This is a genomic window from Flavobacterium algicola, from assembly GCF_022399565.1.
Classification (GTDB): Bacteria; Bacteroidota; Bacteroidia; order Flavobacteriales; family Flavobacteriaceae; genus Flavobacterium; species Flavobacterium algicola.
Genome location: NZ_JAJTUT010000001.1, coordinates 519045 through 576715, shown reverse-complemented (window position 1 = coordinate 576715; position 57671 = coordinate 519045). Strand labels below are relative to the sequence as shown.

At 34.4% G+C, this 57671-nt stretch carries 47 protein-coding genes, 2 tRNA genes, 1 pseudogene and 1 riboswitch (2 of these 51 cut by a window edge); of the genes and pseudogenes, 22 read left to right on the top strand and 28 right to left on the bottom strand.

Features of this window, described 5'->3' with window-relative positions; all coding sequences use genetic code 11:
• The 13 genes from LXH21_RS02530 to LXH21_RS02470 all read right to left on the bottom strand — a co-directional run.
• Positions 1-505: the 5' portion of a hypothetical protein gene (locus LXH21_RS02530; protein WP_239862480.1), read on the bottom strand. It extends 1850 nt beyond the left edge of the window; only the first 505 of its 2355 coding nucleotides appear in the window; it begins with the start codon at positions 503-505; its stop codon lies beyond the left edge, outside the window.
• Between the two features lie 264 nt (positions 506-769).
• Entirely contained in the window at positions 770-2398 is a 1629-nt protein-coding gene (groL, locus tag LXH21_RS02525) for a chaperonin GroEL (RefSeq protein WP_239862478.1), read from the bottom strand.
• Between the two features lie 135 nt (positions 2399-2533).
• Positions 2534-2809: a co-chaperone GroES gene (locus LXH21_RS02520; RefSeq protein ID WP_239862475.1), complete on the bottom strand. Its 276-nt coding sequence runs from the start codon at positions 2807-2809 to the stop codon at positions 2534-2536.
• Between the two features lie 150 nt (positions 2810-2959).
• Entirely contained in the window at positions 2960-3280 is a 321-nt protein-coding gene (gene secG / locus LXH21_RS02515) for a preprotein translocase subunit SecG (RefSeq protein ID WP_239862473.1), read from the bottom strand.
• 7 nt (positions 3281-3287) lie between these two features.
• Complete coding sequence (locus tag LXH21_RS02510) at positions 3288-4127, bottom strand: hypothetical protein (protein WP_239862471.1); 840 nt, start codon at positions 4125-4127, stop codon at positions 3288-3290.
• Between the two features lie 37 nt (positions 4128-4164).
• The gene (locus tag LXH21_RS02505) at positions 4165-4668 is read right to left on the bottom strand and encodes an LptE family protein (RefSeq protein ID WP_239862469.1); all 504 of its coding nucleotides are present in this window, start codon (positions 4666-4668) and stop codon (positions 4165-4167) included.
• Between the two features lie 167 nt (positions 4669-4835).
• Positions 4836-6092, bottom strand: coding sequence for a sigma-54 interaction domain-containing protein (locus tag LXH21_RS02500; protein ID WP_239862467.1), 1257 nt, complete (start codon positions 6090-6092; stop codon positions 4836-4838).
• A 51-nt stretch (positions 6093-6143) separates the two neighbouring features.
• On the bottom strand, positions 6144-6284 hold the full coding sequence (locus LXH21_RS02495; RefSeq protein ID WP_239862466.1) for a hypothetical protein: 141 nt from the start codon (positions 6282-6284) through the stop codon (positions 6144-6146).
• Positions 6285-6389: 105 nt separating this feature from the next.
• A complete protein-coding gene (gene miaB, locus LXH21_RS02490) occupies positions 6390-7835 on the bottom strand; it encodes a tRNA (N6-isopentenyl adenosine(37)-C2)-methylthiotransferase MiaB (protein ID WP_239862464.1) in 1446 nt (481 codons plus the stop codon).
• Between the two features lie 213 nt (positions 7836-8048).
• Positions 8049-8840 (bottom strand): hypothetical protein, encoded by a 792-nt coding sequence (locus tag LXH21_RS02485; protein WP_239862463.1) that lies wholly within the window; start codon positions 8838-8840, stop codon positions 8049-8051.
• A gap of 25 nt (positions 8841-8865) precedes the next feature.
• Positions 8866-9594 carry an MIP/aquaporin family protein gene (locus LXH21_RS02480; protein ID WP_239862462.1) on the bottom strand — a complete coding sequence of 243 codons (729 nt, stop codon included), beginning with the start codon at positions 9592-9594 and terminating at the stop codon, positions 8866-8868.
• A 27-nt stretch (positions 9595-9621) separates the two neighbouring features.
• Positions 9622-11118 carry a glycerol kinase GlpK gene (glpK, locus tag LXH21_RS02475; RefSeq protein ID WP_239862460.1) on the bottom strand — a complete coding sequence of 499 codons (1497 nt, stop codon included), beginning with the start codon at positions 11116-11118 and terminating at the stop codon, positions 9622-9624.
• A 27-nt stretch (positions 11119-11145) separates the two neighbouring features.
• Positions 11146-12729, bottom strand: coding sequence for a glycerol-3-phosphate dehydrogenase/oxidase (locus tag LXH21_RS02470; protein ID WP_239862458.1), 1584 nt, complete (start codon positions 12727-12729; stop codon positions 11146-11148).
• A gap of 134 nt (positions 12730-12863) precedes the next feature.
• Here LXH21_RS02470 and LXH21_RS02465 point away from each other — a divergent pair, with 134 nt between their 5' ends.
• The 8 genes from LXH21_RS02465 (at position 12864) to LXH21_RS02430 (ending at position 23381) form a co-directional block, all read left to right on the top strand.
• The gene (locus LXH21_RS02465; protein WP_239862456.1) at positions 12864-13640 is read left to right on the top strand and encodes a DeoR/GlpR family DNA-binding transcription regulator; all 777 of its coding nucleotides are present in this window, start codon (positions 12864-12866) and stop codon (positions 13638-13640) included.
• A gap of 159 nt (positions 13641-13799) precedes the next feature.
• Positions 13800-16331 carry a type I DNA topoisomerase gene (gene topA / locus LXH21_RS02460; protein WP_239862454.1) on the top strand — a complete coding sequence of 844 codons (2532 nt, stop codon included), beginning with the start codon at positions 13800-13802 and terminating at the stop codon, positions 16329-16331.
• 2 nt (positions 16332-16333) lie between these two features.
• Positions 16334-17485 (top strand): formimidoylglutamase, encoded by a 1152-nt coding sequence (locus LXH21_RS02455; RefSeq protein ID WP_239862452.1) that lies wholly within the window; start codon positions 16334-16336, stop codon positions 17483-17485.
• Positions 17486-17616: 131 nt separating this feature from the next.
• A complete protein-coding gene (gene porK, locus LXH21_RS02450) occupies positions 17617-19023 on the top strand; it encodes a T9SS ring complex lipoprotein PorK/GldK (RefSeq protein WP_239862450.1) in 1407 nt (468 codons plus the stop codon).
• Between the two features lie 42 nt (positions 19024-19065).
• Entirely contained in the window at positions 19066-19719 is a 654-nt protein-coding gene (gene porL / locus LXH21_RS02445) for a type IX secretion system motor protein PorL/GldL (RefSeq protein ID WP_239862448.1), read from the top strand.
• A gap of 48 nt (positions 19720-19767) precedes the next feature.
• Positions 19768-21309, top strand: coding sequence for a type IX secretion system motor protein PorM/GldM (gene porM / locus LXH21_RS02440; RefSeq protein ID WP_239862446.1), 1542 nt, complete (start codon positions 19768-19770; stop codon positions 21307-21309).
• Between the two features lie 46 nt (positions 21310-21355).
• On the top strand, positions 21356-22249 hold the full coding sequence (porN, locus tag LXH21_RS02435; RefSeq protein ID WP_239862444.1) for a type IX secretion system ring subunit PorN/GldN: 894 nt from the start codon (positions 21356-21358) through the stop codon (positions 22247-22249).
• Between the two features lie 76 nt (positions 22250-22325).
• Positions 22326-23381: an NAD(P)/FAD-dependent oxidoreductase gene (locus LXH21_RS02430; RefSeq protein ID WP_239862442.1), complete on the top strand. Its 1056-nt coding sequence runs from the start codon at positions 22326-22328 to the stop codon at positions 23379-23381.
• Here the strand turns inward: LXH21_RS02430 and LXH21_RS02425 are convergent.
• Entirely contained in the window at positions 23374-23796 is a 423-nt protein-coding gene (locus LXH21_RS02425) for a DUF983 domain-containing protein (protein ID WP_239862440.1), read from the bottom strand. The genes LXH21_RS02430 and LXH21_RS02425 overlap by 8 nt on opposite strands.
• 64 nt (positions 23797-23860) lie before the next feature.
• On the opposite strand from LXH21_RS02425, the gene LXH21_RS02420 reads away from it, so the two are divergent.
• Entirely contained in the window at positions 23861-25768 is a 1908-nt protein-coding gene (locus LXH21_RS02420; RefSeq protein ID WP_239862438.1) for an ABC-F family ATP-binding cassette domain-containing protein, read from the top strand.
• A gap of 160 nt (positions 25769-25928) precedes the next feature.
• Here LXH21_RS02420 and LXH21_RS02415 read toward each other — a convergent pair whose 3' ends face one another.
• On the bottom strand, positions 25929-26894 hold the full coding sequence (locus LXH21_RS02415) for an App1 family protein (protein WP_239862436.1): 966 nt from the start codon (positions 26892-26894) through the stop codon (positions 25929-25931).
• 64 nt (positions 26895-26958) lie between these two features.
• Here LXH21_RS02415 and LXH21_RS02410 point away from each other — a divergent pair, with 64 nt between their 5' ends.
• Complete coding sequence (locus LXH21_RS02410) at positions 26959-27852, top strand: diacylglycerol/lipid kinase family protein (RefSeq protein WP_239862434.1); 894 nt, start codon at positions 26959-26961, stop codon at positions 27850-27852.
• Here the strand turns inward: LXH21_RS02410 and LXH21_RS02405 are convergent.
• Complete coding sequence (locus LXH21_RS02405) at positions 27836-28993, bottom strand: peptidogalycan biosysnthesis protein (RefSeq protein WP_239862432.1); 1158 nt, start codon at positions 28991-28993, stop codon at positions 27836-27838. The two genes, LXH21_RS02410 and LXH21_RS02405, sit on opposite strands and share 17 nt — an antisense overlap.
• A gap of 104 nt (positions 28994-29097) precedes the next feature.
• Here LXH21_RS02405 and LXH21_RS02400 point away from each other — a divergent pair, with 104 nt between their 5' ends.
• Positions 29098-29373: a 4a-hydroxytetrahydrobiopterin dehydratase gene (locus tag LXH21_RS02400; RefSeq protein ID WP_239862430.1), complete on the top strand. Its 276-nt coding sequence runs from the start codon at positions 29098-29100 to the stop codon at positions 29371-29373.
• 200 nt (positions 29374-29573) lie between these two features.
• Positions 29574-30428 (top strand): leucine-rich repeat domain-containing protein, encoded by an 855-nt coding sequence (locus tag LXH21_RS02395; protein ID WP_239862428.1) that lies wholly within the window; start codon positions 29574-29576, stop codon positions 30426-30428.
• A 96-nt stretch (positions 30429-30524) separates the two neighbouring features.
• Here LXH21_RS02395 and LXH21_RS02390 read toward each other — a convergent pair whose 3' ends face one another.
• From LXH21_RS02390 to LXH21_RS02380, 3 genes are all read right to left on the bottom strand, one after another.
• The gene (locus tag LXH21_RS02390; RefSeq protein ID WP_239862426.1) at positions 30525-31163 is read right to left on the bottom strand and encodes an SDR family oxidoreductase; all 639 of its coding nucleotides are present in this window, start codon (positions 31161-31163) and stop codon (positions 30525-30527) included.
• Between the two features lie 207 nt (positions 31164-31370).
• Positions 31371-32753, bottom strand: a complete 1383-nt coding sequence (locus LXH21_RS02385) for an NAD-dependent succinate-semialdehyde dehydrogenase (protein WP_239862425.1) — start codon at positions 32751-32753, stop codon at positions 31371-31373.
• A gap of 243 nt (positions 32754-32996) precedes the next feature.
• Positions 32997-35249: an FUSC family protein gene (locus tag LXH21_RS02380; RefSeq protein ID WP_239862422.1), complete on the bottom strand. Its 2253-nt coding sequence runs from the start codon at positions 35247-35249 to the stop codon at positions 32997-32999.
• A 316-nt stretch (positions 35250-35565) separates the two neighbouring features.
• Between LXH21_RS02380 and LXH21_RS02375 the strand changes: the two genes are divergently transcribed.
• From LXH21_RS02375 to LXH21_RS02360, 4 genes are all read left to right on the top strand, one after another.
• Complete coding sequence (locus LXH21_RS02375) at positions 35566-37089, top strand: DEAD/DEAH box helicase (protein WP_239862421.1); 1524 nt, start codon at positions 35566-35568, stop codon at positions 37087-37089.
• Between the two features lie 140 nt (positions 37090-37229).
• Positions 37230-37892, top strand: a complete 663-nt coding sequence (gntA, locus tag LXH21_RS02370; RefSeq protein ID WP_239862419.1) for a guanitoxin biosynthesis heme-dependent pre-guanitoxin N-hydroxylase GntA — start codon at positions 37230-37232, stop codon at positions 37890-37892.
• A 20-nt stretch (positions 37893-37912) separates the two neighbouring features.
• Complete coding sequence (locus LXH21_RS02365; protein WP_239862417.1) at positions 37913-38518, top strand: DUF1989 domain-containing protein; 606 nt, start codon at positions 37913-37915, stop codon at positions 38516-38518.
• A 24-nt stretch (positions 38519-38542) separates the two neighbouring features.
• Positions 38543-39532 (top strand): aldo/keto reductase, encoded by a 990-nt coding sequence (locus LXH21_RS02360; RefSeq protein ID WP_239862415.1) that lies wholly within the window; start codon positions 38543-38545, stop codon positions 39530-39532.
• 193 nt (positions 39533-39725) lie between these two features.
• Here the strand turns inward: LXH21_RS02360 and LXH21_RS02355 are convergent, their stop codons facing one another.
• The 3 genes from LXH21_RS02355 to LXH21_RS02345 form a co-directional block, all read right to left on the bottom strand.
• On the bottom strand, positions 39726-40439 hold the full coding sequence (locus LXH21_RS02355; protein ID WP_239862413.1) for a pseudouridine synthase: 714 nt from the start codon (positions 40437-40439) through the stop codon (positions 39726-39728).
• A 112-nt stretch (positions 40440-40551) separates the two neighbouring features.
• Positions 40552-40624, bottom strand: a tRNA-Met gene (locus tag LXH21_RS02350).
• Positions 40625-40658: 34 nt separating this feature from the next.
• A tRNA-Met gene (locus LXH21_RS02345) sits at positions 40659-40731 on the bottom strand.
• Between the two features lie 251 nt (positions 40732-40982).
• Here LXH21_RS02345 and era point away from each other — a divergent pair.
• Entirely contained in the window at positions 40983-41864 is an 882-nt protein-coding gene (era, locus tag LXH21_RS02340; protein ID WP_239862411.1) for a GTPase Era, read from the top strand.
• A gap of 197 nt (positions 41865-42061) precedes the next feature.
• Here era and LXH21_RS02335 read toward each other — a convergent pair whose 3' ends face one another.
• Positions 42062-42559, bottom strand: coding sequence for a hypothetical protein (locus tag LXH21_RS02335; RefSeq protein ID WP_239862408.1), 498 nt, complete (start codon positions 42557-42559; stop codon positions 42062-42064).
• Between the two features lie 104 nt (positions 42560-42663).
• Between LXH21_RS02335 and der the strand changes: the two genes are divergently transcribed.
• Positions 42664-43971 (top strand): ribosome biogenesis GTPase Der, encoded by a 1308-nt coding sequence (gene der / locus LXH21_RS02330; protein WP_239862407.1) that lies wholly within the window; start codon positions 42664-42666, stop codon positions 43969-43971.
• A 127-nt stretch (positions 43972-44098) separates the two neighbouring features.
• Positions 44099-46870 (top strand): outer membrane beta-barrel protein, encoded by a 2772-nt coding sequence (locus LXH21_RS02325; protein ID WP_239862405.1) that lies wholly within the window; start codon positions 44099-44101, stop codon positions 46868-46870.
• Between the two features lie 121 nt (positions 46871-46991).
• On the opposite strand, the gene LXH21_RS02320 is transcribed toward LXH21_RS02325, so the two are convergent.
• Both LXH21_RS02320 and LXH21_RS02315 read right to left on the bottom strand, forming a co-directional pair.
• The gene (locus LXH21_RS02320; protein WP_239862403.1) at positions 46992-49535 is read right to left on the bottom strand and encodes a TonB-dependent receptor; all 2544 of its coding nucleotides are present in this window, start codon (positions 49533-49535) and stop codon (positions 46992-46994) included.
• 236 nt (positions 49536-49771) lie between these two features.
• Positions 49772-50185 carry an RrF2 family transcriptional regulator gene (locus LXH21_RS02315; protein ID WP_239862400.1) on the bottom strand — a complete coding sequence of 138 codons (414 nt, stop codon included), beginning with the start codon at positions 50183-50185 and terminating at the stop codon, positions 49772-49774.
• Between the two features lie 295 nt (positions 50186-50480).
• Positions 50481-50711: riboswitch (cobalamin riboswitch) on the top strand.
• 105 nt (positions 50712-50816) lie between these two features.
• Here LXH21_RS02315 and LXH21_RS02310 point away from each other — a divergent pair.
• The 3 genes from LXH21_RS02310 to LXH21_RS02300 are packed head-to-tail and all read left to right on the top strand — an operon-like array spanning position 50817 to position 55186.
• Complete coding sequence (locus LXH21_RS02310; RefSeq protein ID WP_239862399.1) at positions 50817-52871, top strand: TonB-dependent receptor plug domain-containing protein; 2055 nt, start codon at positions 50817-50819, stop codon at positions 52869-52871.
• Positions 52872-52902: 31 nt separating this feature from the next.
• On the top strand, positions 52903-54048 hold the full coding sequence (locus LXH21_RS02305) for a YncE family protein (protein WP_239862398.1): 1146 nt from the start codon (positions 52903-52905) through the stop codon (positions 54046-54048).
• Positions 54049-54076: 28 nt separating this feature from the next.
• A complete protein-coding gene (locus LXH21_RS02300; RefSeq protein ID WP_239862396.1) occupies positions 54077-55186 on the top strand; it encodes a PKD-like domain-containing protein in 1110 nt (369 codons plus the stop codon).
• An 81-nt stretch (positions 55187-55267) separates the two neighbouring features.
• Here the strand turns inward: LXH21_RS02300 and LXH21_RS02295 are convergent, their stop codons facing one another.
• From LXH21_RS02295 to LXH21_RS02285, 3 genes and pseudogenes are all read right to left on the bottom strand, one after another.
• Positions 55268-56263 (bottom strand): hypothetical protein, encoded by a 996-nt coding sequence (locus LXH21_RS02295; protein ID WP_239862394.1) that lies wholly within the window; start codon positions 56261-56263, stop codon positions 55268-55270.
• Positions 56264-56451: 188 nt separating this feature from the next.
• A complete protein-coding gene (locus tag LXH21_RS02290; RefSeq protein WP_239862392.1) occupies positions 56452-57303 on the bottom strand; it encodes a TPM domain-containing protein in 852 nt (283 codons plus the stop codon).
• Positions 57303-57671, bottom strand: a pseudogene (locus LXH21_RS02285) (TPM domain-containing protein); it runs 73 nt beyond the window's last position. The gene LXH21_RS02290 and the pseudogene LXH21_RS02285 overlap by 1 nt, the downstream one beginning before the upstream one ends.

Genomic DNA, 57671 nt, shown 5'->3' with positions numbered 1-57671 from the left:
CAGCTTCTGGATATATAGTGACTTTAGCAGTTTTAAAATCGGGCTCATTGCTTTTTAAATAAAAAGGTTCCGTTTTGCTGATTATTTCGATTTCTTGCGTGAATGAGTCATCTTCTTTAAAATTGTTCATCCAATTGGTATAAAAATGAAAATGATAACGTCCTGGCTTGAAAGTATCGTTTAGCAAAAATCCTCCAGTAAAAGTTCCGTTCTTGGTATATAAGAGCTGTTTTTGAACAATTTGCTCTTGGTTATCATAAATGACTAGTTGAACGTTGGTAGTGTAGGGATGAGGTTTGCTATAATTTTTGCTGTAAACATATCCTTTGAATCCAATGAATTCATTGGCAACATAGGTGTCTTTGCTAAATTGGACATGAATATTCTCTCTATCGTACTGAAAATAATTTTCAATTGAACTTTTTATTTTTTCTTGATTAATATTGGTTTGCGCAAATGAGGCGACAAAAAATAAAAAGCTGATGGTGGTTAGTTTTATTCTCATTTAAGAAAATGGATTAATTGGTTAGGGTAAAGACAGTTTGTTGGTATAGTAAATTTAAGTACTAATTAGATTACTCTTAATAAATTATAGCTCAATAATTATAAATTAATCGCTATTGTTTGTTTTAAGATAAATTGTGTTAATACAAATTCTGTTTAACATGCTAAGTTAGATGCTACTTTGGGTAAATAGTTTAATGGGGGGACAAAAAAAATCCGTTCATATTAATGAACGGATTTTTAGATATTTTATGTATTCTAAGAATTACATCATTCCCGGCATACCTCCACCATGAGAGTGACCTGCTGGACCTTCTTCTTTGATATCGATTAATGCACATTCAGTCGTTAAGATCATTCCAGAAACCGAAGCAGCATTTTCTAATGCTACACGAGTAACTTTCTTAGGATCAATAATTCCTGCAGCAAGCATGTCTACATATTCGTTAGTTTTTGCATTGTATCCGTAGTCTCCAGAACCTTCACCAACTTTTGCAACTACTACAGATCCTTCTAAGCCTGCGTTTTCAACGATGGTACGTAAAGGAGCTTCTATAGCACGAGCAATGATTTGAATTCCTGTAGCTTCATCAGCATTTTCAGCAGTTACATCTTTTAAGGCATTTTTAGCTCTCAATAATGCAACACCTCCACCAGCAACAATACCTTCTTCTACAGCAGCGCGAGTTGCATGTAAAGCATCATCCACACGGTCTTTTTTTTCTTTCATCTCTACTTCAGAAGCAGCACCTACATAAAGAACTGCAACACCACCAGCTAATTTAGCCAAACGTTCTTGCAATTTTTCTTTGTCATAGTCAGAAGTAGAAGCTTCCATTTGACCTTTAATTTGGTTAACACGATTTTTAATCATATCTGCTTCACCAGCACCACTTACAATAGTAGTGTTGTCTTTGTCAATGGTAACTTTAGCACAAGTACCCAACATTTCTAATGTTGTGTTTTCTAATGTGTATCCTCTTTCTTCAGAAATAACAGTACCTCCAGTTAAAATAGCGATATCTTCTAACATTGCTTTTCTTCTGTCTCCAAAACCAGGAGCTTTTACAGCAGCAATTTTCAAAGCACCACGCAATTTGTTTACTACCAAAGTAGACAATGCTTCACCATCAACATCTTCAGCAATAATTAATAACGGTTTTCCTGATTGTGCTACCGGCTCTAGAACAGGTAACAATTCTTTTAATGAAGAAACTTTTTTGTCGTATAAAAGGATGTATGGAGTTTCAAGTTCCACTTCCATTTTTTCTGAGTTTGTAACAAAATATGGAGAAAGATATCCTCTATCAAATTGCATTCCTTCTACTACATCAACATAAGTTTCTGTACCTTTTGCTTCTTCAACAGTGATAACACCTTCTTTTCCCACTTTAGCAAAAGCTGTAGCGATTAATTCACCAATAACTTCATCATTATTAGCAGAAATAGAAGCGATTTGTTTTATTTTATCAGAATCAGAACCTACAACTTTAGCTTGTATAGCCAAATCTTTTACAATTGCTTCTACTGCTTTGTCAATTCCTCTTTTTAAATCCATTGGATTTGCACCTGCAGCAACATTTTTCAAGCCTTCTTTTACAATAGCTTGAGCCAATACAGTTGCAGTTGTAGTTCCATCTCCTGCCAAATCATTGGTTTTTGATGCTACTTCTTTAACCATTTGAGCACCCATATTTTCCAATGGATCTTTTAATTCAATTTCTTTTGCAACAGAAACACCATCTTTAGTCACAGTAGGACCTCCAAATGATTTTCCGATAATTACGTTACGACCTTTTGGTCCCAAAGTAACTTTTACTGCATTTGCCAATGCATCAACACCGCGTTTTAGTCCGTCACGTGCTTCAATATCAAATTTTATATCTTTTGCCATTTTAATTTAGCTTTTAACTTTTGGCTTTTGGCTTTTAGGATTGTGAGTACCTTTTAAAGCAATAACCAAAATATATTATTAATTATTAAATTCTGTTTTTTTTGAGCTAATAGCTACTAGCCAAAAGCATTATTATTAGATTATTGCAAGAATATCATCTTCTCTCATAATTAAATAGTCAGTACCTTCTAATTTTAGTTCAGTACCAGCATATTTTCCGTAAAGCACAGTGTCTCCGATTTTTACAGTCATTGCATGATCTTTTGTGCCATTTCCAACAGCTACAACAGTTCCTTTTTGTGGTTTTTCTTTGGCGGTATCTGGAATAAAAATTCCTGACGCAGTTTTTGTTTCAGCTGCTACTGGCTCAATAAGAACTCTGTCTGAAAGTGGTTTAATGTTTAATGCCATGATTTTTATTTATTTTTAAAGTTAAATATTCGAATGATAGTACTTATGTTTCAGAAACTATGCCAGTCCATTTTTCCTGACAATTTTACCTATAAAAAATGCCAGCTTTGACAAGCTGGCATTTTTGTTTTTTTTGAAAGTGCAACTAAATTATTTTGCTGGACTTACTGGAGCGTTTTCAACTGGAGCTGGAGCAGCTGGAGTTGTGTTATCAATGATTTTAGAATCAGTATCACTCAAAGTTCCTGTAAAACTTAAAGTAGATAATAGGATTAATGCAATTAAGATTGTTGCAAGTGTCCAAGTACTTTTGTCTAAAAAGTCAGTCGTCTTTTGTACACCACCCATTTGTGTAGATCCACCTAATGTAGAAGATAATCCACCACCTTTAGGGTTTTGAACCATGATTACTACAATCAATAGAAAGCAAACTATTGTGATTAAAACTAAAAAAATTGAAAATGTGCTCATTGTATGTTTAATTATTTTGTTGTAAAAGTTTTATATCTGCGATTCGGTCTGCAAAGAAACTACTTTTTTCTGGATATTTCAAAATTAATATTTCGTATGCTTGGATCGCTTTTAGATATTTTTTTTGTTCCAGATAAACTTTCGCTAAAGTCTCTGTCATTAGGTAGGAGTGATCTTCTTTATTTATATCAATATGAACAATAGGAGTGCCCCCTTGTTTGACTGGTGAAATTCTTGGACTTGTCTCGATGAACTTATCAATAATGGCGGCTTTTTTCTGTTTTTCAGGATCAAGTTCTACAACTGGCTCAATCGTTTTTTGATCTTCTTCCCTAATAATTGGTTGTGTTCTTGAGAGCTTTAACCATTCTTGAAAAGAGTGTTTTTCTGTTCTCGAAAAGTCTAATGGTGCACCCAGCTCCAATTTCTCTTCAATAGAATGTGCTGCTTTTTCAGTGGGTTCAGGAGATGCCTCTTTAATCGTGCTGATGATCGAGTCTTCAAGCTTAGAAGTCGCAGGTCTATCAACTACTAAAATTTCGCTATCAATTACTGTTATGTTTAATAATTCTGCTGCTTTTTTATCGAACAAATCACGTTGGATAGCTGTAAAGGAATCAGAAGTAATGAAATCAAACAATACTGTTCTGTCTGTAGTATGTGCTGCAGTAACTTTTAAAGCAAAATTGTACTTAAAGCTATTTTGGGTATACAAACCTTTTAACCGTAAAGCACGCGCACTTTGAAAATAGGGAAACTCATCTAGTACACCCTCTAGTGCTAGTGTTTGTTTCTCTGCAATTAAGTGAGGACTGTTTATTAAATAGGTGTAATCAATTATATTCATAAGACTTAGTTCTTTCGTTCGATAGAAACGAAATGATTTACCATTTTGCTAGTGAGGCGTTAAAGATATCTTGTGTTATTCTTTCAAATATTTCATCTAAGGCTGCAGTTCTTGTAGTTCCTGTAAGTTGCGTTGTAGCAGGATAATCGTAGTAAAACTCAAAAGGTTTTTCAAAATTATCGGCTTCTTTCTTTTTGTTGATAAAGCGAACATTAATTCGGATTTTCAATCTATTTTGAGAAGCTTGTTGATCTGCCGTAGCAGTCATCGGGCTTATTCTGTAGTCAACAATTTCTCCTTCGTACGTTAAATCTCCTCCATTTTTGACCAAATTTAAATTGGTTTGATTTTGAATAATTTCTTGTAGCGTCAAAGTAAAAGTACGGTCTATTCCCGGCTCAATCAAATCGGCATTGTTCGGGAAAAAATTAACTTGATATGTTTTTGCGTCTATTTTACCTGTACCAGTAAAATTATAAACAGAGCAACTACTGAAGCTGAAAATGCAGATGATTGCTATAAAAAAAGTTATTTTCTTCATTGTTAATTAGTGTCTTTTTTATTTTATCTAAAAGGACTCAGATAGTTGATCCAGCCTTAGATAAGATAGTATACTGTTTGTTCTATTGTGATTTCTTACTCTTATGTAACCAAATAGGATTTCAAAGGTATGAAAAATCAAATTGGATTAGCACAAAGGCTTCTTAGTTACAAATCAAATTGTTTGATTTTACGATATAGTGTACGCTCAGAGATTCCAAGTTCTTCGGCTGCTGCTTTACGTTTGCCTTTGTTTTTTTCTAAAGATTTCTTAATCATTTCAATTTCTTTTTGCTCCAGTCGCAACACTTCTTCCTCCTCGATAGTTTCAGTATAAAGGTAACTGTCTTCGGGCTCATCGTATTGATTGTCTGGTTTTTTACTGGCTATTAATGCAGTACTAGGTCTTTCTTCAAAATCAATTTCGCTATCATCTTCTTGTGATCCGTAAATTTTCTGAATCAAATTTGGATTGATATCTTGCGCTTTAGCAGTTCCGTTCTTCATTAATTCCAAAGTGAGCTTCTTTAAATCATTAAGGTCACTTTTCATATCAAAGAGTACTTTGTATAAAATATCTCTTTCGGTGCTAAAATCGCTTTCTGCCTTTTTTTCATTAATAACCGAAGGCAAATTTGAGCCTTCGTCTGGTAAATAAGAATTTAGTATAGATCCGTTGATTTCGCGATTGGTCTCCAATACAGATATCTGTTCAGCTACATTTCGCAACTGACGGATATTACCACTCCATCTAAATTTTTGCAATAATTGTATAGCGCTATCATCTAATTTTAAAGGAGGCATTTTATATTTATGAGCAAAATCTGCTGCAAATTTTCTAAAAAGTAAGTGAATGTCGTCTTTTCTTTCTCTCAGAGGAGGTAATACGATATCGACTGTGCTCAAACGATAGTACAAGTCTTCACGAAATTTCCCTTTTTGAATAGCATCAAACAAATTCACATTGGTTGCTGCAACGATACGGACATCGGTTTTTTGCACTTGTGAAGATCCTACCTTCAAAAACTCTCCGTTCTCTAAAATTCTTAGCAAACGTACTTGGGTTGTAAGAGGTAATTCACCAACTTCATCCAAAAATATAGTTCCACCATTGGCCACTTCAAAATATCCTTCACGTGTACTCGTTGCACCTGTAAATGCACCTTTCTCATGCCCAAAAAGTTCACTGTCAATTGTTCCTTCCGGAATGGCGCCACAGTTAACAGCAATGTATTTACCGTGTTTACGGTGTGACAGAGAGTGAATAATTTTCGGAATACTTTCTTTACCTACACCACTTTCTCCAACTACCAAAACTGAAATATCGGTAGGGGCAACTTGAATGGCTTTTTCTATGGCACGATTGAGCTTTGGTTCATTACCAATAATCTCAAAGCGTTGTTTTATATTTTGGACTGACTCCATGTTTGTTTTGTTTAAAGTTTTCTTAGCTTAAAATTTCAGGTTGTAAATGAATTATTCTGCTAATGGTTTAACTTCTTTATTTTTAACGTTTTCTACTTTTTGTTTAGGGAAAAATGTCTTTATAACGAAAAAAGCTGATCCAAAACCAAATAGAAAGGTTGCGATTACAATGAGTATTTGTTTTTTTGTCATTTTTATTTTCTTTTGATTTAGTAAAAAGTGCAATTGTTACTAACTTTAATTTGCAATATCAAATTACTTACTCTGATGAATTCTAATCGTAATGATTAAATTAAATTAATTCATCTCAGAATATCCTATCGCTTCTCCTTTTAAAGTTCCGCTCGTACAGCTTGTGATTTTTACATTTACAAACTCTCCAATTTTATAATCTTGTTTTGGGAATACAACGGTAATGCTTTGAGAATTTCTACCCGAGAATTCTTCTTTAGATTTCTTAGAAACTTTTTCGATTAAAACCTCTACTGTCTTACCAATAAATTCTTCCGAGCGAAACCAAGCATGCTTTTGCTGTAAATCTACAATCTCTTGCAGGCGTCTCGCTTTGGTTGTTTCTAAAACATCATCTTCCATCTTTCTTCCTGCTAAAGTTCCAGGACGCTCTGAATACGAATACATGTACCCAAAATTGTATTTTACATATTCCATCAAGCTCATCGTATCTTGATGATCTTCTTCTGTTTCTGTAGGGAATCCAGCGATCATATCTTGAGATATAGCACAGTCTGGAATTATAGTTCTAATTTTATCAATCAAGATCATGTACTCTTCACGCGTATGCAAGCGATTCATTTCTTTCAAAATGCGGTTGCTACCAGATTGGACGGGTAAGTGTATATGTTTGCAAATATTAGCGTGTTTTGCAATTACGTGCAATACACTTTCATGCATATCTTGTGGATTAGAAGTTGAGAATCGAATGCGCATTTTAGGGAAACCAATTGCAACCATTTCTAGTAACTGATCAAAATCAACTGCAGTTGCTTTTTGCATTTCTGAAGCGTTATCAAAATCTTTTTTCAATCCGCCACCGTACCATAAGTAGCTATCAACATTTTGTCCTAGAAGTGTGATTTCCTTAAAGCCTTTGTCCCATAAATCCTGAATTTCCTTCATGATACTTTGAGGCTCGCGACTGCGTTCACGACCACGTGTAAAAGGGACAACGCAAAAAGTACACATATTGTCACAACCACGGGTGATAGAGACTAGAGCTGTGATTCCGTTACTCATTAATCGAACAGGGGAGATGTCACCATATGTTTCATCTTTAGATAAAATAACATTTATAGCGTCACGACCCTCTTCAACCTCACTTAATAAATTGGGTAAATCCTTGTAGGCATCTGGTCCTACAACAAGATCAACTATTTTCTCTTCGTCAAGAAATTTCTCTTTCAAACGTTCTGCCATACAGCCCAAAACGCCTACTTTCATTTTAGAGTTAATGCGTTTTACTGCATTGTATTTCTCTAAACGCTTGCGAATTGTCTGCTCGGCCTTGTCACGAATCGAGCAAGTATTGACTAGAACAAGATCTGCTTCTTCTAATATTTGAGTAGTATTATATCCGTTACCGGCTAAAATTGAAGCCACAATTTCACTGTCCGAAAAATTCATGGCGCAACCATAACTTTCGATAAATAGTTTTTTTGTGTTTTCTGGTTTATTTTCTAAAACGAGACTTTCGCCTTGTTTGTTTTCATCAATAATCTTTTCCATAAGTCACTTTCAGAAGTGTGTTTTAATAAGTTTGCAAAGGTACAATTATTTGAAACATTATGACAAGATGGCAGTAAGAGATTTAACAGTATTTTAGTTTATGTGCACATAATTCATTTGGCAAGGAATAAAAGCATGTTTTGTACAATGAACAAAAAAAAAAAAGACTCCCTTAAAAAAGAGAGTCTAGGTAGTAATATTTATTTTTTATTCTTAAAACAAATTAATGTCTAGCTTGATTCGCGCTATTTTATTAGCAGGATTCCACATGGCCGTTGCAGAAACGGGTAATTTGTAATTGAATATCTCAATATTTTTAGTAGCTGTAATTCCTGCATTTACAATGTCAAAGTCGCTATTGGCTTTGGTTGTAAATAAATGTTTGCTACCATTAAGCGGAAACGCAGCACCTACAAATGCATTCAAATTAACTTTTTGATCTACAATAACAGGGTAACTCAATTCAACATAAGTAGAATTTCTACTTCTATATTCATTATTACTGTCTAATTCACGATCGTTTAATCCGCTATAGAGCAAAATATCGGCCTCAATACGGATAGGGAAGGCTTCAGGAAAACGATATGACGTTCTTAAATCAATGATGTGAGTTGTAGTAAGCTTGTCATAATTAAATACTTTAGGGGTTTCAATTCCTGTAGTATTAAACAAATCCCACAAACCAATAGAAAGATTATTTTTTTGATATTGCACGTAGTAATTTATCTCGCGATAATTTCCGTCAAAACCTGCACCACCCCAAATTCCTACTTTAAAAGTTTGACTCTTATTTAAAGCATAGTGAATGTTTCCTGTGGCTGTCATTCCATCATTAATTACCAATCCTCTCCATAAGTGGCTTGTTTCAATACCTACATTAAAATCCAAGCGAGAAGGTTGTGTTTCGATAGGGACAACAGCGCTACTGTCTTTTTTTACTGCCTCCTGGGCATGACTGATCCACCCTGTAAATGAGATTACAGCGGCAATTATAAATTTATTCATGGTTTGGTTTGTTAAATAGTGAAGTTTAAGTGAGCATTAAGTAACAAAATGCTGCAAGGCTTGATCCTATGATTGGACCAACAATAGGAACCCAAGAGTAACTCCAGTCACTACTTGCTTTAAAAAGAAGAGAGTGTACGATTCTAGGGCCTAAGTCTCTAGCTGGATTGATTGCGTAACCTGTAGTTCCTCCTAAGCTCAAACCAATTACCCAAACTAAGATGGCAACAGGCAATGCTCCAATAGAACCCAGACCTATCTTGGCATCTGTAGTAGCGCCTATTTGTAGGTCTGGACCTGCGATATAAAAGATGACAAAAATTAAGACAAATGTTCCTATTATTTCGCTAATTAAATTGGAAGAGTAATTTCTGATGGCTGGACCTGTACTAAAACAAGCTAACTTTCCGCCTTCATCCTCAGTTGCTGCAAAGTGATCTTTGTGTGAAAGCCAAACTAAAAATGCTCCCAACATTGCTCCAATTAGTTGAGCAACTACATACATAGCTACTTGATTCCATGCAAATTTTCCAATAAGGGCTAGTCCAAGTGTTACAATTGGATTTAAGTGTGCGCCACTTACAGGACCTGCAACTACAACGCCTACAAATACGGCAAAAGCCCAAGCAGTTGTAATTACAATCCATCCCGAATTATTTCCTTTAGTATCTTTAAGTACTACGTTGGCAACGACTCCGTTACCTAATAAAATCATTAGCATTGTACCAATGATTTCTGCTATAAATGGTGTCATGGTTAGTGTTTTTTAATGATTTACAATTTAATCTTCGATCCAATTTGAGGCACGTCCTACTGCTTTGTCCCAATTATGAACGAGTTCATCAACGTCAGTTCTTGACATCTCTGGATTAAATTCACGATCAATAGACCATTGTTGTTGTAAATCATCTACACTTTTCCAATATCCCACAGCAAGTCCAGCTAAGTATGCTGCTCCCAGTGCTGTTGTTTCTAGTGTTTTGGGTCTGATTACTTTAAAATTAAATAAATCAGATTGAAATTGCATTAGTAAATTATTCGATACAGCTCCACCATCTACGCGTAGCTCTTTACCTTTTTTACCAAAATCACCTTCCATTGCTTTGGCCAAATCATAAACTTGATAAGCAATACCTTCTAAAGTTGCTCGTGCTATATGTGCATTGGTGGTACCTCTAGTAATACCTACGATTGCACCTCTAGCATATTGATCCCAATGTGGTGCTCCAAGACCTGTCAATGCAGGAACAAAATAGACCCCACCATTATCAGGTACTTGTAATGCCAATGTTTCGATTTCCTCTGCTGAATTAATCATTTTTGCGCCATCTCTTAACCATTGTACAGCCGCTCCTCCAACAAAGACACTACCTTCTAAGGCGTAGGTTGTTTTCCCGTTAATCTTCCAAGCAACGGTCGTAAGTAAGTTGTTCTTAGAATATACAGGCTTATCTCCGGTATTCATCAACATGAAACACCCAGTTCCATAAGTGTTTTTAACCATTCCTGGTTCTGTACATAGTTGTCCAAAAAGTGCAGCTTGTTGATCTCCTGCAACTCCCGCAATCGGAATTTTAGTCGAAAATAAAGTAGTACATGTTTCACCATATATTTCACTACTTTGCTTAACTTCAGGTAGCATGGCTCTTGGGATAGTGAATAATTCTAATAATTCATCGTCCCATTCTAGCGTATGTATGTTGAGTAGTAAAGTTCTACTCGCATTAGAAACATCGGTCATAAATAAGGCTCCACGACTCAATTTCCAAATTAACCAAGTATCCACAGTACCAAAGCATAATTTACCTTGTTCTGCTTTTTCTCTTGCTCCGGGTACATTGTCAAGAATCCATTTTACTTTTGTGCCAGAAAAATAGGCGTCCAATAGTAAGCCTGTTTTTTGTTGAATCATTTCTTTGTGACCTGCCGCTTTTAACTCATCACAGTATTTTGCAGTTCTACGATCTTGCCAGACAATAGCATTGTAGATAGGTTCGCTAGTTTCTCTGTCCCAAACAATGGTTGTCTCCCTTTGATTTGTGATTCCAATAGCAGCAATTTCTCTACCTGTAATTCCTGTTTTTGCAATCACTTCAGCGGCAACGCTTATTTGAGATGACCATATTTCATTAGGATCATGCTCAACCCATCCTGGTTTTGGAAAGATTTGTTCAAATGGTTTTTGAGAAATTTTTACAATCTCACCATTTTCGTTGAATACAATTGCTCGTGAAGACGTAGTTCCTTGGTCAAGGGCTAAAATGAATTTGTTTTTCATGGTTAATAGTTTATAGTTGTTTATTGTTTAATTTTTCTTGTATTCCGTTAATAAAAATCCATTGGCAAGCTTAGCAAATTGAAGTGTTTGGTTTTTAATCCATTCTTCATCATGTCCTAGTTCTTTTGCTAATATTTGAGCTACCTTTTCAGATACTTCTATAGCTGCACGTGCATCCAAAAATAACAGACGTACTCTTCTAGATAATACATCATCTATAGTTCTAGCCATTTCATGACGAATAGCCCATACTACTTCAGCCAATGTGTAATCATAATTAGGATGTAGCTTTGCTTTTAACTGAGGTTCTTGGTTTTGTAATTCCAGTAACTTTGGAATATCTGTACCATATATATACAAATGATTTTCGCGGTCGGCTGTTGTTGTTTTTTGGTTACCGTGAATCGAAATATGTTCTGTTTTACATTCTCTTTTTGGAAGATTACGAGTCGCGATTGCTTTATCGATAATATCTTCTGCAATTTTTCTGTAGGTCGTCCATTTACCTCCAGTTATTGTAATTAATCCAGTTTCAGAAACAAAAATCTTGTGACTTCTAGAAACTTCTTTAGTACTCTTACCTTCTTTTTCTGGCGCGGCCAACGGTCTCAAACCTGCAAAAACCGAAAGAACATCTGCTCGTGTAGGTTTCTTAGCTAAGAAGCGTTGTGCTGTTTCAAGAACAAATTCAATTTCTTTTTCTAGTGCAATAGGTTCAAGGCTATGACTTTTAATAAGAGTATCTGTTGTTCCTACTACAATTTTATCATGCCATGGCACAGCAAACAAAACTCTACCATCACTTGTTTTAGGAATCATTAATGCATGATCACTAGGTAGAAATGATTTGTCAAAAACAAGATGAATTCCTTGACTCGGAACTATATATTTTTTATAAACTTTGTCATTTAATTTCATAATAGCATTGGTAAAGACTCCAGTTGCATTTATGATAGCTTTTCCTTTTAAGTCATGAAATTCGCCAGTTTCTTGATCTTCGACTTTTACACCAATAACTTGATTGTTATCATCTTTTAGTAAATTAACAACTTTGGTATAATTTAAAAGACATGCTCCTTTTTCTACAGCGGTTTGCGCAATGTTGATAGCCAAGCGGGAATCATCAAATTGTCCGTCTTTGTAAAGAACACCGCTCACTAATCCCTTTTGTTCGATAGTAGGCAAAAGTTCGATTGTTTTTTTCTTCGAAATGTATTGTGATTTTCCTAGGCTTAACTTCCCAGAAAGCATATCATATATAGTAAGTCCTATTGTGTAGAAGTAACCTCCCCACCAGTTGTAATTGGGAATAACAAAAGATTGATTTTTTACAAGGTGTCCAGCATTTTGAGCCATTAGTCCTCTTTCTTTTAATGCTTCTCTAACTAGAGACACATCCCCTTGTTCGAGATACCTAACACCTCCGTGAACTAGTTTTGTGCTTCTACTCGAGGTTCCTTTTGCAAAGTCTACGGCTTCTACCAGTATGGTTTTGTAACCTCTACTAGCAGCATCGAGTGCGGTTCCAAGGCCACTTGCTCCGCCACCAATAATAATTACATCCCATTCAGGAGTTTGTTTTAGTTTTGATAATTGTTCGGTAAGTTTCATTGTTGCTGTTTTTTAGTTTCGATATGCAAATATAACGAAACAAAACGAAACTAGTTATCTTTTATTAAAATTTTGTTTTATTATTGTATTTTTGTGAGATAAAATATTCAATTGTTTAATTATAATAAACAAAAATGGCACTAATTAACAGAAGACAAGAGGATATATTAAGTGAATTAGACAAGAAAGGGTATGTAAATGTGGTCGATTTATGTGCTGCGCATAATGTTTCAACCGTAACTATTCGAAAGGACTTAACCTTTTTAGAAAATGAAAACCTGCTTCACCGTACTCATGGTGGAGCAAGTAAGAAACTATTATATGCTTTCGAACGAAACGTTAATGATAAAGAAGAGCTGCAAGTAGAGCAAAAGAAGCAAATAGCAAAAGAGGCACTCAAATTTATAAATAACAATGACAATATTATTTTAGGGTCAGGTTCGAATATTCATTATTTGTCTCGAATAATTAAAGACTTTAATAAATTGACTGTAATGACATCGTCACTTAAAGTATCATTAGAGTTATGTCGAGAGTCAACCATTAGTACGATTCAGTTAGGTGGGGATATTAGAAACAGTTCGACTTCAGTTGTAGGCCCAATTGCAGAAGCTACTTTGGGGCAATTTTCTTGTAATAAATTGTTCTTAGGTACTGACGGCGTTCACCTGGATTTTGGTTTGAGTACTTCAAATGCATTAGAAGCGCACCTAAATCAAGCGATGATTGCTGTTTCGGAAAAAGTGATTGTACTAGCAGATTCAACCAAAATGAATGTTCGAGGTTTTGGTAAGATCTGCAATCTGCACAAAATAGATATATTAATAACCGATTCTGGAATTGACGAAGAAACCAAAATAAAACTGGAAGAGTTTGGTATTGATGTAGTTGTTGCACAAATGGAGAAATAGCGCTTTTTAACAGTCACCTAAAAATTCATTTTTTGTTTCGAAAAAGTCGCGAAATGGTGGTTTTGCAAAGGGTTGAAATCAACAAAAACTATTTTTAAAAATCGTCAAAAGCATTATATTTAAAAAAAACTTCTACTTTTGCCATAGAAAAATACAGCAATGGCAAAGAACTTAGTTATAGTAGAGTCTCCTGCAAAGGCGAAAACAATCGAGAAATTTTTAGGTAGCGATTATCAAGTAGAATCAAGCTACGGACACATTGCCGACTTACCTTCCAAAGAAATTGGGGTGGATGTTGAGAATGGTTTCAAACCTAAATATGAGGTTTCGTCAGATAAGAAAGCGTTAGTTACCAAATTAAAAGGGTTAGCCAAAAAAGCCGAAATGGTTTGGTTAGCAAGTGATGAGGATCGCGAGGGAGAAGCTATTTCATGGCATCTTGCCGAAGAATTAAAATTAGATAAAACAAAAACAAAACGTATTGTTTTTCATGAGATTACAAAAAATGCAATTCTTAAAGCAATTGATAATCCTCGTGAAATAGATTATAATTTAGTAAATGCACAACAAGCACGTCGCGTTTTAGACCGATTAGTTGGATACGAATTATCTCCTGTATTATGGAGAAAAATTAAAGGTGGTTTATCTGCCGGTCGAGTGCAATCAGTTTCAGTTCGTTTGATCGTAGAGCGCGAAAGAGACATACAGAATTTTAGTGCTGTAGCAAGTTATTCGGTTGTTGCCGAATTTACAAATGAAGCTGGCCGATCTTTTAAAGCGAAATTGCCTAAAAATTTTAATACCAAAAAGGAAGCTGAAGATTTCTTAAATAAAAATATTGGCTCCACTTATAAAGTTTCTGACTTAGAGACAAAACCAACCAAAAAAACACCTACAGCACCATTTACTACTTCTACCTTACAACAAGAAGCAGCTCGTAAATTATATTTGCCAGTAGGGATAACGATGCAGTTAGCGCAGCGTTTGTATGAGGCTGGATTGATTACTTATATGAGAACGGATAGTGTTAATTTATCCAAAGATGCTATTGATGCTGCACAAGCAGAAATTATCAAATCGTATGGTAAGGAGTTTTCGTTTCCTAGAACTTTTACAAGTAAGAGTAAAGGAGCGCAAGAAGCTCACGAGGCGATCCGTCCTACAGATATGTCACGTCACACAGTAAATATTGACAGGGATCAAGCGCGTTTGTATGACTTAATTTGGAAAAGAACTCTGGCTTCACAAATGAGTGATGCTAAGTTGGAACGTACAAATGTTAAGATTGAAGCTAATAATCATGGAGAAGTTTTTACAGCTTCAGGTGAGGTGCTATTATTTGAAGGTTTCTTGAAAGTTTATTTAGAAGGTCATGATGACGATGAAGAGGAGCAAGAAGGAATGTTGCCTGCTATGAAAGTAAATGAAAAATTAATTAACAATTTTATTACAGCTACAGAACGTTATTCACGACCACCAGCTCGTTATACTGAAGCTTCATTAGTTAAGAAATTAGAGGAATTAGGTATAGGACGTCCGTCTACTTATGCGCCAACTATTTCGACAATTATTAACAGAAATTATGTCGAAAAAGGAACGCTTGAAGGTAGCGAACGTAATTATACACAACTGGTTTTACAGTCAAGTAAAGTAGCAGAGAAATTACTAAAAGAAAATACAGGTTCTGATAAAGGGAAATTGGTACCTACTGATATTGGTACGATAGTAACAGATTTCCTAGTTAAGAATTTTGGAAATATACTAGACTATAATTTTACGGCAAAAGTTGAACAAGATTTCGATGAAATTGCAGAAGGAAATGTAGACTGGGCGATTATGATGAAAGAGTTCTACGATCAATTTCATCCCAATGTTAAAGATGTAGAATTAAATGCAGAAAGAGAAAGTGGAGAACGTATATTAGGTACAGATCCAAAATCAGGAAAACCTGTTTCTGTGCGTTTAGGTAAATTTGGACCAATGGCTCAAATTGGAGACGCTGAAGATGAAGAGAAGAAGTTTGCTAGTTTAATGAAGGAGCAAAACATCGGAAATATTACACTTGAAGAGGCTTTAAATTTATTCTTGTTACCTAAAGCTTTAGGCTCTTATTTAGATGAAGAAGTAGAAGTTAATAATGGTCGTTTTGGTCCTTATGTACGTCATGGTAGTGTTTTTATTTCGTTGCCAAAGGGAGAAGATCTATTAGGGTTATCGAAAGAAAGAGCACAAGAGTTGATTGATGAAAAAATTAAAGCCGATGCACCTATCGCTACATACAAAGGAGAAGGAGTGCAAAAAGGTGTGGGGCGTTTTGGTCCGTTTATTAAATGGGATGGTCTATTTATAAATGTGAGTAAAAAATATGATTTTGATAATTTATCACAAGAAGATATAGAAACGTTGATTGACGATAAAATTCAAAAGAATATTGATAAAGTTCTTCATAACTGGGAAGAGGAAGGTATTTTGGTTGAAAAAGCAAGATGGGGACGCTCTGTGATTTTGAAGGGTAAATTAAAGATAGAGTTGGGTAAAGAAGTTGATGCTACAAAATTGACTTTGGATGAAGTCAAAGAAATGATTGCGCTTAAGACCCCCGCAAAGAAAACACCAGTGAAAAAGGCGGCAGCTAAGAAAGCTCCAGCAAAAAAAGCGGTTGCAAAAAAGGCAGCACCTAAAAAGAAATAAAGATGGAATTTGAATTTCTCAGACCATTAGGTTTAGATTTTGAAGTGTTAATAAATGAATTTTCTACACAGCAACTTGGTAGTAAAGTAGTTTTTAATACAAAAGATCAATTTCCTGATGTAGATAAAGTTACAATAGCAGTTATCGGAGTTTTGGACAATCGTGGCGATGATAGGGCTATTTCGGATGTTGATTTGTTTGCTATTCGAAAAGAATTATATACCCTTTATCCAGGGAATTGGGATGCATCGATAGCAGATTTTGGTGATATATTACCTGGAGATACTATTGAAGATACTTATTTTGCTGTACGCAAAGTAGTTGCGGCATTGATTAAAAGAAAAGTAATTCCAGTTATAATTGGTGGTTCACAAGATCTTACCTATGCCTTGTATAGGGCATACGACGATTTAGAACAAATGGTCAATTTGGTGGCAATAGATAGTAAATTTGATTTTGGTAAAGAAAATGAAACTGCTTCTGCTAATTCGTACTTAACTAAAATCGTTATTGACGAACCAAATAATCTCTTCAATTTCTGTAATATAGGGTATCAAACCTATTTTAACTCTCAGGAAGAAATTGATTTAATCGAAAAATTGTTTTTTGATAGCTACCGTCTCGGAGAGATTTCTAATAATTTAGCTTTAGCTGAGCCCGTATTTAGAGATGCCGATGTGGTTAGTCTGGATATGAGTTCGGTTAAATCATCTGATTCGGGTAATTTTGTTACGTTTGTTCCCAACGGCTTTAACGGAAAAGAAATTTGTTCTTTATCTAGATATGCTGGAATAAGTGATAAAGTGAGTTTATTTGGTGTTTTTAATCATGCAAATACGGTTCATGAGTCAGTTTTAATTGCACAAATTATTTGGTATTTTATCGAAGGATACCATTATAGATCAAAAGAGTATCCATTTGGAAGTAGAGAGAATTATATAAAGTTTATCGTACCTATTGAGGAAGAGGTTTTGATTTTTTATAAGAGTGATAAGACAGATAGATGGTGGATTGAAATTCCTTTTGTTACAAATGGAGGCAATAAACTAAAAAGGAATACGTTATTACCTTGTTCCTATGAAGAATATTTAGGGGCCTGCAACCAAGAACTGCCGGAGAGATGGTGGAAAGCACAACGTAAAAACATTGTGTAATATTCATATTCTCTAGCCGATTTTTGGTGATTAGAAAAAAATTATTTGTTTAGGATAAAATAATTGTTTTTTAACAAAATATTAAATACGTTTACACATTAAAAAATAATGAATACATAACCCGATTTTATATGAAGAAGTTCATTGCATTTGTAGCAATTTTGACACTGTTAATTAGCTGTGGTAAATCAAGTGATAAAGGAGAATTGGTAGGGGTTAAAGGTGCTAAATGGCATCCGGAAAAGCCTTACGGAATGACCTTAGTTCCTGGAGGCGCTTTTATCATGGGTAAAGCTGATGAAGATGTAGCTGGAATACAAGATGCACCTACAAAAACAGTTACCGTTAGATCTTTTTACATGGATGAAACGGAAATTACAAATAGTGAATACCGTCAATTCGTAGAATGGGTAAAAGATTCTACAATGAGAGTTCGTTTGGCCATTCTTGCTGATGAACTTGGAATCAAGCCAGAATCAGGTAAAGGTGGAAAAGGTGGAAGTATAGGTGACTTTGCATTCAATGACTCAGATCCAGAAAAAATGACGGCTTATGACAAATATATGTATGACAACTATTACAGTATAGGTACGTCTGATGATCCATATGCTGGTAGAAGATTGAATAAAAAAGTTAAATTGATTAGAGATCCAAAAGCATATCCAGATGAATATTACGTTGAGGTGATGGATTCTATGTATATTCCTGTTGAAGAATCATATAATGGATTAAGATCAATTGATGTTGACAAATTGAAATTTCGTTATTCTTGGATGGATATTCAGGCAGCTGCAAAAGCTAAAGTGGGTAAAAGAAGAGATTTTATAAAAACAGAAGAGGTTAAAATTTATCCTGATACAACTGTATGGATAAAAGATTTCTCTTACTCTTATAATGAGCCAATGCATAATGATTATTTCTGGCATAAAGCATACGGAGATTATCCTGTAGTTGGAGTAAAATGGACACAAGCTAAGGCTTTTTGTGCATGGAGAACTTTAAACAAAAATTCTTATATCAAGTCAAAATCGAAAGGGAGAGAATTGATTAACTCTTTTAGATTACCTACAGAAGCAGAGTGGGAGTATTCTGCGAGAGGTGGATTAGAATCAGGTACTTATCCTTGGGGAGGTCCTTATACTAAAAATGACAGAGGTTGTTTTATGGCTAACTTTAAACCTAGCCGTGGAGATTATGCAGCCGATCAAGCATTGTATACTGTAGAGGCCAAATCTTATGACCCAAATGGTTACAATCTTTATAATATGGCTGGAAATGTTTCAGAATGGACTGACTCGTCATACAATTCAAATGCATACGAATATGTATCTTCAATGAATCCAAATGTACTAGACTCGTCTAATAAACGTAAAGTAGTTCGTGGAGGTTCGTGGAAAGATGTTTCTTACTTCCTACAAGTAGCAACAAGAGATTATGAATATGCAGATTCTGCTAGAAGTTATATCGGATTCCGTACAGTTCAAGATTATATGGGAGTACAAACAACTGGTAATACGTCAGGATCAAGAAGAAAATAATAAATCCAAATCTACTAAAATCAATATTAAAACTTTAAAATTATGGCATTACTAAGTAAAAAGGCAATGAATTTTGCATACGGAATGGGAGCTGCGGTTGTAATCGTAGGAGCATTATTCAAAATTACGCATATAGAATTGGGTCCGTTAACAGGAAATAGAATGTTGACAATCGGACTTTTGGTTGAAGCCTTAATTTTTGCTTTGTCTGCTTTTGAGCCAGTTGATGATGAATACAAATGGGAGATGGTTTACCCACAGTTAAAAGATAAAAACGCTGCTCCAGCAAAGGCGGTTCAGCAAAATGTAGTTGCTTCAGATGTTGAAGGTCAGTTGTCTAAAAAATTAGACATTATGCTTAAAGATGCTAAAATTGACGGCGAATTGATGGCTAGTTTAGGTACTAGTATTAAGAATTTTGAATCTGCAGCTAAGGGGATTGCTCCAACTGCAAATTCTATTGCTTCTACACAAAAATACAGTGATGAGTTGACAATGGCAGCTGATCAAATGGAAAAATTAAATAGCTTATACAAAATACAATTGGATAGTGCTACTAAAAATGCACAAATTAATGAGGAAGTTGCTGCGAATAATTTAAAATTAAAAGAGCAAATGCAATCATTAACAACAAACTTGTCTTCATTGAACAACGTTTACGGTGGAATGCTTTCTGCAATGAATAATAAAGGTTAATTGGTTTCGAACTAAAAAAGATTTTAAACTAATTAGAAAAAAATTATTATGGCTGGAGGAAAACTAACCCCAAGACAGAAGATGGTTAACCTAATGTACCTGGTTTTCATCGCGATGTTAGCATTAAATGTATCCAAAGAAGTAATTTCTGCATTTGGATTAATGAATGAAAAATTTGAAGCTTCAAATACTTCTTCAATTCAGTCAAATGAGCAATTGTTAATGGCTCTTGATTCTAAAGCTGAAGAAGCAAAAGGAGAGTTCATCGTAGCGTCTCAAAAAGCGCATCAATTGCAAACTGTAAATAAAAACTTTTACAGTTACATTGGTTCAATTAAGTCGCTAGTTTTGAGTGAAACGAAAGTAGACGAAGAAACTGGTAAATTACCTTATGAAGAAATGGATAAAGCGGAAGTTTTAGATAATCTGTTTTTTAATCCTGATGGATATTCTGAAAAAGGAAATGAACTAATTGCTACAATTGAAAAGTACAAAGCAGACGTTAAAAGTATTTTAGGAAATGATTCAAAATTCAAAGGAATTATATCTGAATTAGATACTAAAATGGATTTATCCGACGTTAAAAACAAGGACGGTATCGGAATCAAGTATTTGGAATACCACTACAAAGGTTTTCCTGCTATTGCTTCGATAGCTAAATTATCATCTATGCAAAATGATGTTAATAAAGTAGAGTCTGATGTTTATAATACATTATTAGGAAAAGCGGCTGTTGCTGCAGCTTCATACAGTAATTATCAAGCAATTGTTGTTTTAGATAAAAACGCATATTTTCAAGGTGAGACAGTTACTGGTAAAGTAGTTTTAGGTCGTTATGATGCTAATACTAAACCTACAGGATTTTCTGGTCCAGGTAAAATAGTAAACGGTCAAGCGGTTATTTCATTGACAGCGGGAGGAATTGGAGAACAAAGTATTAGTGGTCAGTTTAGTTTTGCAGAGGATGGAAAAACTATTCCGCTGAAATTCAACGGTAAATATGTAGTTGTTCCAAAACCAAATTCTGCAACGATTTCAGCTGATAAGATGAATGTTGTGTATAGAGGTGTTGTTAACCCTATCTCTGTATCTTTTGCCGGAATTGCAGCTGATAAAGTTACTGCCTCAGCTCCAGGATTAAGTCCAGCGGGTAAAGGGAAATACAATTTATCTCCTGGTGGAGGAAATGAAGTAAGCATTTCTGTTACAGGAACATTACCAAATGGTGAAAAAGTTTCTGATAGAAAAGTATTTAGAATCAAAGGAATTCCTGGTCCTACTGGAACCATTCGTGGAGAAACAGGGGTTGTTAAAGGACCTAAATCTAACCTTGAAATTGCTACTATTGGAGCTAAATTAGAAGATTTTGATTTTGAAGTTGGTTTAAATGTTGTTGGGTTTAATATGAAAATTACTGGTCAGGCAACAGTTGTTGTACAAGGTGATAAATTAAATGCTCAATGTAAAGCAGTACTAGCAAAAGCAGGAAGAGGAGATCAAGTAACGATTTCTGATATTAAAACAAAACTTGTTGGTGCAGGTAGTTATTTATTACCAAGAACTGCTCCAGTTATTTTTGAAATACAATAAATAAGTTCTCAAGAAAGGGAATTCTTTAATATTTTATAATGGCATTATGAAGAATGTAAAAAATGTTTTATTGGTAATGTTTTCAGTAATGGTAGGTGGAGCATCGTTTGCTCAATCTAACTTACTTAATGCAAAAGTACCTTCTGAAATTGGACTTAAAACTCCTGCTCAAATGATATCTGATAACGATAAGCCTTTGGCGTATGGATACGTTCATGATAGAGATATTTTGATGGGTAAAACAGTATGGGAAATTATTGATTTGAGCGAAAGAATCAATTTTCCTTTGTATTTTCCAATCGACGAAAACATTGGTTCTGACAGACGTTCATTATATACAGTTTTAACAACTGCTGTAAAAGAAGGTAAGATCACCGAAGTATATTCAGATAGCTATTTTAATACTAAAAAGTCATTTAGAGATATCGAATCTTCTTTGTCTAGAATTGACACTACTGATGCTGGACGTGAGGAAATCAATGCTGGTAGAAGATCTGTTTCTCCAGAATATATTTTACGTTCTGATTTGACTGCTCAAGATGTTACACAGTATAAAATTAAAGGTTTCTGGTATTTTGATAAACGTCAAAGTGAATTGAAGTATCGTTTATTAGGTATCTGTCCAGTAACTCCGGATGTTTACACTATGAATAGTGATGAGAAAGATTATATTGAGTTGTTCTGGATCTTTTTCCCATCAGCAAGAGAAGTTTTGCATGATGCTAAAGCGTTTAATGATAAGAACTCTTCAATGCCGATTTCATTTGATCAAATCTTGAACTCAAGACGTTTTAATAGTGTTATCTACAAAGAAGAAAATGTTTATGGAGATCGAGAAATTAAAGATTACATGAAAGATAACTCTCAGAATCAATTGTTAGAAGCTGAAAGAGTAAAAGAGAAGATTCGTAATTTCGAATCTGATATGTGGAATTACTAGTTTCTAAATTATAAAATATAAAGACTCTTACTTATGGTAAGAGTTTTTTTTGCATTTCACTTTTTTTTAAATTTATATGGTTGATTACTTAATAGTAGGATCAGGTTTAGCAGGGATTTCTTTTGCAGAGGTAGCTTTGCTTAATAATAAATCCATTATGGTTATTGATGATAATTCGCAAAGTTCATCAAAGATTGCTGGAGGTTTGTATAACCCAGTGATTCTAAAACGCTTTAGTGAAGTTTGGAAAGCAAAAGAGCAGTTAGAAATTATGCGTTCGTTTTACGAAACTGTAGAGTCTAAGTTGAAAAGTCAATTTGATTATAAGAAACCAATCCTACGTAAATTCTTCTCTATTGAAGAACAAAATAATTGGTTCACAGCTTCTGATAAACCAAGTCTTTCGCCTTTTCTATCCTTAAGTTTAGTCACAAAAAAATATGAAGGAATTGACTCTCCCTTTAACTATGGCGAAGTGTTACATACTGGTTATGTAGATACGGCTAGTTTACTTCAATCATATAAAGAGTATCTTTTACATTTAGAATGCTTCAGAGAGGAAACTTTTGATTATTCTAAAATTACTTTTGGTGATGATTGTATTCAATATAAAGGTAAGGAATTTCGAAATATAATTTTTGCTGAAGGTTTCGGAATTCATTCTAATCCCTACTTTAATCATTTGCCTCTAGATGGTACTAAAGGAGAATTATTTATTATCAAAGCACCAATGTTAAAATTGGATGTTATAATAAATACAAGCGTTTTTATCTTACCTCTTGGTGATGATCTCTTTAAGGTCGGAGCAACTTATAATTGGAAAGATAAAAATGACGTACCAACAGAAGAAGGGAAAGTTGAACTAGTAGACAGGATCAAAGAAATTATAAACTGTGAATTTGAGATCGTAGAACATTTTGCAGGTGTTAGACCAACTGTAAAAGACAGACGCCCCTTAATTGGTACGCACTCTGAATTTACGCAAATCCATCTCTTAAACGGCTTAGGTACACGTGGTGTTATGTTAGGTCCTGCGATGGCAAAGGCTTTATTCGAAAAAATTGAGTATCAAGTGCCGTTGGACAAAGAAATTGATATAAACCGAATTAAGCCCAAACATTATATTAGGTAATGTTGGCTTGACCCTTTGGAGTTTCTTTTGTAATTGACTTTGAAGTCTTTGGGTCATATTTAATAAACATATTTATATAAATATTTCTCGACCATCTCAATATATATGGAGCTGTAATAATCAAAGTTGCGATAATGACAATGAAGGAAGTTGCCAATGTGGTTCCAAGAATTACTTTTGAAATTATAAAAGCAGCAATACCAAAAGCAACATTTAATCCGTAGCTCACATACATAGCTCCGTAAAAAAAGGAAGGCTCAATTTGATAATGCAAGCCACAATGACTGCAATCTTCATTCATTTTTAATACATTTGCCAGATGTAAAGGATTTTTATCCACATACATACTTTCATTTTGACATTTCGGACAAGTTCCTGTCAAGATACTGTTTAGTTTTGATCCTTTTTTTAACATTTTATAAATTTTTAACAAAGGTACAATTTTACGATTGTTGCCTATGTAATTTTAGTCACAAAATATGCTTAACATACACAATTTATCCGTTTCATTCGGAGGTACTTATTTATTTGAAGAAGTAACATTCCGATTAGGAGCAGGAGATCGAGTTGGTCTCGTTGGTAAAAACGGTGCAGGTAAGTCCACTATGCTTAAGATGCTTGCAGGTGATTTTAAACCAGATTCTGGTGTTATCTCGCAAGAGAAAGATGTCCGTATGGGATTTCTTCGTCAAGACATTGATTTCGAGCAAGGAAGAACAGTATTAGAAGAAGCTTATGAAGCATTTGTTGATATTAAAATTGTAGAAAAAAAGTTAGAAGAAATTAATCACCAATTGGTAACTCGCACTGATTATGAAAGTGAAGAGTATTCAAAAATAATTGAGGATCTTTCAGATAATACCCACCGATTCGAATTATTAGGAGGATATAATTATGTTGGCGATACTGAGAAAATTCTTTTAGGTTTAGGTTTTAAAAAAGAAGTTTTTAATAATCAAACAGAAACATTCTCTGGAGGATGGAGAATGCGTATAGAGTTGGCCAAATTGCTTTTACAAGCCAATGATGTTTTATTACTAGATGAGCCTACCAATCACCTGGATATAGAGAGTATCATATGGTTGGAGAGTTTCTTGCGTAATTACCCAGGAGTTGTTGTAATTGTATCTCATGATAAAATGTTTCTTGATAATGTTACCAATAGAACAATCGAAATTTCATTAGGTAAGGCATACGATTTTAATAAACCTTACTCGCAATACCTAGAGCTGCGTCACGAAATTCGTGAAAAACAACTGGCTACTCAAAAAAACCAAGCGAAAAAGATTGAAGAAACAGAGAAACTGATAGAAAAGTTTCGTGCCAAAGCATCCAAAGCTTCGATGGCACAATCCTTAATTAAAAAATTAGATAAGGTTGAGCGTATTGAAGTTGATGAAGATGATAATTCAGTAATGAACATTTCATTTCCAGTTTCAAAAGAACCGGGTAGAGTAGTAGTAGAGGCTGAGAATGTTACCAAAAGCTATGGCGATAAAACTATCCTAAAGGATATTAATTTATTAGTAGAAAGAGGAAGTAAGATTGCTTTTGTGGGACAAAATGGTCAAGGTAAGTCTACTTTTATCAAAGCAATTGTTGATGAATTTGAATACCAAGGTAATATAAAGTTGGGACACAATGTGCAGCTAGGATATTTTGCTCAAAATCAAGCCGAATATCTTGATGGAGAAATCACCCTACTTCAAACTATGGAAGATGCTGCAATGGATACCAACCGTAGTAAGGTGCGTGATATGTTAGGATCGTTTCTATTCCGTGGAGATGATGTTGACAAGAAGGTAAAAGTGCTTTCTGGTGGTGAGCGTAATCGATTGGCACTTTGTAAATTATTGTTACAGCCTATAAATGTACTACTGATGGATGAGCCGACCAATCACTTGGATATCAAATCCAAGAATGTTTTGAAAGCTGCTCTGCAAAAATTTGGTGGAACTCTACTTTTAGTATCTCACGATAGAGATTTCCTGCAAGGAATGTCAAATCTTGTTTACGAGTTCAAAGATCAAAAAGTTAAAGAATATCTTGGCGATATCAATTATTTCCTAGAGCAACGTAATTTAGAAAATATGCGAGAAGTGGAGAAAAAAGATGCCTTAAAAGCAGCTGCTCCAAAAGAAAGTAACAAAGCCTCATACGAGGACCAAAAGAAAGGAAAGTCACTTAATAATAGACTTAGTAAAATAGAGAGTCAAGTCAAACAGTTAGAAAAAGATATTCAGCTAGACGATAAAAAGTTAGCGTCTAGTTACGACAAGCATATTGAAGACGCCGCATTCTTTAAAGCATATAATAAGAAAAAAGCCGATCTAGACCAATTATTATTAGATTGGGAAATCGTTCAAGAAGAGATAGATAATTTGTAGCCAATCCAGCTGTACATTACAATCTTTTAATCGTAACACTTTTTTTGTTAACCAGTTGCAGGAGCTTCCTTTGGTCGCTCTGCAACTGGTACAAAAAATAGTGTTTTTCATAAAAGGATTTTCATTCCCATCTGGGCTATATTTTTTACTCCAGAAATCATTAGTTTATAATACCAATCTTTTTTGAATGTGCAATAGCTTCTGCACTATGTTCAAAATAACAAACAGCAACATCGAGCGTCGCTATATTTTCCAAAACAGCAGCGATTTTATTCTTTTTAGACTTCCCCGTTTGTCTTATATAAATTGCCTTTACACTCAAAGGGAATATTTTGCAAATTACTTCATATAAATAAGCATCTTTTTGAGAATCATCTCCCAGCAGTACATATTGTATTTGAGGATAGAATTCTAGTATATGTTTTATTTTTTCGTATTTATGATTGTGGCTTTGTTTGAAAGACCAGAAAAATTGAGTCAAACTCGTTTTGATATCTTTTAACAATAGCACTGCTTTTGGTAATTGATGTAATTCTGCAAACTTAATTATCAACCGGTATAAATTCCACTCGCTGCTAGATACATAGAAAAAAATGTTTTTTTCCAATTTGTCTTCTCTTCCTGCTGCGCTCAAGGCTTGATAATGTAGCGCTACATCATCAAAAATCTTTCGTTTATGAACATTCTTAAAAAGTAGATGATAAATTTTCTTTATCGGACTTCTGGTGTAAGATATGATCAGTGTGTCATCAATATCAGAAATTATTCCTAAATCTCCTTGTTTGGGTCTGTTGTAGCTTTCAGTACAAGTTATAGTCTTATTGTTGTATAATATACTCACCGTATAATCGATCCATCCATATTGATCTTCTTTTAAAGGAATGCAAAATTTAAAGTAGCCATCGTCGAGCGTTTTGGTTTCGATTTTTTCATGGTGGTGTTCTAGGTAAACTGTCGCATTTGCGTGAGTTTTGATTCGGAACATATTTATGGTAGCAGTTGCGTTTTTAAACTTTTTCGACAAAAAATCATAATCCTTCTTATTTGTAGGTAAGAAAACATGTCCCATGACAATTAATTCTTGTTCATTAGCGTAACCGCGATATAATTTTAAAATTGGTTTCATTTTATTTAATACTTTTGAGCATTCTGAAAATTAATTATTAAATATCATATAAAGAACTAAAGCAGTGAAAAATAATGTTATTTTAATTGTCAACCCTATTTCTGGCGATATTGATAAAACCGATATGGTAAAAACAGTATCTCACTTTACAACTCGTAAAGACAAGAATTTTGTGCTTTATGAAACGCAAGGGACCAACGACATTTTTAATATAAAGGAATTATTTCTTAAGCATACTCCTGAACGCGTGCTTATTGCTGGCGGAGATGGTACTATCAAATTAGTAGCAGAAGCGTTGGAGCAAGAAGATGTTATTTTTGGAATCTTGCCAGCAGGCTCAGCAAATGGGTTGGCTACTGATCTGGGTTTGCCGGAAACAGTTTTAGAATGTTTAGAAATTGCTTTTAAGGATAATGTCTTAGATATTGATATGGTGTTAATCAATGGGAAAAATAGCTTGCATCTCAGTGATATAGGATTGAATGCCGAATTAATAAAAAATTACGAAAAAAGTACAGTAAGAGGAAAGCTCGGTTATGCAATACAAGCTGTAAATACCTTAATAGAACGAGAAGATCCTTTTAGCGCTATTATTGATGCCAATGGTAAAACTATCGAGTGTGAGGCAAGAATGATTGTAATTGCCAACTCTCAAAAGTACGGTACAGGGATTGTCATAAACCCTAACGGTCTCATGACAGATGGAAAGTTCGAATTGATTATTTTAAAGAATTTAGACTTAATCGTTATTGGGCAAATTATTGCGGGTAATACGGCTATTGAAACTCAAAATCTTGAAATAATAAGTACAGATTGTGCAAGAATAATAACCAACAGACCAGTGAATTTTCAAATTGATGGCGAATATTGCGGTACAGAGTCTACTCTAAATGTTAAGATGGCTACTTCAAAAATGAAAGTTGCTGTGCCGATTAAAAGTATTATAGCACCTCTTTAAATGGATTTCTTTGCTGCCAAATTGTTTTTGGTTCAAAGTAAATAAAGCTTTTTGCCATTAGTAGATTGATAAAATAGTTTTGATGTTTAATCAACCCAAACATTGCTACAGGTATAGCGCCTACAGAACTCTTAATCTCAAGTGCAGTTCTTGCAAATATAATTCGCTTGTACTTTTTATTGATAGAGTATCCAATCATATCATATAACATATTCAGATACAACATTTTTTCTCTTTGATAACCTTCATCATAACCTAAAAAATAGGTATCAATATCATCTCCATTTTTTATCAAGGTGTTAAAACCTATCAATTCTTCATTTAGGAAATAACCGTAAAATAAAAAGTTGTCATGAAGTTTCTCTTTGAATATTTCAAAATGATTCTCTGAAAGATAGAAAGTATTGAAAGGAGCATTTTGAGCTACATTTAGATAAAGTTCGTTTATGCGATTGTGAAGGGATTTAACTTCGTCAAGAGATAATTTTCTTTTCTCAATACCTGATGCTTTTTTTCGAGCACGTTTGTATTGATCTCGATATTTTTTATTTAAATCACCAATATAATCATCCATTGATTGCCAAGAAGATTTAATAGCAAAGACCATATTGGGCTGAATATTAAATTGGTAGAAAGGCTTAAAATCGGAAGTTTTAAAAAAATGATCGTTAGTGGTCAAAAAGTCCTTATATACAGTGAGATTTATTTTATTATTTTGAGCTTTGAGTTGTGCAGTAAGTACATTTGCCGCGCCATGTAAGGCTTCGATACCGTCTTTTACTTCAATTTCAGAACTAAAACTATAACAGTTTTGACCTGTTAGCATATTATTACCAATGACTAAAACTTTCGAAATAAACCTTTTGAACAAGAAGTTTTTGATGATAGTTTTAAAACGATGATCTCTGTCTCCTAATGAATTTACTTTGCTTAGATTGATATACTGTGCCAATGAAATTCCAACTAGCTTATTATCTTTAAATATTCCAATAAAATAGCATTGCATATTAATAGGCGCTGCCTTTTCGAGAATAACCAAATAGTAGCTGCTTAAAAAAATGTTGTTTTTAGACAGAGAATCCCATTCGTCAGGAAGGTTATTAACAGAAGAATAAATTTGGAAAGAAAAGTTTGGTTTCAAGGTAGAATGGCCGGTTTTTGAGAGGTCTAAATTACCAATTAAAGTTAATATAGAAAGCGAATAGGAAAATATTAACTAATTTTATCTATCTAAAATCACACACTATGAAAACGTTTACAGAAAAAACGGCTGTCCCTTTACTTTCAAAAATTGAAGGCTGGAAATTTGATAATAACGGAATCGAAAAGAAATTTACATTTAAAAATTTTAATCAAGCACTTGGCTTCATCGTGCAAGTAGGTCTATTATCCGAAAAAGCGAATCATCACCCAGAATTATTCAATGTTTATAACAAGGTAACCATACGATTATCAACACATGACGCAGATGGTGTGACAGAAAAAGATTTCGATCTAGCGACAGCAATAGAAAAATTATAAATTGAGTAGTAGGTGATTTTCATCTTTTAAATATGACAATTAGATGCACTGTGTTTTAAGTAAATTATTTATATGCAATTGCAGTTAAAAGAAGTATTTAGATTACAAATATATTTTTATAATGCTGTTCGTCGATTATTTTAGCTTTAAGACTGTGTTAAACGTATATTTGATCGTATTATTTAATTAAAATTACGGTTATGAAAAATATATTCACATTTGTTTTGACTGCTATGGTATCATTTTTAATGATAGCACAGGTTTCATCGTCGGATCAAGCTACCCTAATTAAAATTTATGATGCTACTGATGGTGCAAATTGGAAAACAAAATGGGATTTAGCCTCATCTGTTTCTAGTTGGTACGGTGTAAAAGTAGAGGGGAATAAAATTGTGTCTTTGAATTTATCAAATAACAATTTAACAGGAGCTTTGCCAATTGAAATCACAAACCTTGTGGATTTACAAGAATTAAATTTACATAGAAATAAAATTTCAGGTACAATTCCTGCGGATTTGGATAAATTAAAAGACTTAAAGGTTTTAAATATTTCATTTAATCAACTATCAGGAACTATTCCAGTTACTATTTGTAACTTGACTAAACTACAAAATGTTAGTTTGTTTATGAACAGACTATCTGGTAATTTACCTGCCCAAATAGGAGATTTACAAAATCTTGAAACTTTGTCACTTTTTAATAATGAAATTGAAGGTGAAATTCCGGTCTCTCTTTATGAGATAGCAAATTTAAAAATATTGTTGCTTAATAGTAATAAATTGACTGGAGAGTTAAGCTATCATATTTCAGATATGAAATCATTGGAGAATTTAAGTTTATTCGAAAATAATTTTGTTGGTCAAATTCCTTTCGAATTAGAAAAATTAAATCAGTTAAAAGAAATGAATATTTCTTATAATAAATTCAGTGGATTGATATCTAGAAGATTGGCTGTTTTAGATACATTAAACATGACAATGTTTAATGAAAAAGGAGTTGCAGTATTGTTGAATGTTGCAATGGATATTCAAAGACCATTAGTGTCTGAGGAATAATTTAGTATGTTTTTTCATAATGTTAGTATTTAATAATTTTGTTTATAAAGCTGTCTCCTCCAAGACAGCTTTATTATTTTCTATAAACTATTATTCTTAGTTGGCTAATGCTTTTTCGATTGCGACATCACCAGATATAATTTCAAATACTTGATTGTGTTTGATATTATCGTCAAGCATATTCACTAATGTTTTAGCAACATCTGCTCTAGGGATTTCTCCATGTTCTCCTAATTTGTCTTCCAATTGTATTGTACCTGTCCCACTATTATCGGTCAATGATCCTGGTCTTACAATACTATAATCTAATCCGCTAGATTGTAAAAATTCATCCGCATTTTGCTTTGCTTTTAAATATTCTTCGAGCTCTTTATTGACAGAAGGCTCATCGGCTCCCATGGTGCTTAACATCACAAATTTCTTCGCTCCTGAATTTTCTGCTGCTTTTATTAAGTTTTTAGCACCTTCTTGATCAACACCGATTACATTTTTTCCTTTCGATCCTGCAGCAAATATAATTTTGTGTGCATTTGCTACTGCATTGCTTAAATCTTCATCCTCTAAATTGGCAAGAACCGCTGCTATATTTTTTTCTTCAAAATACGTTTTCTGATCTTGTTTTCTCACCATCGCAATAGGATTATATTTATCTGACTGCTGAAGTAATTCGATAATGATTTTACCTGTAGTTCCGTGAGCTCCTGCTATAAGTATATTTTGCTTCTCGTTTGACATAATAAATTTTTATAATTAAGTGTATTGGTCTAAAACTTTTATAAAGTTCAACGCAATACGATATTTATGATTTAATTTTTAAAGTAAATCTATCAGTTCCAGTACTTCTGGAACTAATACGATTTACTATAGTTTTAAGTTTATGATTTTGCGGTTCCGATGTAGTTATTACAACTACTAGAATATCTGCAAAGGGATATTTATTTCCTAAAAAGGATCGTTGAGTCCGCTTATGCGAATTAATTTTTTGTTCACAAATTCGTGTATACCTAGTTCAGATAATTCTCTACCAAAACCAGAACGTTTTGTTCCACCAAAAGGAAGATCTGCTTGTGTCCATGTGGGATGATTAATAAAAACCATTCCACTATCAATCTGGTCTGCTATTGCTTTACCACGCTCTACATCTTGAGTAAAAATGGATGCTCCAAGACCAAATTGAGAATCATTTGCAAGTTCAATAGCTTCATTCTCATCTTTCACTATATAAAATGAGGCAACTGGGCCAAAAAGTTCTTCGTAGTACGCGGTCATTTCAGGTTTGAGGTCCGTCAGTATTGTCGGTTCCATAAAAGCACCTTCTCGTTCAGGTCTCTTGCCTCCTAGCAAAACAGTTGCACCTTCATCAATGCTGCGATTTAATTGATCGGCAAGATGAACAGCCGCCGCTTCACTACTCAAAGGACCAAGTTCGGTATTCGGATCCATTGGGTCGCCTACCTTCATTTGAGATAGCTTTTCTTTGAATTTTTCAAGAAATTTATCCGCAATAGCTTCCACTGCGATAAATCGTTTGGATGCTACACAGCATTGTCCATTATTATTCATTCTTCCCACTACTGCCCATTCCACTGTTTTTTCAATATCGGCATCTTCGAGTATAATAAACGGGTCATTACCTCCTAATTCTAGTACTACTTTTTTGAGATGTTTACCAGCTTCCATTGCAATGCTAGCACCTGCATCTTCACTTCCCGTTAGTGATACTCCTTTAATGCGCTTATCAGCTACTAGTTTTGAAGCGTTTTTTCCACTGATATATAAATTTGTGTACAAACCTTCGGGAGCATTTGCTTCTTCAAACAACTTCTCAATTGCTTCTGCACATTGAGGAACTATTGATGCATGTTTAAGTACAATTGTATTTCCTACCATAATGTTTGGAGCGGCAAATCGCACCACTTGGTAAAAAGGGAAGTTCCAAGGCATCACACCTAGTAAAACTCCAATCGGACTATTTCTAATAATCGCCGCTCCATGTTCTGGATCTAGTATTTTATCGGCCAAAAATGTTTCTCCATTATCAGCATAGTAGTCTAAAATTGACGCACTCACGTCTATTTCTCCTTCTGCTTGTGATAGCAATTTTCCCATTTCTAACGTAATAATTTTTGCTAGGTCTGTCTTTTTTGCTCGCATTAAATCAGCGACCTTATGTAGTAGATCTGCTCTTTCTTGGTAGGATGTTTTTTTCCAATCTGTAAATGTCAAATTAGCTTTCTCAATTTTGGCATCAACTATCTTATCGGTCATTTCATCAAATGACTTTATAGTTTTATTGGTGTTCGGGTTGATCGTTTGTATTGACATAATAATAGTATTTAATTAAATATTTATTTCGAATTAACTCCTAAGGAATTTTTGAAATGAGTTGGAAATGAAATTCCCTATATGTAGAGTGCCGTTTGTAAAAATTCAAACGGGATTACAAAGTTACATTTTTGGCTATCTAAAGTCGTTATGTAATTAGTATTGGGAATTACATTATTCCCATAAAGAGAGAAAGAATTACCAGCAGTGCTACAATCTCAAAGTAATTACTCATTTAAATATTTAGTTGAGTGCGATAGAGGTGTGGTACCTATTAATTGCTTTGTCAAGGTTTTCTGAGATCGTTTGTAACCAGATAAGATTGTTAGCAATCAAATAGGCTTCCTGCAAACCGTGAAGTGTGTCTGAGTCGATTTCAGTCTGTCCTCGATTAATATTTCGATCTCTTAAATTTGATAATTCTTTGTAATTGGCGAACAGTTTTTTCTGCGAATCTTCAATGTTTTTTTCGACATTAATTTTCGCTTCTTGATTATCGCTTAAAGTGTCCAAAGTGTTTTTAAGAGTAATTGCAATTTGTGCAATTAAATGATCAAATTCTTCTGAGGTATTGGTGGTCTTATGATTGCTAACAAAATTACCTATTGAAGCAATGGCTGAAATCATATTCTGATGAAGTGTAACAATCTCATAAATCAATTGAAACTCTTTCTGTTTTGATTTTGGGTCTTGTGTAAGTCGTTGAAAAGCTGCATTTAAATTACTCATGGCAAGAAAAGCTTCTTTTCTAGCCAAATTATAGGCAAATTTATTTTTAGTGAAATCTTTATAAGAGTTTTGAGTCGCTAACAGATAGTCTCTGTTTTTTTTAAAAGCGGTGAGAAGTACTTGTTGTAGATTATCTGCTTCCCAACTAGGGAAAAGTAAATAATTGGCGGCAACTGCTATAGCTGATCCAATGACAGTATCTAGAACGCGGTATTGAATCACCTCAAAAGCATTCGGGTTAATAAAGGAATAGACAAATACAATGGTTATTGTAATGAGTGCGGCAGCAAACTTGTAATTTTGTTGGGTCAACGCAAAAGAGAGGACTAAGGAGATAAATGCGAGGATGCCGTAGATAATTAAATTTTGAGTTAGCAAGACAATAGCAACGGCAACCACTGCGCCAACTAAGGTTCCTATAATTCGGTCTTTGGAGCGTTCTTTGGTCAAGCCAAAATTGGGACGCATGATTACAATTACTGTCAATAAAATCCAGTAGGTATTTTGAATTTCGAAAAAGGTCCCAAACAAAAAAGCAAATACTATAGCAATTGTTAGTCGCAAAGAATGTCTCATAGTTGTGGAATTCAAGTTCAAATTTTGAAGTAGAATATTTAAATTATACTCCTGCATTGTTAGAAATTGAGCTGCATCTTGGCTATTAAAATTAGTATTCGATTCATCATCTACATTGGCCATGATTCTCCTAATAATTCGGATTTCTTGAAGCAGTTGTTCTTGATAATCATGTAAATTATGCAGTAGTAATGCTCCGTCACGAGCTTCTGGTATTGTAACATCTGATGTGTAATTGCTGATCGACTCACTTGCATCATGTAGGGCAATGAGCAATGGTTTTTTATCGGGAATTGTATCTTTCTGAATGAGTAATTCTGAAAGGCGAATTAAATGATTTCCCATTACCTTACTTAGATTTTGAGAACTTTTTAAATAAGTGCTCTGTTCCCCAAAAATACCATCAATTACTTTGTAATCCATGTGAGTAGCTTCGATCAATTCGAAAATATTAATTGAAGAGGAAAGTATTAAAAGTTGTTTTTCTTCTACCTGAGATCGCCCAGATTTTTTACGGGCGGCAAGCAGCGCTTCTCGTAAGGTTTCATGCTTATCATTAATTTGATGTTGTAAAGCAAAAGTTTTTTTCAAACGTTCTTCTCGCTTGTTCTTCTGTGTCAAAAGTTTAGCGCGCAGTTTTAGATAATTCCCAATAAGCAGTAAAGTGTCTGATAATAATTGATTTTGGTCTTTTATAAATGTTAGTTTTCGAAAAATAAAAGCAACAGTTAGGTACCATATACCACCGATACCCATCAAAGCTACTTGCGTCAAAATTTCACTTACAGATGCTTTTTGCACGGCAAGAGAAATCACCATAGCCAATAAGCCAGAAAAAGACACCAACGATGCTCGAAAACCATATACTGAAAGTAGAGAAATTCCAAATGTAATTACAGCAAGCACGAGTAATAAAACAGTGAGATAGGGTTTTGCAAATAATACAATTGTAGTTACTAGCATCGTTAATAGAATAGTAATGATAAATGCATATATCTTTCGCTTGAAACTACCTGGAATGTCACTCGGAGCGATCAAAAAAGTTCCAACCGCAACTGCTGGTGCATAGGCGGAATACCCCAAAAGGTTTAAGATAGCTAAGGGTGTAACAATTCCTAGTCCTATGCGAATACCTCGATAAAAGCTGGAACTTTTTAAAAATAATTCTAATTGTTTGCGTTTTTCTTTCAAACCTTTTTTTGATTTTATTTTAAAGATAGAATAATTGCCGGAAAGAGTCGTCTTAAAAAATCTTTTATGATTTGGCTCTTGATCAAATTTAATTAGTCTTGCTAACTTTACTTTTCAAATTTTCGGAACCACAGTAAAAGCTCCTCTGGCTAAAAAGCCAGTAGGTAAACGAATTGCAATTATATAATGTACGAGCCAAATAGTATAAAGATATGATAGCGTATAGATTTAATTTTATTTCACTGAAAGATAGCGCTACAAAACGCTTTTTAGCTTTCGAAAATTAAGAGCACTATCACTACTTATTACTATCAATATGGAAACTACAAAACAGAATACTACGTCGTTTTACGATTATCAACAAAAAGATATTACTACAATTTTTGATAGTATTCAAAACAAACAAAATCGAAAACTTCTATATCAGTTGCCAACAGGTGGAGGGAAAACGGTGGTTTTCTCAGAGATTGCACGTAGATACATTGAGCAATTCGGCAAAAAGGTTATGATTTTAACTCATCGCAATGAGTTGTGCAAGCAGACATCTACTACATTAAAAAAGCTAACTGTTCAAAATCGAATAATTAGTAGTAAGACTAAAAATTTCACAAATAATTCGAGTTGTTATGTTGCGATGGTCGAGACAGTTCGCAATAGAATAAAAGCCAAAAAAATCAATACAAAAGATGTAGGACTTGTCATTATAGATGAAGCACATCATAATTCTTTTCGAAAATTAACTAGAAAATTCAAACATGCATTTGTCATTGGGGCTACTGCGACCCCGTTTAGCTCTGATATTTCAAAACCCATGAATCGTTATTATGATAGTCTTCTAATGGGGGAAAGCATTGCCGATTTGATAAATAAAGGTTTTTTGGCTAAGCCGAAGTCCTATATTTATGAAGTAGAATTAAATTCGTTAAAAACTGGAATTCACGGTGACTTCACAGTTAGTTCATCAAATGAATTGTATGGTTCTGAAGCAATGCAGGAATTATTAATAAGAGCATACACAGAAAACGCCAAAGGAAAAAAAACGTTGATTTTTAATAATGGAATTGCAGTATCGCAACAGGTTGAAACACTATTTAAAGCAAACGGAATACCTATAAGACATTTGGATAACAAAACAACTGACGAGGAGAGAAAAGAAATTTTGAAATGGTTTAAAAAAACTAAAAATGCTGTTCTTACTTCCGTTTCAATTCTTACAACGGGCTTTGATGAACCGTCGATAAAACATGTTATTCTTAACAGAGCAACAACATCTATTACGCTTTACCATCAAATGATTGGACGCGGAGCAAGAAGACTTCGATCAAAAAAGACTTTTGGAATTACAGATTTGGGAAATAATATTAAGAGGTTTGGTGCGTGGGATGCTCCTATGGATTGGAAATATATTTTTGACCATCCCGATACGTTTGCAAAACAAATGCATTATCAAGTAAGTTCAAATTCTTCTTTTCAGTCTCATACACTTACTCCTGAAATTCGTTCTCAGTTTTCCAGAACTTTAGAACTCACCTTTGATATTGATAGTTATTATCATGAAGCAATCGACACCGAGAAAAAACCAAAAACTGTTATTCAGCAATCGATAAGACAGCAAGCCAAAATGTGCCTTGACAACGCAGACTCTCTTAGTCATGCTATCGCTCTGGCAGAAGCCTTGATTCCAGAAACGGAATGGCGAGTAAAACAATATGTAAAGTGTTTGGAGCATGCGTCTACAAATTATAAAAATTGGTTAATGCAGGATTACCAAGACCGATTAAAAGGTTTGATAAAGAAATTGTATCCAAGATTACATGCTCCCAGTCTTCAGGTCGGTTAATTTTCAGCTTCATTACTAATCATTATATTTTCGAAATTTCACATTTTAAGTAGTAGAATTAAATCATGCAACCATTGCTGAAAATTCTGTAAGACAAAAGGATAGCATACTTTTTAATTTTACTACATAATAAAAATGCTATGAAAACACAGATATCAAATGCTATAGAAAATGAATATAAAAATTTTATAATCGAAAAGCAGCATCCTTGCGTCATTGCAAATTCGGTTTTTAAAATGGAGAAATACGACCTTAAAGTGTATGACAGTATTCTTGATGAAAATGTCATAACGCCTATTCTTGCTGATGTAGAATCGTATCTTAAAAATTATGATTTTGATTCGAAAATGTTTGAATCGCTAATAATCTGTTTTAAGAATGACAACTTTAAATCAGAGCTGGAATTTGAAAAAGCATTGTGGCAATTTTTGCAACGCTTGCACGACAGTGATGATACAGACTGGGACAATTCAGTAAGTTCTAACCCTGATGATTCAAAGTTTAGTTTTAGTGTTAAAGGGAAAGCCTTCTATATGATTGGTTTGCACCCAGAAAGTTCAAGAATAGCACGGAAAGCGCCCTACTGTACGGTTGTTTTTAATTTACATATGCAGTTCGAAAAATTGAGAGCTATGGGTAAATTTAAATCGGTACGCGACCGAATAAGAAAAAGAGATGAGGAATTACAGGGAGATATTAATCCGGTCTTGCGCGATTTTGGAGAACATAGTGAGACAAAACAATATAGTGGAAGAAAAGTGAGTGATAATTGGAAATGTCCTTTTCACCATAAACATACATAAATAATAAAAGTTACCTTAAAATGGAAAATTACACAAAGATTGCACCTCAAAAAGGAGCATCATTTACAATGAAGAAAGGAGAAATTCTAACTGTTATTGACCCTTTAGGAATGCAAGTAAGTGATATGGTGTTATTTAATCGTCATGATACGAAAGAGAAACTATCATCGGGCAAAACATTGGATTTTGAAGAAAGTATTTTAATAACCAAAGGAAATTTCCTTTGGAGCAACCGTTCACATAAGATGATGGAAATCATCGAAGATACCAATGGTCGTAATGACTTTCTTTTAGCGCCTTGCAGTCCTGAAACGTTTCAGATAATGTATAACAACCATGAAGAACATCCAAGTTGCTTGAATAATTTACGTGAGAACCTAAGTGAATATGGAATTGCACTTGATGATATTCCTACCGCCTTCAATATATTTATGAATGTACAATTTGATAGCAATGGTAAAATAAGTGTTTTACCACCAACATCAACTGCGGGAGATTATGTGAAATTCAGGGCAGAAATGGATTTGATAGTTTGCTTAACAGCATGTTCAGCAGAAGATAGTAATGGAGGGAGTTTTAAGCCTATACATTTTTTAGTCTCCGATGAAGCTCAAAATGTATTCTAAAAATAATCATTTAAATATCTAAAGATGAAAAACGAAATTATAACAGACAAACATAAAGTAGGATTAGGTGGTGTTGCAATTGGAACTGCTTTTGATATTATATCAGATGAAGAAGCTAATGAAATTCTGGCGCGTGCGTGGGATGTAGGCATTCGATACTTTGATACCTCACCGTGGTACGGACTGACAAAAAGTGAACGAAGATTTGGATCTTTTCTTCAAAATAAAAAACATGAAGATTTTGTCTTTTCTACCAAAGTAGGGAGACTGTTTAATGAAGTGCCTGAATCGGAAGTGCCGCCTACAATGTGGAAAGCACCATACAATTACGATTTTAAGCATATTTACACAGGAGATGCAGTAAAAAAATCGATTGAAGACAGTCTTAAACGAACTGGTTTAGATCATATTGATATAGTTTATGTTCATGACCTCTCAGAGGACCAAGTAGGGGACAGGTATCCTTATTATTTAGAACAAGCAAGAAAAGGAGCTTTTAAAGTGCTCTCGGAACTACGTGATGAAGGAGTCATAAAAGCTTGGGGAATGGGAGTCAACAAGATCGAACCCATTTTGGACTGTATCGAATCGGCAGATCCAGATATTTGTTTGTCTGCAACGCAATATTCGATTCTTGATCATGAGGACGCAGTGGATAGATTACTGCCAGCGGTAAAAAAAGCGGGAGTAAAGCTAGTTTCTGGTGCTGGCTTCAACTCCGGATTTATTGCTGGTAGAGAACGTTTTAATTATAAAGATATAATTCCAAAAGGAATGCACCAAAAGCGTGATCAAATTGATGCCATTGCAAAAAAATACGATGTATCCATTCTAGATGCGGCTTTGCATTTTGTACTCGCTGCAGATGAATTTGTGTCGATCATTCCTGGTGCAAGTAAAACAGAGCAAGTGGAAGGGAATATAAATTCTTCACAAAAAGAAATCCCTATTGACTTTTGGAAAGAATTGAAAAGTCAGGGTTTAATTTATGATAAAGCTCAGGTGCCTCAATAAGAAGTTCGATACGTTCAGAATTTAGATGAAAGTAATGCTAAATAGTATAGAAATTCGGAAAGTGGTAAGTTCATGAGAGTTTCCTAGTTGCGTGCAGCTTTTTTATTAGTAGAAATATAGAGATCGTGAAGCCGTTTATTTGAGCTTGTTATGCTGTTTAAGCCTGCAAAACCTGTCTTTAAAAAATAGTAAATCACAACTTAATACGCCATTTGTACTCGTTTAAATCTAGATTCAGAATAGTACCCACTTTATCAAACTCATCATTAATCTTTGCGTTCAAAATCAATTGTTCATTTGTTATTGGATGATTAAATACCAATTGATGTGCATGAAGCATCATGCCTTTTAGTTCATAATTTTCTAACCATAATTTATTTTGCTTGTTGCAGCCATGGGGACGGCTTCCCAAAATGGGGTGAAAAATGTGCTTAAAATGTTTTCGCAATTGATGCATACGACCCGTTTCAGGAATAGCTTCTACTAAACAATATCGTGAAGTAGGTTTGTTGTTAAATTGTAGTTCAATTTCAGCAATTTGCAGGCGACGAAAATAAGTAATTGCATTTTGTGTCACGTCATCGTCGTTGGTTAAATCATAGTCAATAGTAAGTTCTTCAGCTGACCACCCACGTAAGATGGCTAAATATTTTTTTTCGACTTCACGATTAGCAAAACGGTCATTCATGATTTTAAGAACCTCTTTGTCTAAGGCAAATAGTAAAACACCAGATGTTTTTCTGTCAAGACGATGGATAGGGTATACATGTTGGCCTCCTATCTGATTTCTCAATTCTTGAACGGCATACACTTTTGCATCTCGTGCATAAAATGATTTATGAACCAACAATCCGCTTGGTTTATTAATGGCTATAATATATTCGTCTTGGTAAAGAATTTCTAACATCTGGTAAAAATAGGAGAGATTATGATCTAATTTGAAAGCGCAATACAATCAGGAATTTTGTAAAATATAATAAACAAAAAAAAAGCTTCATATTTCTATGAAGCTTTCTTAGTAGCGGGAACTGGACTCGAACCAGTGACCTTCGGGTTATGAGCCCGACGAGCTGCCTACTGCTCTATCCCGCGATGTGCGTTTGTAATCTCAATAAAATTAACTTAGTAGCGGGAACTGGACTCGAACCAGTGACCTTCGGGTTATGAGCCCGACGAGCTGCCTACTGCTCTATCCCGCGATATATTATAAACTTGTGCTTTTTAAACTCTGCTAGGCTAGCTTTGTTTATTTATATTACACAAAATGTTTTCAGAACTTATTTCCGTTTTACCGGATGTGATTCAGTAAGGTTGCTAATGCATTTCCTCGTTGTTTCGGGTGCAAAGATACATATAAATTCTAGATTTACAAGCTATAATTTTAAAAAATGTTTTATTTCATCTATTAACTTGATATGATTATCTTTGCAGCATTAAAAAAATTAAGTAAATGACACATAAGGCAGGTTTTGTAAATATTATTGGGAATCCTAATGTAGGGAAGTCAACGTTGATGAATGCGTTTGTAGGGGAGAGATTGTCTATCATTACCTCAAAAGCACAAACTACGAGACATAGAATATTAGGAATTGTAAACGGAGAAGACTTTCAGTTAATACTTTCGGATACTCCTGGAATCATCAAACCCGCTTACGAAATGCAGGAGTCGATGATGAATTTCGTTAAATCGGCTTTTGAAGATGCAGATATCCTTATTTACATGGTAGAGATCGGTGAGCAGAATTTAAAAGATGAAGCTTTTTTCAATAAAATCATCCATGCCAAAATCCCTGTATTATTATTGTTGAACAAAATTGACAATTCCAATCAAGAGCAATTGGAAGAACAAGTAGCTTTTTGGGCTGAAAAAGTTCCAAATGCCGAAATTTTTCCTATTTCAGCATTGAAAAATTTTAATGTGCCAGAAGTTTTTGGTCGTATAATTGAACTATTACCAGAATCACCAGCTTATTATCCAAAGGATCAATTAACAGATAAACCAGAACGTTTTTTTGTTAATGAAACGATTCGTGAAAAAATCTTATTGAATTACAGTAAAGAGATTCCGTATGCGGTTGAGATCGTTACCGAAGAGTTTTTTGAAGATGAAAATATCATCCGAATTCGTTCGTTGATTATGGTGGAGCGTGAGACTCAAAAAGGAATTATTATTGGGCATAAAGGTGCTGCTTTAAAGAAAGTAGGAATGGAGTCCCGTGAAGATTTAGAAAAATTCTTTGGAAAACAAATTCATATTGAGTTGTATGTAAAGGTGAATAAAAACTGGAGAAGCAACGCCAATATGTTAAAACGTTTTGGTTACAATCAATAAATAATAATTTGGGCGTGTCCCAGAAAAAGGGCCAGGCTATCCGTTACAATCGTTTCAACTGGCAGAAAAAGCCAGTTAAAAAGGATTTCCACTTCTATCCTTTACGCGGTATCGTGCAACTAATAACGGCTTGGCATCAAATTAAGTAATTATCATGAAAAAATCCCGATGAAATCTGAAGATGACATCGGGATTTTTTATGATTTAAGAATAGTGTGAAAATATTTTTCCAAATCATTCATTTGAGGATGTCCTTTCTTTCGAATAGATTTAGCTAGATAATAAAGTATAAACCAAAGTAATGTCATCAAGCCCATGATGACTATGTCTATAGTGATAGGATTTTTTAAAACAGAATCAGAATAGGCAATCGCACAAAATACCAGAAAAATACCAGCAATAATAAAATGCAGAAACATGAAAAATGTCCATAGAGTTGGGTCAGGTCCATATAACCCTCTTATATGTGTTTCTTTTTCGCTTTTAGATTCTATCTCTAAATGTAAATGAGGAGACCAGTATTTTCTTTTTGATTCAATTATGTCAAGCCAAATATGATTTCCGCTTTTTTTTACAGCAAAATCATCTGATTTTTGAAGTGAATGATCCTTAAATTTCTGGAGTATTTGAATACTGTTTTCCGGAATATCCAGATAAAAACGTAAACGTAGAGTGATTTCCTTGTCAGTATCCATGTCTTTTATTTTATTAATTTAGATTTTGCTCATAGCTAATGTACTAAAATAATTGATATTCAACGTTTTTACACTACCTTTGCAAAATATTTGAAAAATAGATTATGAATAATATTGTTGCGATAGTAGGAAGACCTAATGTGGGGAAATCAACCCTTTTCAATAGGCTGATACAAAGAAGAGAAGCTATTGTAGATTCTGTTTCGGGAGTTACCCGTGATAGAAACTACGGTAAAAGCGAGTGGAATGGAAAAGAGTTTTCTGTTATTGATACCGGTGGGTATGTGCGTGGGTCTGATGATGTGTTTGAAGGAGAAATTCGCAAGCAAGTAGAATTGGCAATTGACGAGGCAGATGTTATCATCTTTGTCGTTGATGTCGAAGAGGGAATTACGCCTATGGATGATACTGTAGCAAAATTGCTGCGTAAAGTAAAAAAACCAGTATTGTTGGCAGTTAATAAAGTCGATAATGCAATGCGTGAGAAAGATGCAGTAGAATTTTACAACCTAGGATTAGGTGAGTACTATACTTTTGCAAGTATTTCAGGAAGTGGAACTGGGGATTTGTTAGACGCTTTAATCAAAGCTTTTCCAGAAAAGCCAGAAGTTGAAGAAGTTTCAGACTTACCTCGTTTTGCAGTAGTAGGACGTCCTAATGCTGGAAAATCTAGTTTCATCAACGCCTTGATTGGAAAAGAAAGATATATTGTTACCGATATTGCAGGAACAACTCGTGATGCAATTGATACTAAATTTGACCGTTTTGGATTCGAATTTAACTTGGTAGATACAGCGGGAATCCGTCGTAAAGCAAAAGTTAAAGAGGATTTGGAATTTTATTCTGTTATGCGTTCGGTTCGTGCTATTGAGCATGCAGATATTTGTATTTTGATTATTGACGCTACTCGTGGTTTTGAAGGGCAAGATCAAAGTATATTTTGGTTGGCAGAAAAAAACCGTAAAGGTGTTGTAATCTTAGTGAACAAATGGGATTTGGTCGAAAAAGAAACGATGACAACTCGTGACTATGAAGAGCAAATTAGAGAACAATTAATGCCATTTACAGACGTGCCTATTCTATTTGTTTCGGCATTGACAAAACAACGATTGTTAAAAGCATTGGAAGCTACTGTAAAAGTGTTTGAAAGCAGACAACAACGTATACCAACTTCAAAATTTAATGATTATATGTTGAAAATTATTGAAGCGTATCCGCCACCAGCTACCAAAGGAAAGTATGTAAAAATTAAATATTGTATGCAATTGCCAACCAAAACACCTCAGTTTGTGTTTTTTGCCAATTTGCCTCAGTATGTAAAAGAGCCTTACAAACGTTACCTTGAAAATAAAATTAGAGATAACTGGGATTTTTCTGGAGTGCCAATTGATATTTATATTAGAGAGAAATAAACAGATACACTGTTTTTTTTATACTACCCCAAAAAAGTAATTTACTTTTTTGGGGTATTTTTTTTTAATGTGATTAAACCTTTCATTCCTTTGTATGTCCTAAAATGAATACCTATCAAAATAAATCATGTTTAAATACCACTTTGTTATCCTGTTCTTGTTGCTATCGCTATCCACTTTTGCCCAAGAGAGTTATTTTGTTCAAGGCCAAGTACTCGATATAAATACACAACAACCTTTAGAGGGTGCCAATGTTTCTTTTTCGGTAGTAAAAGATTCTTTAAAACTTGGTTCTACTACCTCTGATAATGCAGGGATGTTTAAAGTTCGTTTAAAGAAATATCAAAGTCCTGTTTTTATGAAAATCTCTTATGTAGGACACGAAAATTATCAGGATGAATTATCAGACATTACCGAGAACAAGGATTTAAGCACAATATATTTATTTAGCACCGAGAATGTTTTAAAGGATGTAGTGATTACCACAGCTGCTCCACCAATTAAAGTCAAGCAAGATACATTGGAATACAATGCCGCATCATTTAAGGTTCGTCCAGATGATAATGTCGATGCTGTATTAAAAGAGTTACCAGGATTTGTAATCGATGACGATGGAAAAATTACAGTCAACGGAAAAGAAGTAAATCAAATATTGGTTAATGGAAAAGCTTTTTTCGGTAAAGATGGTGCTGTAGCTTTGCAAAATCTTCCAGCAGATATTATCAATAAAATTCAGGTTTCTGATTTGAAAACAAAGAAAGAGGAATTGTCGGGTGATGATGCAGCTTCAGATTTTTTGAGTGTAAACTTAACAATAGATGACAAAAAGAATAGAGGTTACTTTGGTAAATTTCTCGCGGGCTATGGTACCGATGATCGCTATGAAGGTAGCTTTTTAATCAATCAATTTGACAAGCAACAACGTATCAGTGCAGTGGGAGCGGTAAACAATATAAATTTATCTGGTTTTGCTATTGATGAATCCTTTGGTGATGATAAAAGTAAATCTAATGGAGATGTAGGCGCAAGCATTTCGAGAAAAGGAATTACAACTAGTAATCTTATAGGGCTAAATTACTATAATGAATGGTCTGATAAATTTGAGTCAACAGCTGACTATTCCTTTAATAATAGTGTGAACAATAATGATAAGAAAACAAATTTAGTACAGTTTTTGCCAACGGGAAATATCACCACAGCATCCTTCTCTGGTGCGAAAGTGGAAAACAACAATCACAAATTAAATTTTGAACTTACATACAAGCCAATAAAAACAGTGCAAATTGTTCTTGAACCCAATATTCGTAAATCAAATTATAAAAACAACAGCTCCTCTAGTAGTGTTTCTACAGATGAAGCTGGCGCTTTGTTAAATGAAAATATAGGTACCACTTTTAGAACAAATGAGCAATTGAATTTTGATAATCAATTAACTATCAATAAAAGTTTTAGTAAAAAATCTAGAAATTTGATTTTTTCGCTTACAAATAATAATTCCAAAAATAACCAACAAGGTCTTACTGATAATTCTGTAACATCATATACTACAGGAATTACGACTTTGCGAAACCAAATGGTTGACAATGATATTAAGCGTGACTATTATTATGGACAGGTGGAATTCACCGAGCCTATTTCAGATGTCATTCGTTTGAGAGTAGGAGTAGAGTACAAATCAGATAACACTGTGACGGACGAAAATACTTTCGATTATAATAGTACAACCGATGATTATACTACGGTAAATGATGCTCAATCAAGTTATGTATCGTCAAACCTGCGCTCCATTGCACCAAAAATGGGTTTCTTTTATAATAACAAAGTATTTTCTTTTAATGTAAAAAATAGTACGGCATTGGTGCAATATGATAACAACTCACTTTACTTAGGTGCTGATACCAATTTGAAAACAAATTATATCATTCCAGAATGGCATACCAATTTTAAGTACAAGTTTGATAAGTCAAACTATGCCTTTTTAAAATATGATTATAGAGTTAATTTACCAACAGCTTATCAATTGCTTCCTGTTTTAGACATAAGTAATGCTGTAAATACGGTTACGGGTAATCCTGATTTAGATCCAATAAAGAAACATAGCTTTAGTTTTAATTTTCGAAATTTCAACATTCAAAAACGAGCTGGCTTTAGCATGTATGTAAAAGCAGATGTCGTCGATGTAGATATTGTTTCAGCAAGAGTGTATGCAGAAGACGGAACGAGTGTAACAACCTACAACAATATATACGATGTCTATAATACGAGTATTGGTTTTTATTGGAATAGTTATAAGAAAATAGAAGGGAATAGTTACCGCTATGGTGCCGGATTCAATACGGATTACTCTTTTGACAAAGGTTTTGTTAATAATGTACTCTATGATGCAAAAGTACTATCCTTTAAACCTAGAACTTATTTTTCATTCAATTATGGTGAATTGTTGACATTAACACCCTTTTATACATTTGCCTATAATGAATCAAAATACAACAATTATTCTATTGATGCGCGCTCCAATGTGGTGCATAAAATGAATTTGAGAACAACAAACTACTTTGGTGAGAAATGGGTTCTAAGTAATGATTTTGCATACAGTTACAATGCTAATTCGAGTGCCGGTTTTAGTAACGATTATCAATTATGGAATATGAGTTTAGGATATACATTCTTAAATAAAACATTAACTGCTCGCATGAAAGTTTTTGATATTTTAAATCAAAATCAAGGATTTACAAGAACTATAACTGATACTTCTATTCGAGATGAGGAAAATACAGTTTTGAAACGTTATGCAATGTTCTCACTAATCTATAAAATTAAGAATTTTGGAGGTGTTGACCCTCCGGGAGGTGAATCTAATGATAGTAATGACAGACAAAGGCGAAGTAGAGATAATTAATTAAATAACTTTGAAACAGGAATCCCTGCAAATTTTGAAACTAAACTTGCAGGGATTTTATTTATGATGAGGTCTAATTATTTTACTGTAAATATTGATTTAAAAAATCTTTGATTACAATTTACAGTGTGTATTTTAAGGTAATACCATACGTTCGTTGATCACCTAGTACTCCTGCATATTGTCCTGCATTCCCTCCTGCGGGAAGTAGCTGTTCGTAGTAGTTTTTGTTTAATAAATTACGTCCCCAAATATTAACCGACAAACCTTCTGAAGCTCTAAAGCCAAGCCTTCCATTAAAAATAGCATAACCTTCTATATTTAAATATTTTGATGCCGAGGCGCTAGATGAAAATGTAGAACGTGCATAAGAATCAAGTGCGAAGAAAACTTTACCTTGGTTTCCAAAAAATGTTGCTGATTCAGATAGTTCCCCTCCTAATGATCCTGCCCATTTTGAAACTCCTGGCAAAGTAGTTCCGGATACATCTTTAAATGAAACTGCAGCTCCAGTTTCTTCTAGTGGTAAGGGAGCGTTTTTAAAAGAGAAATATATCCCTTCTGTATACGTAACAGCACCATTAAAACTTACATTTTTATTAACTACAATACTAGCATCAACTTCAGCACCTCTTACTCTCACTTTATCAGCATTTGCAAGGTAGCCACGATTTACACTTAGTTCAGCAGCTTGTACCTGAGTTTGGTAATCTTTTACATCAGTATTAAATAGTGTAAAGTTCAATACCGAATTGGTAAAAGGCGTAGTCTTTATTCCAATTTCATAATGATTTACTTCTTCTGGTTTGATAACGGCAAGCTCTAATATAGGTGCACCATTCAAGGTAGGTAGTCCGCCTACATTTACACCAACAGGTTTGTAACTTTTAGCAAATGTTGCGTAAGTATTTATTTTGGATGACAACTTGTATGAAGCAGTAATGTTTCCAGAAAAATCAGTATTGTCTGTACTAGTATCAAATGCTTGGTCTGAATATACCGACCTTTGCAATGCAATTAAGGCTGGATCTGTTGTTTGAAGACCACCATATGTTTTTCTATCGTAGTTTGCTTCCTTTTTATCATAGTTGAATCGAATTCCTGGTAACAAATGTAAACGATCATTGATTGCCCAATTTACTTGTCCAAATACTGCAGAACTAGAGGAATGGATAGTCGAATTGGTTTTTATTCCATAGCCTTCAAACAAGCCGGGTGTTTCCCATAAACTACTTGTAGTGCTTTTAGCAAATCGCCATTGTGCGCTTCCGGATTCTTCTGTCCCATCAGTAATAACTTTTTGATTGATGAAGAATAGACCACCAACGATGGTAATATTCGATGCTAACTTTCCATTATAGCGTACTTCCTGAGTAAATTGTTCTTGCTTCGATGGATTTTGTGATTTGGCCAATACTTGCAATCCTGTAAAATCTCTGTCGTTGGATGGATCCCAGTTCCAAAAACGCCAAGCTGTTATTGATGTCAAAGTTCCTGATCCAATCTTTGTATCTGCTGTTAATGAAATCCCTCCCAAATCTTGATTAGAACGCCATGGTGTATCGTGATCTATTTTTCGATCAAAAGCATTTTTACTTGGTAATTGGTAACCAAGATCAGAAATGATAGCATTAAATTGTCGGTAATCCGCTCGCTGCGTAGGCGCGACACCGGCGATCACTTGTGCATAACCGTCTGGGCGTTGTGTTGTAATGTCTGCAGAGATTAATACGTTGGTAGTAGTTGTGGGAGTGTATAATATTTGTCCTTTTATTCCTTGATTATTTAAAGTATTTGTAGCTTTTCCTGTAGCTACATTATCAATTAAACCATCTCTTTGTGTTCCTGAAAAAGAAAGGCGCCCGGCCACTTTTTTACTTAAAGCACCAGTGACAGATGCTTTTGCTTGTGAGTAATTGTAATTACCATAGCTTACCTCAAAATTAGCTGCTGGTGTAAAACTTGGTTTTTTAGTTATTACATTAAAAGCTCCAGCGGTAGTATTTTTTCCAAATAATGAACCTTGCGGACCACGTAATACTTCAATCCTTTCCAAATCTATGAAATCAAGTGTTGTAACGGCTGGTCTGGCGTAATATACACCATCAACGTAAAATCCAACTCCAGGATCAATTCCGTCATTAGTAAGTCCAAATGGAGAACCTAGACTGCGAATGTTTATTCCGGTATTTCTAGGGTTTGATGAGTACAACTGAACCGATGGAATTAATTCTTTTATACGGTTTACATTAAAAGCACCTGCTTGTTCAGCTTGTTTTCCGCTTAAAACAGCAACTGCGATTGGCACCTCCTGCAATTTTTCAATTCTTTTTCGTGAAGAGATAACTACTTCATTTAGTTTGTTGTCTTCAGTCAAAAGTATGTTTAAGGAAGTGGAAGGGTTTTCAGTTATTTGAACGCGCTCTGTTTTATAACCAGTGTACTGCACTAACAATGTTAGAGGGAATTTTGCCCTTGAATCTATGCTAAAAATTCCGTCTTTGTCAGAGGTCGTATTAAATGTGGTCCCATTGATGATAATATTGGCAGATTCTAAAGGAAGGTTATCATTGTTTTTTATTTCGCCAGTAATAAGTTGAGCGAATGTATTTGAGATGCTTAAAACTAAAATTGTAGTAAATATATTTTTTATAGCTGTTTTCATTATTGAGTAATTATATATGAGTAGTAGAGTTTAAATTAAATTTTTTTTTATTGGTATCTACACATCATACAGCAATTACTCAATTTGCTGATTTTTGAATTTTTTACTTGATTTTGGTTCCTATTGCTGAACCCTTTTTGACTTGTTTTCATCGGTTGAAAATTATATTTGTAATCGTAATCGGTTGCAAATATATATAAATCCTATGTAATTAGTCGAGTTTAAAATATATTTTTTTATTTATTTACCAAAGAAGCTATGGTAATGTCTTTCATAGCCTTTAAAGTTTCGTCTCTTATAGTCATTAATCCGTGTCGCAGTAGGCATTCAGATTCATCTGTACAGTCAGAACAACGTTCATAAAAATTGAGAGAAGCACATGGTAAAAGTGCTATAGCGCCATCAAATAAGCGGTGAATATCGGCCAAAGTAATTTCGTTTCCAGATTTTAAGAGATAATAACCGCCGTATTTTCCTTGCTTGCTACCAACAAAATGACCGCGCTTTAAATCCAATAAAATCTGTTCTAAAAACTTCTTCGGAATATTGGCGGCTTCGGCAATATCTGTAGTTTTAGAAATGTGATTTACATCCTGCTGCGCTAAGTAAAGTAATGCTTTTAGTGCGTATTTGGTTTTTTGTGAAAGCATGTGCTATGAGTAATCTCTTGTGAGGTTCAAGTTAATTTAAGCTAAAGATAAATAATTTTACAAAAGAGACAAGTTAATTCGAATCGGTTTATATAATTGAATCATTTTTATCTAATCAAAATCGGCGAAGTTGTGTTAAAGTTGGTATTTCCAAGCACGAAGCTCCAAGATGAATTACATAAATCAGCTTAATTTATTTTTCAATTCTTCCAGCTTTCGCGCAACTGTGTAATGTTGCATATTAAATCATTGCTAGTTTTTAAGAGCTGAGGTCATTATTTATGAAAACTTTAATTACTTTTGCGCTCGCAATGGTTTGGCTAAATTTTTCGATTTAGTCAACTAAGAGGGAATCAGGTATAAATCCTGAACAAGCCCGTTACTGTGAATTCCATGCAACATTTTGACAGATTATAGCGATTAAATTAGCGTAATCTAAACTTTTGCCACTGCATTTACTATAAATGTGGGAAGGCGGCTCAAAATGGGAAGTAGTCAGGAGACCTGCCATGCGTATCAATTGAAGCTTTCGTGGACCAAAGCTTTCAGCACAATACCGATGATCATAATTAAAAATTGATTTTTCGAATTTATCAAAACAGCACTATTTTATTAATAGAATAGACTATTTATGCGTTTATGTAACATTAAGCATTCTTACCTTTTACAAGGTGGACTGTACTTGCTTGTATGGATTTTATTATTGAATCCTATTTATGCGCAAGAACGTTCCCATGTTCTAAGTCAAGAATCAGATACTTTAAAACCACACCATTTGAGTGAGGTGATTCTTTATACTAGTAAAAGAGAATTTAAGATTGACTCACCAATGCCTGTGCAAATATTATCAGGAAAGCAACTGGAAAAGCTTAATAGTTTGTCTGTAGCAGATGCTATCCGATACTTTTCAGGTGTGCAGCTAAAAGATTACGGTGGAATTGGGGGTTTGAAAACAATTAACGTGCGCTCACTAGGAAGTGCGCATACCGCCGTTTTTTATGACGGAATGAGTATAAGTAATGCTCAAAATGGTCAAGTCGATTTGGGGAGGTATTCTCTCGATAATATTGAAGCAATTGAATTGTACAATGGTCAAAAATCAACAATTTTTCAGCCAGCAAGAGGATTTTTTGCTTCCAATACGCTCTATTTGCGCACAAAACTTCCACAATTTAAAGAGCATAAAAATACTAATATTCGAATAGGTCTTAAATCGGGATCTTTCGGATTAGTAAATCCTGCTATGCTTTTCGAACAAAAACTAGCAGAGAAAATTTCACTCACGGTTAGTACCGAATGGACAAAAGCAGATGGACATTATAAATACCGCTACCAAAAACTAAATGGCTACGACACAACTGCTGTTCGTCAAAATGGAGATATTGAGGCAATTAGAAGCGAACTTACGCTTCATGCGCAGGTAAGTGAGACAGCCAAAGCAACTTTTAAAGCTTATTTTTATGATTCGGACCGCGGTTTGCCTGGAGCAATTGTTGCCAATAATTATGAGCACGTACAAAGACAATCGGATCGAAATTTTTTCGTTCAAGGATCTTTTCAAAATTCGTACGCCAAAAAGTTTGAACTTTTAGCCAACCTTAAATTTAGTAATGACTTCAGTCGTTACATAGATCCCGATTACAAAACATTAGAAGGAGTGATGGATAATAAATATTATCAAAAAGAGTTCTACGCCTCCTTAGCCAATTTATATCACATTACTAAATGGTGGAAGGCTTCCCTAGCAACCGATTTTTCGATAAATACGTTAGATGCTAATTTATATCGATTTCCATACCCAACTCGATATTCTTATCTAGGAGCTTTATCTAGTGAAATGACTTGGGACCGTCTAGATATTCAAGCCAATCTGTTGGGTACCTATGTAGATGAACAAGTAAAAGAATACCAACAAGGTGATAGTCAACGAATTTTTTGTCCCGTATTATCAGCATCCTATCAACCTTTTAATGATAAAAATTTTAGAATTAGAGCCTTCTACAAAGAATCTTTTCGAATGCCGACATTCAACGATTTATATTACACTTTTATAGGGAACAGTTCTTTGAAGCCCGAATTTACTACGCAGTACAATTTTGGAAGTACTTATATTATCGAACCTGCTAAAGTATTACAAACAGCTTCTTTTCAAGCAGATCTGTATTACAACCGCGTGAAAGATAAAATTATAGCAATGCCATCAGCTAATCTTTTCCGATGGACGATGGTCAACTTAGGAGAAGTCGAAATAAAAGGAATTGATATAAATACCAATTTTGTATTCAAGTTACCAGCACAATTATTTTTGGATATAGGCATTAGTTATACTTATCAGAAGGCGATTGATATCACCTCTCCGACAGGCACCACGTATAAAGATCAGATTCCATACACCCCAGAGAACAGTGGCACGCTAACATCGTCTTTGAATTGGAAGAACTGGCAAATAAATTACAGCTTCATTTATACAGGTGCTCGTTACAGCCAGAAGGCAAATATACCGGTAAACTATGTACAACCTTGGTACACGAGTGATATGGCATTGGTTTGGACAGGTAAATTATTAAATATACCTGTAAAAACAGGTGTTGAGGTTAATAATTTTTTTAATCAGTATTATGACGTAGTGCTGAACTTCCCAATGCCTGGGCGTAATTATCGTTTCAACATATCTTTTAATTTCTAAAACAAAAAACAAATACTTAAATAAAAAACAAATGAAAATTAATTATAAATATGGGAGGTTGTTATTGCTTTTGGCAGTTGCATTTACGTCGTGTCAAGAAGACGCACCTTCAATTGAAGAAGAAGTAATAGAGTTGCCATCAGAAACGGTAGTGTCTGTGGAGGGATTTTACCTCCTTAATGAGGGTAATATGAGTTCGAATAAAGCTTCATTGGATTATTACGATTATGCAACAGGTACTTACCGCCGTAATATTTACAGTCAAGCAAATCCTGATGCTACTTTGGGTCTGGGCGATGTAGGGAACGATATTGGTATTTATGGTAACAAGATTTATGCAGTAATAAATAACTCCAATAAAGTGGAGGTTTTAGATGCCACCACCGAAAAACGATTGGCAGTTATTGATGTAAAAAACTGTAGATACATCACATTTGCAAGTGGTAAAGCATACGTGAGCGCATACGATGGAGAAGTAGGAGTAGGAGACAGTTCGCCAAACGGATTTGTTTCTGAAATAGACACTACTGCATTAAAAATTACAAGAACGGTACGTGTAGGTCGTCAACCAGAGGAAATTGCTGTTGTTGGGAAAAAGTTATATGTAGCCAATTCAGGTGGGTATAATCCGGATAATTATGAAAAAACTGTTTCGGTCATTGACCTAGAAACATTTACAAAAATAAAAGATATTGAAGTTGCTGTTAACCTTCACCGATTAAAGGCAGATAGCGATGGTGATTTATATGTGAGTTCTCGAGGTGATTATTACAGCATACCATCGAATCTTTTTGTAATTGATACAAAAACAGATGCAGTTAAAAAAGTATTTGATGTTGCTTGTGCTAATTTGACGATAGTAGGAGATAATGCGTATGTAATTGGATCTGATTTTAGTTACACCACTTTTAATTTTGTGATTAGTTACTCGCTAATAAATGTAAGAACAGAAACTTTGAGTACAGCTAGTTTTCTGCCAAAATCGGTAAGTGACCTTATTCAAACTCCTTACGGGATTGCAGTTGATCCTTTATCAAAAAATGTTTATATCACAGATGCAGGTGACTATGTGTCCCCCGGAAAATTGTATTGTGTCGACGCAACTGGTAACCTGAAATTTTCGGTGACTACCGGTGATATTCCAGCTCATATTGCTTTTAAAAACAAAACAAAATAAAAATTAATATTATTTAAACTATTGTTAAATGAAGAAAATTATTTTCGCACTATCCTTAATTTTATCTCTGACAGCTTGTTCTGAAGATGAAATAGCAGCTCCAGAAATTTCAATTACAGAACCTACTGGTGGTTTTGCAATTGATAAAATGAAATGGTTACGTATACAACCAGAAGTAAAAAATAGTCAAGATATTACTTATTCTTGGCTACTTGATGGTACTGAAGTGGCTATGAGTTCAAACTTTGAATATGTTTTTGCCGCAGCTGGAACGCATACTATTCAGTTAACTGCAAAAAATGCTGGAGGAATAACTACCAAAACTTTTATGGTTACAGTTAATGAGCAAACGTATATCAATAAGATAACAAAAGTATTTGAATATTTACCAGCTCCAGGACAATTTATCAATGTACTGCCGATTGCAACTACAGATGATACGGCAGAGACGATGAGAGTAAAAGCAGAAGAAAAATTAACTGCCAATAGTATGATTACGTTGGGTGGATTTGGTGGATATGTGATTTTTGGTTTTGATCATACGGTGATTAATAAAGAAGGAAACGATTTTATAGTTCTTGGAAATGCATTTGCCAATAATGCTGAACCTGGAATTATTATGGTTTCAAATGATGCTAATGGAAATGGATTGGCAGATGATGAATGGTATGAAATTGCTGGTTCAGAGTACAACAAAGACACCACAATTAAGAACTATGAAATTACCTATTACAAACCAGCTACAGAGCCAGCAAATGCTAGTGAGCCAAATTATATCAAATGGGTAGATAATCAAGGACAAACTGGATACCTTTCGAAAAATGCTTACCATAAACAAACTTATTATCCGAGTTGGAAAGGTGAAACATTGACTTTAAAGGGTACCTTTTTGAAATCAACTATGGCAAAAACAAGCTATTGGATCACTCCAGCCTATGAATTTGGATATGCTGACAATTGGTCTAATACCGATGCTAAATCACAAATTGACATAAGCTGGGCTGTAGATAAGGATGGAAAAGCGGTACAGTTAAAAGGAATCGATTTTGTAAAAGTTTACAATTCAAACCGAGCAGAGAACTCGTCTACAGGTGAACAGTCTACCGAAGTAGCAGGATTTAAAGATTTGAATATTTAATAATTTAAATGTAACTCACAAAAAAAGCTTCAGAGAGATCTGAAGCTTTTTTTGTTTATAGAAGAGCTAATAACAACTTAATTATTTGCAATTTATTTTTACCGAATAGTCGGGTTTTAATGGTTCATTTGTTTGCGCCAAACGTTGTGAGCCTGTATTGGCAGGACAAGCAATATCGTCTGTAGCATCATAGACTATCGTTTTTCCCGAGGCAATTAGTGCAGCGGGAACATAAAGCTGTACTTTAGTTACAGAATATCCCGCTGGGAAATAGCGAATGTAATAACCATCAGGGTGCAAAGTCCAGATACCACTAGGTACATCACTTCTAGATGGAGCCATACCAGCTATAATTGCGTATTTTTCCATTTCAGCATAGGTGTAATTCCCCGAAGCGACCATTTTTCGAATATTATTTTCAGCTTCAAACGCATCTTGGATGCCAGAAGGAAGTTTTGATTTGGCTTTGCTCATAACGCTCGCAGGTAAAACCCCAAGCATTCCACCTTCAAGATGTGTCAATTCCATCGGACTTAATAATGCCACCGCAGTAAGTTTTACTTGGCCACTATAATCGGCAAAACGTGTTCTCGCTATTATCGTCCATAACAGTACTTGAATATCGTTTTGATTAACTTCTGGTTTGGTCTCTGCATTCTTTAATATTGTAGTAATGATGTTATGCTTAGGACCTAAAATTGGTGCATACATATAACCATCTCCTTTTGATGGAGCATAAGTTCCAGCTTTTAAACAATAACTTTTATTGGTCATTTCAAAAAATCCTTCACAAAGTACAAATCCTCCTGTTGCAGCTTTTGGTAATAAGTATAGCTGTTGTGCATTTTTTACAGCAATTAAATCTGGGAATTTCGATCCCTTCATGTCAACATCGTCAAATGAAGTTGTTATTGCTGCAGGCTTTTTTAGCACCTCATCTAGGCCTAGTTTTTTAGTTCCCATTGCTGTTCCTACTTCTAGTATTTTGTCTTTCCAACCTCCAAATTGAGAATAACCAGCAGTGCTACTACAACAAGCAATTAATAGAATGATACAATTTAATTTTATTTTTTTCAATGTTTCTCAAATTTAAATTACCAAACAAATATAATTATATTCTTATGAAATTTTGTTAACTACAAGGTTATTATTTAGTTAGGTTTTATGCGCGAAGATTATTAGACTTTTGTGTATTTTATTTTAACGCATAAAAAAAACAGGCTATTGCCTGTTTTTAGTTTTTATTGTTAAGTTAAATTTTTAGATTACCAACTTCCGCCAGATCCACCGCCAGAGAAACCTCCGCCGCCAAAACCACCGCCGAAGCCTCCACCTCCAAAACCACCACCAGATGATCCTCCTCCAAATCCGCCGCCTCCGCCACCGCGACCAAGACTGCTTAAAATAATAGCATCAAGTAGGCTAGGACCTCGAGAACGATTACCTGAGTTACCACCACCGCTGCCGCCTCCTTTATTTTTAGAAGCTAGTATGAGGATGATGACTATAATCACGATAAATGGAAAAATCGGAAAGTCTTTTCCTTCTGCTTGTTTGCGTTCCCCTTTGTACTTACCATTGAAGACTTTAAAAAGAGCATCAGTACCTTTATCTAGTCCGTTGTAATAGCTACCGGCTTTGAATTCGGGAATAATAATATTTCTAGTTATTTCTCCACCAATTCCGGCTGTTAAACGGTCTTCCAATCCATATCCTGGAGAAATCCATATTTTTCTTTCGGCTTTTGCCAATAAAATAAGGACACCATTATCGTCTTTTTTTGTACCACCAATTCCCCATTGCTGCGCCCATTTTGGGGTTAAGATTCCAATATCTTCACCTTTTAAACTTTCGATAGTAATAATTACAATTTGAGTTGTAGTAGTATCGGCATAGCGAACTAATTTTTCTTCTAATTGTGCCTTTTCAGTACTACTCAAAACATTCCCGTAATCATAGACCGAAGTTTGCATTTTCGGAATTTCAGGGATGGTATATTGTGCAAATAAAAAACCGCTATTTAGCAAAAACAGAACAATTGCCAAACTATGCCAATTGGTATTTACTAGCTGATTTTTAATTTTCAGAAATGATATTTTAAAATTTGTTTTTTGCATTATTCTCCTTTAGATATTTCGTTCGATAATTCGTTGATGTCATCACTTGTGTAAGGGAAGTGCTTTTTCAATTCTTGTCCAGCACTCAGAATTCCATCAATCAAACCTTGTTTAAAATTACCAGTTTTGAATTGTTCTACCATTAAGTCTTTGGTGTTATCCCAGAAGTTATCTGGAACAATGTCATTAATTCCTTCGTCGCCAAGAATTACAAAATTTTTGTCGGCTACTGCTACGTAAAATAAAACACCATTTTTTTTGTTCTGTATTGGTCATTCCTAGTAACTGAAAAACGGCTAGGGCACGATCATAGTGGTCTAATTCTGTAGTGTTCTCAATATGCACTCTAATTTCTCCTGAGGTATTTA

Coding starts and splice junctions, on each gene's coding strand:
- porL (WP_239862448.1), top strand. CDS start 19,066: ATGGCATTACTAAGTAAAAAGGCAATGAATTTTGCATACGGAATGGGA.
- LXH21_RS02420 (WP_239862438.1), top strand. CDS start 23,861: ATGCTTAACATACACAATTTATCCGTTTCATTCGGAGGTACTTATTTA.
- LXH21_RS02305 (WP_239862398.1), top strand. CDS start 52,903: ATGAAAATTAATTATAAATATGGGAGGTTGTTATTGCTTTTGGCAGTT.
- LXH21_RS02465 (WP_239862456.1), top strand. CDS start 12,864: ATGGCACTAATTAACAGAAGACAAGAGGATATATTAAGTGAATTAGAC.
- topA (WP_239862454.1), top strand. CDS start 13,800: ATGGCAAAGAACTTAGTTATAGTAGAGTCTCCTGCAAAGGCGAAAACA.
- LXH21_RS02290 (WP_239862392.1), bottom strand. CDS start 57,303: ATGCAAAAAACAAATTTTAAAATATCATTTCTGAAAATTAAAAATCAG.
- LXH21_RS02455 (WP_239862452.1), top strand. CDS start 16,334: ATGGAATTTGAATTTCTCAGACCATTAGGTTTAGATTTTGAAGTGTTA.
- porM (WP_239862446.1), top strand. CDS start 19,768: ATGGCTGGAGGAAAACTAACCCCAAGACAGAAGATGGTTAACCTAATG.
- LXH21_RS02415 (WP_239862436.1), bottom strand. CDS start 26,894: ATGAAACCAATTTTAAAATTATATCGCGGTTACGCTAATGAACAAGAA.
- LXH21_RS02385 (WP_239862425.1), bottom strand. CDS start 32,753: ATGTCAATACAAACGATCAACCCGAACACCAATAAAACTATAAAGTCA.
- der (WP_239862407.1), top strand. CDS start 42,664: ATGAATAATATTGTTGCGATAGTAGGAAGACCTAATGTGGGGAAATCA.
- LXH21_RS02485 (WP_239862463.1), bottom strand. CDS start 8,840: ATGAATAAATTTATAATTGCCGCTGTAATCTCATTTACAGGGTGGATC.
- LXH21_RS02375 (WP_239862421.1), top strand. CDS start 35,566: ATGGAAACTACAAAACAGAATACTACGTCGTTTTACGATTATCAACAA.
- porK (WP_239862450.1), top strand. CDS start 17,617: ATGAAGAAGTTCATTGCATTTGTAGCAATTTTGACACTGTTAATTAGC.
- LXH21_RS02310 (WP_239862399.1), top strand. CDS start 50,817: ATGCGTTTATGTAACATTAAGCATTCTTACCTTTTACAAGGTGGACTG.
- LXH21_RS02395 (WP_239862428.1), top strand. CDS start 29,574: ATGAAAAATATATTCACATTTGTTTTGACTGCTATGGTATCATTTTTA.
- LXH21_RS02365 (WP_239862417.1), top strand. CDS start 37,913: ATGGAAAATTACACAAAGATTGCACCTCAAAAAGGAGCATCATTTACA.
- LXH21_RS02480 (WP_239862462.1), bottom strand. CDS start 9,594: ATGACACCATTTATAGCAGAAATCATTGGTACAATGCTAATGATTTTA.
- LXH21_RS02325 (WP_239862405.1), top strand. CDS start 44,099: ATGTTTAAATACCACTTTGTTATCCTGTTCTTGTTGCTATCGCTATCC.
- LXH21_RS02470 (WP_239862458.1), bottom strand. CDS start 12,729: ATGAAACTTACCGAACAATTATCAAAACTAAAACAAACTCCTGAATGG.
- era (WP_239862411.1), top strand. CDS start 40,983: ATGACACATAAGGCAGGTTTTGTAAATATTATTGGGAATCCTAATGTA.
- LXH21_RS02430 (WP_239862442.1), top strand. CDS start 22,326: ATGGTTGATTACTTAATAGTAGGATCAGGTTTAGCAGGGATTTCTTTT.
- LXH21_RS02495 (WP_239862466.1), bottom strand. CDS start 6,284: ATGACAAAAAAACAAATACTCATTGTAATCGCAACCTTTCTATTTGGT.
- gntA (WP_239862419.1), top strand. CDS start 37,230: ATGAAAACACAGATATCAAATGCTATAGAAAATGAATATAAAAATTTT.
- miaB (WP_239862464.1), bottom strand. CDS start 7,835: ATGGAAAAGATTATTGATGAAAACAAACAAGGCGAAAGTCTCGTTTTA.
- porN (WP_239862444.1), top strand. CDS start 21,356: ATGAAGAATGTAAAAAATGTTTTATTGGTAATGTTTTCAGTAATGGTA.
- LXH21_RS02500 (WP_239862467.1), bottom strand. CDS start 6,092: ATGGAGTCAGTCCAAAATATAAAACAACGCTTTGAGATTATTGGTAAT.
- secG (WP_239862473.1), bottom strand. CDS start 3,280: ATGAGCACATTTTCAATTTTTTTAGTTTTAATCACAATAGTTTGCTTT.
- glpK (WP_239862460.1), bottom strand. CDS start 11,118: ATGAAAAACAAATTCATTTTAGCCCTTGACCAAGGAACTACGTCTTCA.
- LXH21_RS02520 (WP_239862475.1), bottom strand. CDS start 2,809: ATGGCATTAAACATTAAACCACTTTCAGACAGAGTTCTTATTGAGCCA.
- LXH21_RS02315 (WP_239862400.1), bottom strand. CDS start 50,185: ATGCTTTCACAAAAAACCAAATACGCACTAAAAGCATTACTTTACTTA.
- LXH21_RS02335 (WP_239862408.1), bottom strand. CDS start 42,559: ATGGATACTGACAAGGAAATCACTCTACGTTTACGTTTTTATCTGGAT.
- LXH21_RS02355 (WP_239862413.1), bottom strand. CDS start 40,439: ATGTTAGAAATTCTTTACCAAGACGAATATATTATAGCCATTAATAAA.
- LXH21_RS02300 (WP_239862396.1), top strand. CDS start 54,077: ATGAAGAAAATTATTTTCGCACTATCCTTAATTTTATCTCTGACAGCT.
- LXH21_RS02425 (WP_239862440.1), bottom strand. CDS start 23,796: ATGTTAAAAAAAGGATCAAAACTAAACAGTATCTTGACAGGAACTTGT.
- LXH21_RS02400 (WP_239862430.1), top strand. CDS start 29,098: ATGAAAACGTTTACAGAAAAAACGGCTGTCCCTTTACTTTCAAAAATT.
- groL (WP_239862478.1), bottom strand. CDS start 2,398: ATGGCAAAAGATATAAAATTTGATATTGAAGCACGTGACGGACTAAAA.
- LXH21_RS02390 (WP_239862426.1), bottom strand. CDS start 31,163: ATGTCAAACGAGAAGCAAAATATACTTATAGCAGGAGCTCACGGAACT.
- LXH21_RS02510 (WP_239862471.1), bottom strand. CDS start 4,127: ATGAATATAATTGATTACACCTATTTAATAAACAGTCCTCACTTAATT.
- LXH21_RS02320 (WP_239862403.1), bottom strand. CDS start 49,535: ATGAAAACAGCTATAAAAAATATATTTACTACAATTTTAGTTTTAAGC.
- LXH21_RS02505 (WP_239862469.1), bottom strand. CDS start 4,668: ATGAAGAAAATAACTTTTTTTATAGCAATCATCTGCATTTTCAGCTTC.
- LXH21_RS02360 (WP_239862415.1), top strand. CDS start 38,543: ATGAAAAACGAAATTATAACAGACAAACATAAAGTAGGATTAGGTGGT.